This is a genomic window from Streptomyces sp. bgisy100 (assembly GCF_057709105.1).
This window is the reverse complement of sequence record NZ_JBYITE010000014.1, coordinates 1-57671: the sequence shown is the minus strand read 5'-3', so window position 1 is coordinate 57671 and position 57671 is coordinate 1. Positions and strand designations below refer to the sequence as shown.

37 protein-coding genes and 3 pseudogenes (1 of these 40 running past the window's edge) are annotated in these 57671 nt (G+C 74.1%); 23 read left to right on the top strand and 17 right to left on the bottom strand.

Annotation, left to right across the window (positions count from 1 at the left end; translation table 11 throughout):
- Positions 1 to 1200: the 3' portion of an amino acid permease gene (locus AC3EQ1_RS12575; RefSeq protein WP_432094402.1), read on the top strand. 237 nt of this gene lie to the left of the window's left edge; 1200 of the gene's 1437 nt are visible here — the last part of the coding sequence; the start codon falls outside the window, past its left edge; it ends in the stop codon at positions 1198 to 1200.
- A gap of 92 nt (positions 1201 to 1292) precedes the next feature.
- Here AC3EQ1_RS12575 and AC3EQ1_RS12570 read toward each other — a convergent pair whose 3' ends face one another.
- Positions 1293 to 1883: a biotin transporter BioY gene (locus AC3EQ1_RS12570; RefSeq protein ID WP_432094401.1), complete on the bottom strand. Its 591-nt coding sequence runs from the start codon at positions 1881 to 1883 to the stop codon at positions 1293 to 1295.
- 292 nt (positions 1884 to 2175) lie between these two features.
- Here AC3EQ1_RS12570 and AC3EQ1_RS12565 point away from each other — a divergent pair, with 292 nt between their 5' ends.
- From AC3EQ1_RS12565 to AC3EQ1_RS12555, 3 genes are all read left to right on the top strand, one after another.
- The gene (locus tag AC3EQ1_RS12565; RefSeq protein WP_432094400.1) at positions 2176 to 3582 is read left to right on the top strand and encodes an amino acid permease; all 1407 of its coding nucleotides are present in this window, start codon (positions 2176 to 2178) and stop codon (positions 3580 to 3582) included.
- 250 nt (positions 3583 to 3832) lie between these two features.
- Entirely contained in the window at positions 3833 to 5248 is a 1416-nt protein-coding gene (locus AC3EQ1_RS12560) for an amino acid permease (protein WP_432094399.1), read from the top strand.
- Positions 5249 to 5433: 185 nt separating this feature from the next.
- Positions 5434 to 6075 (top strand): superoxide dismutase, encoded by a 642-nt coding sequence (locus tag AC3EQ1_RS12555; RefSeq protein WP_351512102.1) that lies wholly within the window; start codon positions 5434 to 5436, stop codon positions 6073 to 6075.
- Positions 6076 to 6258: 183 nt separating this feature from the next.
- Here AC3EQ1_RS12555 and AC3EQ1_RS12550 read toward each other — a convergent pair.
- Positions 6259 to 6923, bottom strand: a pseudogene (locus AC3EQ1_RS12550) (mycothiol-dependent nitroreductase Rv2466c family protein).
- 144 nt (positions 6924 to 7067) lie between these two features.
- Here AC3EQ1_RS12550 and pepN (AC3EQ1_RS12545) point away from each other — a divergent pair.
- A complete protein-coding gene (pepN, locus tag AC3EQ1_RS12545; protein ID WP_432094398.1) occupies positions 7068 to 9683 on the top strand; it encodes an aminopeptidase N in 2616 nt (871 codons plus the stop codon).
- 167 nt (positions 9684 to 9850) lie between these two features.
- Positions 9851 to 10849: a hypothetical protein gene (locus tag AC3EQ1_RS12540; RefSeq protein WP_432094397.1), complete on the top strand. Its 999-nt coding sequence runs from the start codon at positions 9851 to 9853 to the stop codon at positions 10847 to 10849.
- A 96-nt stretch (positions 10850 to 10945) separates the two neighbouring features.
- Here the strand turns inward: AC3EQ1_RS12540 and AC3EQ1_RS12535 are convergent, their stop codons facing one another.
- Positions 10946 to 12694 (bottom strand): TIGR03767 family metallophosphoesterase, encoded by a 1749-nt coding sequence (locus AC3EQ1_RS12535; protein ID WP_432094396.1) that lies wholly within the window; start codon positions 12692 to 12694, stop codon positions 10946 to 10948.
- A gap of 590 nt (positions 12695 to 13284) precedes the next feature.
- Here AC3EQ1_RS12535 and AC3EQ1_RS12530 point away from each other — a divergent pair.
- The 3 genes from AC3EQ1_RS12530 (at position 13285) to pepN (AC3EQ1_RS12520) (ending at position 20731) form a co-directional block, all read left to right on the top strand.
- Positions 13285 to 16575 carry a S8 family serine peptidase gene (locus AC3EQ1_RS12530; RefSeq protein WP_432094395.1) on the top strand — a complete coding sequence of 1097 codons (3291 nt, stop codon included), beginning with the start codon at positions 13285 to 13287 and terminating at the stop codon, positions 16573 to 16575.
- A gap of 282 nt (positions 16576 to 16857) precedes the next feature.
- A complete protein-coding gene (locus AC3EQ1_RS12525) occupies positions 16858 to 17883 on the top strand; it encodes an aspartate-semialdehyde dehydrogenase (protein WP_432094394.1) in 1026 nt (341 codons plus the stop codon).
- A 271-nt stretch (positions 17884 to 18154) separates the two neighbouring features.
- Positions 18155 to 20731, top strand: a complete 2577-nt coding sequence (pepN, locus tag AC3EQ1_RS12520; protein ID WP_432094393.1) for an aminopeptidase N — start codon at positions 18155 to 18157, stop codon at positions 20729 to 20731.
- A gap of 90 nt (positions 20732 to 20821) precedes the next feature.
- Here pepN (AC3EQ1_RS12520) and AC3EQ1_RS12515 read toward each other — a convergent pair whose 3' ends face one another.
- The 3 genes and pseudogenes from AC3EQ1_RS12515 to AC3EQ1_RS12505 all read right to left on the bottom strand — a co-directional run.
- Entirely contained in the window at positions 20822 to 21724 is a 903-nt protein-coding gene (locus tag AC3EQ1_RS12515; RefSeq protein WP_432094458.1) for a serine hydrolase domain-containing protein, read from the bottom strand.
- A 61-nt stretch (positions 21725 to 21785) separates the two neighbouring features.
- On the bottom strand, positions 21786 to 22238 hold the full coding sequence (locus tag AC3EQ1_RS12510) for a thiol-disulfide oxidoreductase DCC family protein (RefSeq protein ID WP_432094392.1): 453 nt from the start codon (positions 22236 to 22238) through the stop codon (positions 21786 to 21788).
- Positions 22239 to 22762: 524 nt separating this feature from the next.
- Positions 22763 to 23278, bottom strand: a pseudogene (locus AC3EQ1_RS12505) (MerR family DNA-binding transcriptional regulator); the annotation flags it as partial.
- A 128-nt stretch (positions 23279 to 23406) separates the two neighbouring features.
- On the opposite strand from AC3EQ1_RS12505, the gene AC3EQ1_RS12500 reads away from it, so the two are divergent.
- Positions 23407 to 23670 (top strand): hypothetical protein, encoded by a 264-nt coding sequence (locus AC3EQ1_RS12500; protein WP_432094391.1) that lies wholly within the window; start codon positions 23407 to 23409, stop codon positions 23668 to 23670.
- Between the two features lie 315 nt (positions 23671 to 23985).
- Here AC3EQ1_RS12500 and AC3EQ1_RS12495 read toward each other — a convergent pair whose 3' ends face one another.
- The 4 genes and pseudogenes from AC3EQ1_RS12495 to AC3EQ1_RS12480 form a co-directional block, all read right to left on the bottom strand.
- Positions 23986 to 24219, bottom strand: coding sequence for a hypothetical protein (locus AC3EQ1_RS12495; protein WP_351515281.1), 234 nt, complete (start codon positions 24217 to 24219; stop codon positions 23986 to 23988).
- A 505-nt stretch (positions 24220 to 24724) separates the two neighbouring features.
- A pseudogene (malQ, locus tag AC3EQ1_RS12490) lies at positions 24725 to 26971 on the bottom strand (4-alpha-glucanotransferase); the annotation flags it as partial.
- The gene (locus AC3EQ1_RS12485; protein ID WP_432094390.1) at positions 26972 to 27268 is read right to left on the bottom strand and encodes a hypothetical protein; all 297 of its coding nucleotides are present in this window, start codon (positions 27266 to 27268) and stop codon (positions 26972 to 26974) included.
- Positions 27269 to 27671: 403 nt separating this feature from the next.
- Positions 27672 to 29093 (bottom strand): amidase, encoded by a 1422-nt coding sequence (locus AC3EQ1_RS12480; protein WP_432094389.1) that lies wholly within the window; start codon positions 29091 to 29093, stop codon positions 27672 to 27674.
- A gap of 485 nt (positions 29094 to 29578) precedes the next feature.
- Here AC3EQ1_RS12480 and AC3EQ1_RS12475 point away from each other — a divergent pair, with 485 nt between their 5' ends.
- On the top strand, positions 29579 to 32575 hold the full coding sequence (locus tag AC3EQ1_RS12475) for a beta-N-acetylglucosaminidase domain-containing protein (protein ID WP_432094388.1): 2997 nt from the start codon (positions 29579 to 29581) through the stop codon (positions 32573 to 32575).
- 344 nt (positions 32576 to 32919) lie between these two features.
- Here the strand turns inward: AC3EQ1_RS12475 and AC3EQ1_RS12470 are convergent, their stop codons facing one another.
- A complete protein-coding gene (locus tag AC3EQ1_RS12470) occupies positions 32920 to 33456 on the bottom strand; it encodes an HNH endonuclease (RefSeq protein ID WP_351515286.1) in 537 nt (178 codons plus the stop codon).
- 220 nt (positions 33457 to 33676) lie between these two features.
- On the opposite strand from AC3EQ1_RS12470, the gene AC3EQ1_RS12465 reads away from it, so the two are divergent.
- The 3 genes from AC3EQ1_RS12465 to AC3EQ1_RS12455 all read left to right on the top strand — a co-directional run bounded on the left by AC3EQ1_RS12465 (position 33677) and on the right by AC3EQ1_RS12455 (position 37766).
- Complete coding sequence (locus AC3EQ1_RS12465; protein ID WP_432094387.1) at positions 33677 to 34798, top strand: mechanosensitive ion channel family protein; 1122 nt, start codon at positions 33677 to 33679, stop codon at positions 34796 to 34798.
- Positions 34799 to 35133: 335 nt separating this feature from the next.
- A complete protein-coding gene (locus tag AC3EQ1_RS12460; protein WP_488187155.1) occupies positions 35134 to 36435 on the top strand; it encodes a family 4 glycosyl hydrolase in 1302 nt (433 codons plus the stop codon).
- A 116-nt stretch (positions 36436 to 36551) separates the two neighbouring features.
- On the top strand, positions 36552 to 37766 hold the full coding sequence (locus AC3EQ1_RS12455; protein ID WP_432094456.1) for an N-acetylglucosamine kinase: 1215 nt from the start codon (positions 36552 to 36554) through the stop codon (positions 37764 to 37766).
- A 35-nt stretch (positions 37767 to 37801) separates the two neighbouring features.
- Here AC3EQ1_RS12455 and AC3EQ1_RS12450 read toward each other — a convergent pair whose 3' ends face one another.
- Entirely contained in the window at positions 37802 to 38092 is a 291-nt protein-coding gene (locus AC3EQ1_RS12450; RefSeq protein WP_432094386.1) for a hypothetical protein, read from the bottom strand.
- Between the two features lie 502 nt (positions 38093 to 38594).
- Here AC3EQ1_RS12450 and AC3EQ1_RS12445 point away from each other — a divergent pair.
- The 7 genes from AC3EQ1_RS12445 to AC3EQ1_RS12415 all read left to right on the top strand — a co-directional run bounded on the left by AC3EQ1_RS12445 (position 38595) and on the right by AC3EQ1_RS12415 (position 49938).
- Positions 38595 to 39974 carry a hypothetical protein gene (locus AC3EQ1_RS12445; protein WP_432094385.1) on the top strand — a complete coding sequence of 460 codons (1380 nt, stop codon included), beginning with the start codon at positions 38595 to 38597 and terminating at the stop codon, positions 39972 to 39974.
- A gap of 92 nt (positions 39975 to 40066) precedes the next feature.
- A complete protein-coding gene (locus tag AC3EQ1_RS12440) occupies positions 40067 to 41002 on the top strand; it encodes a glutamate ABC transporter substrate-binding protein (protein WP_432094384.1) in 936 nt (311 codons plus the stop codon).
- A 47-nt stretch (positions 41003 to 41049) separates the two neighbouring features.
- Positions 41050 to 42387 carry a hypothetical protein gene (locus AC3EQ1_RS12435; protein ID WP_432094383.1) on the top strand — a complete coding sequence of 446 codons (1338 nt, stop codon included), beginning with the start codon at positions 41050 to 41052 and terminating at the stop codon, positions 42385 to 42387.
- Positions 42384 to 45164 (top strand): serine/threonine-protein kinase, encoded by a 2781-nt coding sequence (locus AC3EQ1_RS12430; RefSeq protein ID WP_432094382.1) that lies wholly within the window; start codon positions 42384 to 42386, stop codon positions 45162 to 45164. Before AC3EQ1_RS12435 ends, AC3EQ1_RS12430 begins: the two co-directional genes overlap by 4 nt.
- Before the next feature lie 11 nt (positions 45165 to 45175).
- Complete coding sequence (locus AC3EQ1_RS12425) at positions 45176 to 47008, top strand: PP2C family protein-serine/threonine phosphatase (RefSeq protein ID WP_432094381.1); 1833 nt, start codon at positions 45176 to 45178, stop codon at positions 47006 to 47008.
- 259 nt (positions 47009 to 47267) lie between these two features.
- On the top strand, positions 47268 to 48602 hold the full coding sequence (locus tag AC3EQ1_RS12420; protein ID WP_432094380.1) for a vWA domain-containing protein: 1335 nt from the start codon (positions 47268 to 47270) through the stop codon (positions 48600 to 48602).
- 46 nt (positions 48603 to 48648) lie between these two features.
- Positions 48649 to 49938, top strand: a complete 1290-nt coding sequence (locus AC3EQ1_RS12415) for an FHA domain-containing protein (RefSeq protein WP_432094379.1) — start codon at positions 48649 to 48651, stop codon at positions 49936 to 49938.
- Positions 49939 to 50316: 378 nt separating this feature from the next.
- On the opposite strand, the gene AC3EQ1_RS12410 is transcribed toward AC3EQ1_RS12415, so the two are convergent.
- Complete coding sequence (locus AC3EQ1_RS12410; protein ID WP_432094378.1) at positions 50317 to 51348, bottom strand: methyltransferase domain-containing protein; 1032 nt, start codon at positions 51346 to 51348, stop codon at positions 50317 to 50319.
- A gap of 125 nt (positions 51349 to 51473) precedes the next feature.
- On the opposite strand from AC3EQ1_RS12410, the gene AC3EQ1_RS12405 reads away from it, so the two are divergent.
- Complete coding sequence (locus AC3EQ1_RS12405) at positions 51474 to 51878, top strand: globin (RefSeq protein WP_432094377.1); 405 nt, start codon at positions 51474 to 51476, stop codon at positions 51876 to 51878.
- A gap of 158 nt (positions 51879 to 52036) precedes the next feature.
- Positions 52037 to 53533, top strand: a complete 1497-nt coding sequence (locus AC3EQ1_RS12400) for a cytochrome P450 (RefSeq protein ID WP_432094376.1) — start codon at positions 52037 to 52039, stop codon at positions 53531 to 53533.
- 202 nt (positions 53534 to 53735) lie between these two features.
- Here AC3EQ1_RS12400 and AC3EQ1_RS12395 read toward each other — a convergent pair whose 3' ends face one another.
- The 4 genes from AC3EQ1_RS12395 to AC3EQ1_RS12380 form a co-directional block, all read right to left on the bottom strand.
- Positions 53736 to 54695 carry a DUF8185 domain-containing protein gene (locus AC3EQ1_RS12395; protein WP_432094375.1) on the bottom strand — a complete coding sequence of 320 codons (960 nt, stop codon included), beginning with the start codon at positions 54693 to 54695 and terminating at the stop codon, positions 53736 to 53738.
- A complete protein-coding gene (locus AC3EQ1_RS12390) occupies positions 54692 to 55120 on the bottom strand; it encodes an acyl-CoA thioesterase (RefSeq protein ID WP_432094374.1) in 429 nt (142 codons plus the stop codon). The genes AC3EQ1_RS12395 and AC3EQ1_RS12390 overlap by 4 nt, the downstream gene beginning before the upstream one ends.
- Before the next feature lie 2 nt (positions 55121 to 55122).
- On the bottom strand, positions 55123 to 56787 hold the full coding sequence (gene ettA / locus AC3EQ1_RS12385; protein ID WP_351510262.1) for an energy-dependent translational throttle protein EttA: 1665 nt from the start codon (positions 56785 to 56787) through the stop codon (positions 55123 to 55125).
- A 277-nt stretch (positions 56788 to 57064) separates the two neighbouring features.
- On the bottom strand, positions 57065 to 57502 hold the full coding sequence (locus tag AC3EQ1_RS12380) for a hypothetical protein (RefSeq protein ID WP_432094373.1): 438 nt from the start codon (positions 57500 to 57502) through the stop codon (positions 57065 to 57067).
- Positions 57503 to 57671 lie beyond the last annotated feature (169 nt).

The following is a 57671-nucleotide window of genomic DNA, read 5'->3' as shown; positions in this document are numbered from 1 at the left end:
ATGCTCGGCGAGATGGCCGCCGCCAACCCGACGTCGGGCTCGTTCTCCGCCTACGCCGACCAGGCCCTCGGCCGCTGGGCCGGCTTCTCCATCGGCTGGCTGTACTGGTTCTTCTGGGTCGTGGTGCTGGCCGTCGAGGCGACGGCCGGCGCCAAGATCCTGGAAGGCTGGATGCCGGCCGTACCGCAGTGGGGCTGGGCACTGATCGTCATGGTCGTGCTCACCGTCACCAACCTGGCCTCGGTCTCCTCCTACGGTGAGTTCGAGTTCTGGTTCGCCGGTATCAAGGTCGTCGCGATCGCGGCATTCATCGTCATCGGCGGCCTCGCGGTCTTCGGTCTGCTCCCCGGTTCCGGGCACGAGGCGACCGGCTTCGCCAACCTCACCGGACACGGCGGATTCCTGCCGAACGGACCGGGCTCCATCCTCACCGGTGTGCTGATGGTCGTCTTCTCCTTCATGGGCAGCGAGATCGTCACGCTCGCCGCCGGTGAGTCCGAGGACCCGCAGCGGGCCGTCACCAAGGCCACCAACAGCGTGATCTGGCGGATCGGCGTCTTCTACCTGGGCTCGATCCTGGTCGTGGTGAGCCTGCTGCCGTGGGACTCCAAGGCGATCGCCAAGGACGGCTCGTACGTCGCGGCGCTCAACACGATCGGTATCCCGCACGCCGGCGAGATCATGAACTTCATCGTGCTGACCGCGGTGCTCTCCTGCCTCAACTCCGGCCTCTACACGGCCTCCCGCATGGCCTTCTCGCTGGGCCGGCGCGGTGACGCACCCAAGGCGTTCGCCCGTACCAACGCCCGCGGTGTCCCGCAGGCCGCGATCCTGGGCTCGGTCGTCTTCGGCTTCGTCGCGGTGTTCTTCAACTACAAGTGGCCGGACACCGTCTTCCAGTTCCTGCTGAACTCCTCGGGTGCGGTCGCGCTCTTCGTGTGGCTGGTCATCTGCTTCACCCAGCTGCGGATGCGGCGCATCATCCTGCGCGACAACCCGGACAAGCTCATCGTCCGGATGTGGCTCTTCCCGTACCTGACCTGGGCGACCGCCGCGATGATCGGCTTCGTGCTGGTCTACATGCTCACCGACGACGCCGGGCGCGAGCAGGTGATCCTGTCGGCGGCGGTGGCGGCGCTGGTGGTGGCCATCGGTGTGGTCAAGCACCGGGGCAGCAAGGCGGCCGTGACCGAGGGCTGATGCCCGCCGGAAGCCGCTGAACGCGCGAACGGGCCGGGGCCCGCACCCACGTCGATGGGTGCGGGCCCCGGCCCGTTGTGTGTCGGGAGCGGTCAGCCGCGCCGGCCCGCGAGCTTCCAGGCGGCGGGCAGCGCGCCCATCGCCAGGGCGGCCTTGACGGCGTCGCCGATGAGGAAGGGGACGAGTCCGGCCGCGACCGCCTCACCGAGGGAGAGGTGCGCGGCGAGCGCCAGGTAGGGCACGCCGACCGCGTAGATGATCGCCGAGCCGAGGGCCATGGTGCCGGCGGTGCGCAGCACGCCGCGGTCGCCGCCGCGCCGGGCGAGCGCACCGACGACGGTGCCGGCGAGCAGCATGCCGAGGACGTAGCCGAAGCTGGCGGAGCCCGCGCCCCCGGCGAACCACGGCATCCCGGCCAGGCCCGCCAGGGTGTAGAGGGCGAGGGAGAGGAAGCCCCGCCCGGCGCCGAGGGAGGCACCGACGAGGAGCGCCGCGAACGTCTGTCCCGTGACGGGCACCGGGGAGCCGGGGACGGGGACGGAGATCTGCGCGGCGAGGCCGGTCAGGGCGGCACCGCCGACGACCAGGGCCGCGTCGCGGACCCGGGCGCGGGAGGCGGTGGCGGCCGGCAGCAGGTCGGCGAGGACCGCACCGGGGCGGCTGGTGACGGCGGCAGTGCTCATTCAGGGCTCCGCGGGGTGAGGAGGGACAGGACTGACCAGGGTGACGTTAGCCCAGGCGTCAGCATCCGATCACCGTGAGCAGCCGACAAAGGCGTGATCAACGGCTTGGTGGGGTCCCGACAATCCGCAGCTGCCGCACACCCGTCGCCGATGCCGGTGTTTGGGCAGGTCACGTGATGCTGGTCACGCGGGGTGCGGAGCGCTCAATATCGTTTTGCGGTGGCTGCCACCGCACAGAGAGACTGTGGGGTCCCACCAAAGCTCCACAGACCCTTGCGAGAGTACGAGCGCCATGCACGACGCGAAGACCGTCACCGGGCCAGGCCGGGAGACCGGCACCGGAGATGACGGGAAGGAGCCGCTCTCCCCAGGGCTCAAGCAGCGCCATCTGACCATGCTCGGCCTCGGCGGGGTCATCGGAGCCGGGCTGTTCGTCGGCTCGGGCGCGGGGATCGCCGTCGCCGGTCCGGGCATCGTCCTCTCGTACCTGATCGCGGGCGGTCTCGCGATGCTGGTGATGCGGATGCTGGGCGAGATGTCGGCGGCGATGCCGGCCTCGGGCTCCTTCTCGGTGCACGCGGAGCGGGCGTTCGGGCGCTGGGCGGGGTTCACGGTCGGCTGGCTGTACTGGTTCATGCTGGTCGTCGTCCTCGCGGTGGAGGCGACGGGCGCGGCGCAGATCGCGAACGGCTGGGTGCCGGCGGTGCCGCAGTGGGCCTGGGTGCTCCTCTTCATGACGGTGTTCACCGCGGCCAACCTCACCGCCGTGAAGAGCTTCGGCGAGTCCGAGTTCTGGTTCGCGGCGCTGAAGGTCGGCGCGATCGTGCTGTTCCTGGTCCTCGGCGTACTGGCGGCCCTCGGACTGCTGCCGGAGACCGAGGCGGTGGGGCTGTCGAATCTGACCGGGCAGGGCGGCTTCCTGCCGAACGGCTGGTCCGGTGTGGTCTCCGGAGTTCTCGCCGTGGTCTTCGCCTTCGGCGGTCTGGAGGTCGTCACGATCGCGGCCGCCGAGTCGGACGACCCGGCGCGGGCGGTCGGCCGCGCGGTGCGCAGCGCGGTCTGGCGCATCCTTTTCTTCTATGTGGGCTCGATGCTCGTCATCGTGACCGTGCTGCCCTGGACGGCGATGAAGCCGGGCAGCAGCCCGTACGTGGCGGTGCTCGACCACATCGGGGTGCCGGCCGCCGGCCAGATCATGAACATCGTGGTCTTCGTGGCGCTGCTCTCCGCGCTCAACGCCAATCTGTACGGCTCGTCGCGGATGGTGTTCTCGCTCGCCGAGCGCGGTGAGGCGCCGCGGGCACTGCTGAGGGTGGGGCGCGGCGCGGTGCCGCGCCGGGCGGTGCTGGCGTCGGTGGCGTTCGGCTTCGTGTCCGTACTGCTCAATCTGAAGTGGCCGGACTCCGTCTTCCTCTACATGCTCAACGCGGTGGGCGCGGTGCTGCTGGTGGTGTGGGGTCTGATCGCCGCCTCGCAGCTGCGGCTGCGCCGGGAGATCGAGCGCACGGCGCCCGAGCGGCTGACCCTGCGGATGTGGGGCTTCCCCTGGCTGACCTGGACCGCGCTGGCCGGAATGGCCGCCGTGCTGCTGCTGATGCTCACCGATGACGCCGCCCGCCCGCAGGTGCTCTGGTCGGGCGCGGCGACGGGCGCGGTGCTCCTGGTGGCGTGGATCCGGGAGTTGCGGGTACGCGCCTGACGATCCGGTACCGGCCCCCGCGGCCGGCGCCGGATCCCGCTGCCTCCCGGGGGGGGTGGCCGGGGTCACCATGCGTGCTCGTCGCGCGGCTGTGCCCTGGCACTTTGCGTCTCCTGACGAAGCGGCAGGTGCGGAGAGTGAGGAAGACGTCCGGATAGCGGGCCATCGTGGACGCGGTGTTGTTCTGAGCGGTACGCCCCCTCACACTGATGCAGCCCTCTGACGTTCTCACGTAATGGACGCATTGCCCATGAATCGGACACCTCCGCCGTCTGCGCCCGCGCGCGACACCCACGCCGCGGCGCCGGAGAGCGGTACCCCGCTCTCCCACGGCCTCAAGCAGCGCCATCTCTCGATGATCGCCCTCGGCGGGGTGATCGGCGCCGGCCTCTTCATCGGTTCGGGCGCCGGGATCGCGGCTGCCGGACCGTCGATCGTGCTCGCCTACGCCGCCTCGGGCCTGCTGGTCCTGATGGTCATGCGGATGCTGGGCGAGATGTCGGCGGCCAACCCGGCCTCGGGCTCCTTCTCGGTGCACGCCGAGAAGGCGATCGGCCCGTGGGCCGGCTTCACCGCGGGCTGGATGTTCTGGACCCTGCTCTGCGTGGGCATCGCGGCCGAGGCACTGGGCGCGGCCGGGATCATGACGAGCTGGTTCCCGGGCACCGAGTCCTGGATGTGGGTCGCCCTCTTCATGGCGATGTTCTGCGGCACGAACCTGGCCGCGGTGAGCAACTTCGGCGAGTTCGAGTTCTGGTTCGCCGCGCTGAAGATCGCCGCGATCGTGGCCTTCCTGGTCCTGGGCACCCTCGCGATCCTGGGCGTGCTGCCCGGCTCGGACGCCCCCGGCACCAGCAATCTGACCGGTGACGGCGGCTTCCTGCCGAACGGGCTCGACGGACTGGTCGTCGGCCTGCTGGCCTCGGTGTTCGCCTACGGCGGCCTGGAGACGGTGACGATCGCCGCCGCCGAGTCGGAGGACCCGCGCAAGGGCGTGGCCCAGGCGGTGCGCACGGCGATGTGGCGCATCGCCCTGTTCTACGTCGGCTCCATGCTGGTGATCGTCACGCTGGTGCCGTGGGACGACAAGGCGGTCGTGGCCGACGGTCCATACGTCGCCGTCCTCGACTCGCTGGACATCCCGGCCGCCGGTCAGGTCATGAACGTCGTGGTGCTCGTCGCCCTGCTCTCCGCGATGAACGCCAACATCTACGGGGCCTCCCGGATGGCCTACTCGCTGGTCTCCCGCGGCGAGGGTCCCCGGATCCTGGGCAAGGTCAGCGGCGGGGTGCCCCGCGCGGCGGTGCTCGCCTCGTCCGCGTTCGGCTTCTTCGCGGTGCTGCTGAGCTACTGGTGGCCGGACACCCTGTTCGCGTGGCTGCTGAACATGGTCGGCGCGGCGGTCCTGGTCGTCTGGGGCTTCATCGCCGTCTCGCAGCTGGTGATGCGCCGCCGCCTGGAGCGCGAGGCGCCGGAGACGCTGTCCGTCCGCATGTGGGCGTACCCCTATCTGACCTGGGTCGCGCTGGCGGGTGTGGTGGCCGTGCTGCTGCTGATGCTCCGCGAGGGCGACACCCGGACGCAGTTCCTCTTCACCGGCGGCCTGACGGTGGTGCTCTCCGTCGTCGGCTACATACGGCAGCGGGCGGTGGCCGCCGGCAGCTGACGCGCCAGGCGCCCCGCGGGTCTTGAGACGACCCGTGCACGGAGGCGGCCGGGTCCTCGGTCCGAGGTCCCGGCCGCCTCCGACTTTTTGCCCGGACGCCCCGGCACCTCCGCCGACGCCGGACTCCTGCTGATAGCGTGCACTTGCAAGTTGATTGCAATAAGCGTTGTCGAAGGGCGTCGTCCATGGCCATCTACACACTTCCCGAGCTCCCGTACGACTACTCCGCCCTGGCTCCGGTCATCAGCGGGGAGATCATCGAGCTGCACCACGACAAGCACCACGCGGCGTACGTCAAGGGCGCGAACGACACGCTCGAGCAGCTGGAGGAGGCCCGCGCCAAGGACCAGTGGGGCTCGATCAACGGCCTCGAGAAGAACCTGGCGTTCCACCTGTCCGGGCACATCCTGCACAGCATCTACTGGCAGAACATGAGCGGTGACGGCGGCGGCGAGCCGCTGGAGAAGGACGGCACGGGCGAGCTCGCCGACGCGATCGCCGAGAACTTCGGCTCGTTCGACCGCTTCAAGGCCCAGCTCTCCAAGGCCTCGGCCACCACGCAGGGCTCCGGCTGGGGCGTGCTGGCCTTCGAGCCGGTCAGCGGGCGCCTCATCGTCGAGCAGGTCTACGACCACCAGGGCAACGTCGGCCAGGGCAGCATCCCGATCCTGGTGTTCGACGCCTGGGAGCACGCCTTCTACCTGCAGTACCGCAACCAGAAGGTGGACTTCGTCGAGGCCATGTGGCGGGTCGTCAACTGGCAGGACGTCGCGGAGCGTTACCGCGCCGCCAAGGAGCGCGCGACCGGGCTGCTGATCGCCCCCTGACGCCGCCTCCCCGGGAACCTCCTGCTCGTGATCGTCTTCTCACCCTTCACGGCAGGCGGAACGGAAGGCCCCCGCGCGTATGCGTCGCGCGGGGGCCTTTCGCCTGCCACCGTACGGGACCGGACGGGCCCGGGGCCCGACGCACCCCCGGTCGGTCGCACCCCCGGTCGGTCGCGCTCCCGGTCAGTCGAAGGCCGGCCCCCGGTCCCGGGTGCGCTTGATCTCGTAGAAGCCCGGGGTGGAGGCGACCAGCAGCGTGCCGTCCCAGAGCCGGGCGGCGGCCTCGCCCTTGGGGGCCGGGGTGACGACGGGCCCGAAGAAGGCGATCCGCTCGCCGTTCTCCCCCGGTACGGCGATCACCGGGGTGCCGACCTCCTGGCCGACCAGGTCGATGCCCTCCCGGTGGGAGGCCCGCAGCACGGTGTCGTACACATCCGAGCGGGCGAATTCCGCCAGCTCGGCGGGGAGGCCCGCGTCGGCCAGGGCACCGGCGACCGCCTCGGGCGTCGGCCCCTCGCCCCGGTTGTGGAAGCGGGTGCCGAGGGCGGTGTACAGCGGGCCGAGCACCTCGGAGCCGAACTTCTGCTCGGCCGCGATCGCGACCCGCGCCGGCCCCAGGCCGCGGCCAGCTTCGCCCGGTACTCCTCGGGCAGCTCGTCGAGCTTGTTCTCGTTGAGCACCGCGAGGCTCATCACCCGCCACCGCACGGCGACCGGACGGACCTTCTCCACCGCCAGCATCCAGCGGGAGGTGATCCACGCCCACGGGCAGAGCGGGTCGAACCAGAAGTCGACCGGGGTCGTTCCGGACGGAGTCGGGGCGAGCGGCTTCTCGGACGGGGCGGCCACAGGGATCTCCTCACACGGACGTCATGGCTGGTCGTTCCGGCAAACGTCCCGGGGCGCCGCGGCCATTCCCGACTCCCCTCCGTCAGCATGCCGTGACACCATGGCGGCGTTCGGAGTGGGACGAGGATCACCGAAGGAGCCGTCGTGCGGCGTGAGAACCTGACTCGTGACGAGGCCCGGGAGCGGGCCCGGCTGCTGTCCGTGGACGGGTACGACATCTCGCTGGACCTGCGTTCCGCGGTCGGCCCGGAGCCCGACGGGCAGCCGCGCACCTTCCGCTCGGTGACGACGCTCCGGTTCCGCTGCGCCGAGCCGGGCGCCGCGACCTTCGTCGACCTGATCGCCCCGGCCGTGACGTCGGTGGTGCTCAACGGCCGTGCGCTGGACCCGGCAGCGGTGTTCGACGGGGCCCGGATCGCGCTCGACGGGCTGGCCGCGGAGAACGTCCTCACGGTGGACGCGCAGTGCGCCTACAGCAGGACGGGTGAGGGGCTGCACCGGTTCGCCGACCCGGAGGACGGCGAGGTCTATCTCTACACGCAGTACGAGCCGGCCGACGCCCGCCGGGTCTTCACCACCTTCGAACAGCCGGACCTCAAGGCCCCGTTCACCTTCGAGGTGACCGCCCCGGCCGACTGGACCGTGATCAGCAACGCCGTCGCGGAGGGCGAGCCGGCCGCGGCCGGACCGGGGGCGGCGACCTGGCGCTTCGCGCCCACCCTGCCGATCTCGACGTACATCACGGCGGTCGTCGCGGGGCCGTACCACGTGGTGCGCGAGCGCTACAGCCGTAAGGCCGCGGACGGCTCGGTGCTGGAGATCCCGCTGGGCGCGCTCTGCCGCAAGTCGCTGGCCAAGCACTTCGACCCGGACGACATCTTCACCGTCACCAAGCAGGGCCTGGACTTCTTCCACGAACACTTCGACTACCCCTACCCGTTCGGCAAGTACGACCAGGCGTTCGTGCCGGAGTACAACATCGGCGCGATGGAGAACCCGGGCTGTGTGACCTTCCGCGAGGAGTTCGTCTTCCGCGGCCGCGTCACCCGGACCTCCTACGAGCAGCGGGCGAACGTCATCCTGCACGAGATGGCGCACATGTGGTTCGGCGACCTGGTCACCATGGAGTGGTGGGACGACCTGTGGCTCAAGGAGTCGTTCGCCGACTTCATGGGCGCGTTCGCGCTGGTGGAGGCGACCCGCTTCGACAACGGCTGGATCACCTTCGCCAACCGCCGCAAGGCCTGGGCCTACCGCGCCGACCAGCTGCCCTCCACCCACCCGATCACCGCCGACATCCGGGACCTGGAGGCCGCCAAGCTCAACTTCGACGGCATCACCTACGCCAAGGGCGCCTCGGTGCTCAAGCAACTGGTGGCCTACGTCGGGCAGGACGCGTTCCTGGAGGGCGCGCGCCGCTACTTCCGGCGGCACGCGTTCGGCAACACCCGGCTGGACGATCTGCTCCGGGTGCTGGAGGAGACCTCGGGCCGGGACATGGCCGCCTGGTCGCGGGCCTGGCTGGAGACCGCGGGGGTCAACGCGCTGACCCCGCAGGCGACGTACGACGCCCAGAACCGGATCACCGAGCTGGCCGTTCTCCAGGAGGCCGCCGAGGCGCACCCCACGCTCCGGCCGCACCGGGTCGCGGTCGGCCTCTACCGGCGGGACCCGGCCGGTGAGGAGCTGGTGCGCTACGCCCGCGCCGAGGTGGACGTGGACGGGCCGCGGACGGTCGTCTCCGAGCTGGCGGGGGCCGAGCGCCCCGATCTGATCCTGGTCAACGACGAGGATCTCACCTATTGCAAGATCCGCTTCGACGAGGCCTCCCTGGACACCCTGCGGCGGCACCTCGGTGACCTCTCCGACCCGCTGGCCCGCGCCCTGTGCTGGTCGGCGCTGTGGAACCTGACCCGGGACGGGCTGATGCCGGCCGGTGACTTCCTCGATCTGGTGCTGCGCTGCGCCGGGCGGGAGAGCGAGATCGGCGTGCTGCAGATGCTGCACTCCTGGGCGCACACGGCGCTGGTGCACCATGTGGCACCGGAGCGGCGGGAGGCCGCCGGGCTCGCCGTGGCCGACGGTGCGCTGCGCGAGCTGCGGCTGGCCGAGCCGGGCAGCGGCCACCAGCTGGCCTGGGCCCGGTTCTTCGCCCGGGTCGCCACCACCCCGGCCGATCTGCAGTTGCTCGGGGGCCTGCTGGCCGGCACGGCCCGGATCGACGGTCTGGAGGTGGACCAGGAGCTGCGCTGGGCCTTCCTGGAGCCCCGGGCGGCGCACGGGGCCGCCGGCGAGGCGGAGATCGCCGCCGAACTGGCCCGCGACGACACCGCGTCCGGCAAGCGGCACCAGGTGCGCTGCCTCGCGGCGCAGCCGTCCGCCGAGGTGAAGGCACGGGCGTGGGCGGAGGTCGTGGACTCCGACCGGCTGTCGAACGCCCTGGTGGAGGCGACCATCGCGGGCTTCGCCCAGCCGCACCAGCGGGAGTTGCTGGCGCCGTACACGCAGCGGTACTTCGAGGTGATCGAGCGGATCTGGCAGGAGCGGTCGATCGAGATCGGGATGGCGATCGTCCGCGGTCTCTATCCGGACCTCCAGGACCACCGCGAGACACCGGCGCTCACCGGGGCGTGGCTGACGGAGCACGGGGACGCGCCGCCCGCGCTGCGCCGGCTGGTGCTGGAGGCGCAGGACGACCTGGCGCGGTCCCTGCGCGCCCAGGATCGCGACGCCGGAGCGGCGGGCGCCTCGGCGAGCTGACGGGCGCCGGCCGCACGGGGGAGCTGACGGGCACCCGCCGCACGGGCCCGCTGGGGAACCCGCGGCCGGTCCTCGAACTCCCGTGCATTTGGACGGCGATGTCAGGGTTTGTCGACGGGCGTGTAACAACGGTTAGCGGGCCCCGGGCTACGGGGAATCGGCGGTTCATGAACTTCAACACGCCGCTCTCCGCCCGCCCGGTCCGCCCACGCTCCGAGCAACGCCCCCAGGTGATGACGCTACGTCAGCTACGGGAGCACGGCGCCACCGCTGCCGAGGTGGCCGACCGCATCCGGCCCGGCGGGAGCTGGCAGCAGCTCCTGCCGGGCGTCTATCTGCTGCACCCGGGAGCGCCGACCGGGGAGGAGCGGGTGCACGCGGCGCTGCTGTACGCGGGCCGGGCACCGGGATCCGAGGAGCCGGGACAGGAAGCGATGATCACCGGCCCGGCGGCCCTCGCCCTGCACGGCTTCTCCTCGGCCGCGCCCCTGCGGACGCTGGACCGCGTCGACGTCCTGGTGCCGCGCGGCCGCAGGCTGCGCTCCACCGGCCTGGTGCAGCTCGTCCGGACGCAGGCCCTGCCCGAGCCGGTGGAGATCGGCGGGGTGCCGGTGGCCCCGGTGCCCCGGGCGCTGGCCGATGTGGTGGCCCGGCTCACCGACGCCTCCGCGGTGCGCTGTCTGCTCACCGAGGCCGTGCGGGGCGGGCACTGCGAACCGGCGCCCGTCGTCCGTGAGCTGGGCCGCTGCCGGCTGCTGTCCCGGCCGCACGTCGTGGACGCCGTGGACACCCTGCTCGCGGAGGGCCGCGCGCTCACCGAGGGGCGGCTCTACGAGATGGTCCGCACCCATGCGCTGCCCGACCCGCTGTGGAACGTCGATCTGCGGCTGCCCGGCGGCCCGCACCTGGGCGGGGTCGACGCCTACTGGCCGGACCACAACGTCGCGCTGGAGATCGACGGGGGCGCCCCGCACCCCGACGACCAGGGGGTGTCCGACACCGCCCGCCGGCGGGAGTACCTGGAGCGCCTGGGCATCACCGTGGTGCACACCACCCCGGCGCGGCTCCGGGAGTCGATGGCACAGCAGGCGGCGGTGATCCGTACGGCGCTGACGGCGGCCGGGGACCGGGACCCGGCCGCGTATGTGGTGGTCCTGCCCCGGTGAGCCGTGAGCCCGCGTGCTCCCGGCCCCCATGGCACAGCCGCCGCGCCGCGTGGCCGTGCCGCGGGTTCAGCGGCGCTTCAGAACCGGCGCCCGTGTTCAGCGGCGCTTCAGCAGGAGTTCGGTGTTGCGGTCGCCGGGGTCGCCCGCGAGGGAGGTGCGCGCGCCCGGTGCGTTGAAGGACAGCTCCCGGTAGAGGGAGGCCAGTCCGGTCTGGGAGAGGTCGTCGAAGTCCGTGCGGTGCGGGGCGGCCGACTCGACGAGCGTGGTGAAGAGCGACAGGGTGCCGTCGTGGTTGTCCACCAGCTCGATGACCCGGGCCAGTTGGGGGAAGTCGACGTGCGAGGCCGTGGAGATCTCCCAGAAGGTGCCGTGCGGGATGATCTCGTTCTTGTGGCTGTGGCCGTTGATCCAGGCCAGGACGTTGCGGTGGCGCTTCAGCAGCGCGACCACCTCGTCGCCGCCGTGCCGCTTCTCGGCGGGGCGGGCCGGGTCGGGCCGCAGGTTCCGCATGGTCTTGCCGGTGTGGTGGCTGAAGACGAGGACGTGGTCGTCGCGGTGTGCGGCGAGGGTGCGGTCCAGCCAGCGGAACTGGGCGGCCCCGAGTGACCCCTCGTAGTGGCCGCCGGAGTTCGTGGTGTCCAGGCTGATGCCGAGGACGCCGTCGGAGATCCGGAACGAGTAGTAGAGGCGATCGGTCTCCAGGTTGGCGGCGGTGTAGCCGTGACCGACCGGCCCGGCGCCCGCGTACTGCGGGTCGAGGTGGGCCTTCAGGTACTCGCGCGGAGTGAACGGGGCACGCAGCGGGTCGGGCGTCACCCGGCGCATCTGCCGGGTGCGGGTCCGCAGCAGCTCCTCGTACTGCTTGCCCTTGGGGTCCTTGCCCTTCTCGACCGCGTCCCAGAGCGCGGCCGCCTCGGCCCTGGCCACGGTCTCCAGCTTGCGGCCGCCGACGGCGAAGTCGGCGAAGAAGTCCTTGCCCGGCGCGTAGCAGCCGCCCGGGAGGCCGTCGTGGTTGCCGACGGTGGAGTACCAGGGCATGCGCAGCCCCGGGCTGTTGACGCTGCGGATCGCCGCGTCAAGAAAGCCGTCCAGCCGGGGGAAGCCGAGCTCCTTGTCCGCGTCGCGCAGCGCGGAGTCCGGCTGCCAGTAGAGCTTCCGGCCGCTGTTCTGCACCCCTTCGTAGTGCCGGGGGTCGCCGGTGTTGGGGGTGATGCGGCCGCCGCTCATGGCGGTGAGGAACCAGTCCAGCTCGGACTTGGCGTTGTTGTCGGTGTTGTCGCCGGTGGTCATGACGAAGCCGAGCGGGGCGCCGGTGACCGGGCCGCCGCGCAGCCCGTTGACGCGCTCGACGAGCGAGACGGCGCCCGCCACCGACAAAGCCTCCTGCGGGCGGAAGGCGCTGATCAGCTCGGAGCGCAGGAACTCGGCGCGCAACGGGTGCTGCACATCGACCACATGAAGGTCGGTGAACTGCACGAACGAGGCGAGCGCGGTGCGGCGGTCGGTGCGGCCGGACTTCGCGGCGGCCAGCTCGGAGCGGACGACACGGGACCAGCCCGGGCCGTCGGCGAGCCGGCGGTAGCCGCCGGAGCCCCGCGGCGCGGCGACGGTGCGGAGAGTGGTGCCGGCGGTCGACGGAGCGGCGGCGGGGGCGGTCGGCGCGCCCGGCTCCGCCCGGAGGGCGCGCCGGACGGCGGGGCGGCCGGCCGTGGGCGGCGCCGCCACGGCCGAACCGCTGCCGGGGCCGAGGGCGAGGCCGAGTCCGGCGGAGGCTCCAACGGCGCCCACGGCGGCGAGCAGGGCACGGCGGTCGACGACGGACGGGACGGACCGGGTCCGGGACATGCGGGTTCCCCCCGAGTGCGTGGATGCGGGGAGACCCCCGCTCACTGGGGATGTTTGGCAGCCGGAGTTTCCGGTGTCTGAACGAGAACGAAACGACCGGCGCCGATCACCGCACATCGACGGCCGGGCGGGCGGAGCGCCATCGGCTCCTCGCGTCGGGGAGGGATGCCGCTCACCGGCTGTTCATCTGCCGGGGAAGGCGAGCTTCCGGGCGGGCGCGGGGGCGCCCAGGGATGCGGGCGTCCGGACCGTGCGCAGGGGGGCTCCGTACGCGGGGAACGTCCGGCCGTACGCGGGGACCAACCGGCTGTACGCGGAGACCGTCCAGCCGCGCGCGGGAACCGTCCCGCCCGGTGCGGGAACCGTCCGGCCCGGTGCGGGCGTCCGGAGCGATGACCACGCGCGCCGTCGGGGCGGCGACCGCGGGTGACCCGAGGTCGTCGGTCTGCCCCGGTTGATGGGGGTTCGGGGCCGTTGGCGGCTGGCGGAAATGTGCCACAGGAGGACTACGTCTCCTCAACTCTCCCCAAACGACCGTCACTTACATAAAAGTTCGGTCATCCGGTTCCGAATACCGAACAAGGATGACCATGCCTTCATCTTCGATACCCGAGCCCGCCTCGCCCGGGCACAGACGCGCGGCCCGCATCGCGATGGCCGCGGGCCTGGTGGCCGCGCTCGCCACGGCCGGTTTCACCCCCGCAGTCGCCGCGGACGGCAGCCCGTCCCCGGCTCCGGTCAAGTCGGCGGGGGGCAAGCTCGGTTCGGCCGACGCCGAGCTGCTCGCCGAGGCCAGAGCCGAGGGCGACAAGCACGTCACCATGATGATCGCCACCGCGCCCGGCGCGACCGAGCAGGTCACGAAGGAGCTCGACGCCGTCAAGGGCGCCACGGTGGGCCGCCGGTACGACAAGCTCGGCTACGTCCGGGTCACCGTGCCCACCGGCCGTGCCGACGCCGCCATCGAGAAGGCGCAGAAGCTCTCCTCCGTCCACGGCATCGACCTGCGGCAGGAGATCCCGCTTCCGGATCCGGATCCGAAGGCCGACCGCGCCAAGGGCGCGAAGGCCGCCGCGCAGGGCAGCTACCCCGGGCCCGGCAAGGACACCCCGGCCAAGAACCCGTACCAGCCCGCCTTCGAGACCGGCGCGGTCGACTTCGTGCAGGACCACCCGGAGGCCGACGGCCGGGGCGTCACCATCGGCGTCCTCGACTCCGGTGTGGACCTCGGTCACCCGGCGCTGCAGAAGACCAGCACCGGCGAGCGCAAGATCGTCGACTGGGTGACGGCGACCGACCCGCTGGTCGACCAGGACGCCACCTGGCGTCCGATGATCTCCGCGGTCGACGGCCCGACCTTCACCTACGGCGGCCGGACCTGGACGGCGCCGGAGGGCTCGTACCTGATCAGCCGGTTCGCGGAGTCCGCCACCACCGGCGGCGACATGGCCGGTGACCTGAACCGGGACGGCGACACCACGGACCGCTGGGGCGTCCTCTACGACCCGGCCGCCGGCACCGTCCGCGTCGACCTCGACGACAACGGCGACTTCGGCGACGACGAGGCCATGAAGCCGTACAAGGACGACCACCAGGTCGGGTACTTCGGCAAGGACGACCCGCAGACGGCCGTCGCCGAACGGATCCCGTTCGTGGTGCAGATCCGCAAGGACGTGCCGACCGGCACCGACGGCGGCAAGGCCGACTTCGTCAACATCGGCGTCATCGAGTCCGAGCACGGCACCCATGTCGCGGGCATCACGGCCGCCAACGGCCTGTTCGGCGGCGAGATGAACGGCGCCGCGCCCGGCGCGAAGATCGTCTCCTCCCGGGCCTGCACCTGGACCGGCGGCTGCACCAACGTCGCGCTCACCGAGGGCATGATCGACCTCGTGGTGAACCGCGGTGTCGACATCGTCAACATGTCGATCGGCGGACTGCCGGCGCTCAACGACGGCAACAACGCCCGCGCCGAGCTCTACACCCGGCTGATCGACACCTACGGCGTGCAGCTCGTCATCTCCGCGGGCAACAGCGGCCCGGGCGCCAACACCATCGGCGACCCCGGCCTGGCCGACAAGGTGATCAGCGTCGGCGCCACCGTCTCCAAGGAGACCTGGGCCGCCAACTACGGCTCCGAGGTGAAGACCGACTACGCGATGATGCCGTTCTCCTCGCGCGGCCCGCGCGAGGACGGCGGCTTCACCCCGACGCTCTCCGCCCCCGGCGCCTCGGTCAACACCACGCAGACCTGGCTGCCCGGCCAGCCGGTCGCCGAGGCCGGCTACCAGCTGCCGCCCGGCTACGGCATGCTGCAGGGCACCTCGATGGCCTCGCCGCAGGCCGCCGGCGCCTCGGCGCTGCTGCTCTCCGCCGCCAAGCAGGAGCGGATCGACCTGAAGCCGGCCGCCCTGCGCACCGCGCTCACCAGCACCGCCCGGCACATCCCCGGCACCCAGGCCTACGAGGAGGGCGCCGGCCTGATCGACATCCGGGGTGCCTGGAAGGCGATCGAGCGCGGCGCGAGCGCCCATGAGTACACCGTCAAGGCGCCGGTGAACACCGCACTCGCGGACAAGCTGAAGACCCCGGGCTTCGGCACCGGCGTCTACGACCGCGAGGGCGGCCTGAAGCCGGGCAAGTCCCGGACGTACAACGTCACCGTCACCCGGACCACCGGTCCCGACCGCGCGGTCCGCCACCAGGTGAAGCTCCGGAACAACGACGGCACCTTCCGGCTGCTGAGCTACGACGAGATCTCGCTGCCGCTGAACAAGCCGGTCACCGTGCAGGTCGCCGCGAAGCCGGAGACCGCCGGTTTCCACAGCGCGATCCTGACGCTGGACGACGACGACACCGCGGGCATCGACAAGCAGATCCTCACCAGCGTCGTGGCCGCCCGGCCGCTGGCCAAGCCGTCCTACACGGTGAAGGCCTCGGGCACCGCCCGGCGCAACGCCACCACCTCGTACTTCGTGACCGTGCCCAAGGGCGCCGCCTCGCTGGAGGTCGCGATGGGCGGTCTGAAGGACGGCAGCCAGACCCGGTTCATCGCCATCAGCCCGTACGGGCTGCCGGCCGACCCGACCTCCACGCCGAACTGCTACCCGAACTACCCGAACCCGGCGAACACCTGCCGCCCGGACCTGCGGTCCTACGCGTCCCCCATCCCGGGCGTCTGGGAGATCGAGGTGGAGTCGCGGCGCACCTCGCCGCTGCTGGAGAACCCGTACACGCTGACCGCGACCGCGCTCGGCACCACGTTCGACCCGGCGGTGCAGACCGTGCCGGAGGCGAAGGTGGGCACCCCGGCTCCGGTCGAGTGGAAGGCCGCCAACGGCTTCGCCGCCATCGAGGGGAAGCTCAAGGGCGGCGAGCTCGGCTCCGCCAAGAAGGCCCGGCCGTCGGTCAAGGACGGCGAGTCGCAGCAGACCACCGTGGTGCTCGGCGAGGACGTCTCGCGGCTCGACGTGGCGATCGGCTCGGTGTCGGACGCCAAGGCCGACCTGGACCTGAGCGTCTCGCTGGACGGCAAGGTCGTCGGGTCGTCGGCGGACGGCGACTCGGAGGAGGCCGTCAGCCTGGTCAAGCCGAAGGCGGGCACGTACACGATCACCGTGGACGGCTACGCCGTGCCCGCGGGCAGCACCGAGTACGACTACCGCGATGTCTACTCCGCCCCGTCGCTCGGCGAGGTGAAGGTCGACGGCGCCAAGGTGGTGAAGCTCGGCAACGGTGCGACCGCTACGGTCGGCGCCCAGGTCGTGGTGGCCGGCGAGGCCCCCGAGGGGCGTGAGTTCTCCGGCACGGTGAGCCTGCTGAACGCGGCCGGAACGATCACCGGGAGTGGCACCGTGCGGATCGGGAAGGTCATCCCGTAACACCGCCCCCTCCCGTCACAGCGGGAGGGGGACGGGGGCGAAGGGCGGGTGTCCATGGGGGGCGCCCGCCCTTCGGCGTTCCCCGCGGCCCCCGCATCCCGTGCGCTTCCTCACGCTCTGTCCAGGCGTTTCGCGGGCCGGACCGGGTAGGGGCACTGGCGGTCGGCCGTCCGGACAGGTGTCCGCTCTCCGGACGACCGATTGGACATTCGGGACCCTCACCGGCTCATGATGAGGGTCAGGCCGTACCAGCCCGGACGGCCACTGCGGAGAGGAAGCCGGATGAAGGTCGGAATCGTCGGAGCCACCGGTCAGGTCGGCGGTGTCATGCGCAAGGTGCTGGCCGAGCGGGACTTCCCGGCGGAGCAGCTGCGGCTGTTCGCCTCCGCCCGTTCCGCCGGACGGACGCTCCCGTGGCGGGACGGCGAGGTCACCGTGGAGGACGCGGCCACCGCCGACTACTCCGGCCTGGACATCGTGCTGTTCTCGGCCGGCGGCGCCACCTCGCGCGCCATCGCCGAGAAGGTCGCCGCGCAGGGCCCCGTCGTGATCGACAACTCGTCCGCGTGGCGGCTGGACCCGGACGTGCCGCTGGTGGTCGCCGAGGTCAACCCGCACGCCGCGGTGGACCGCCCCAAGGGCATCATCGCCAACCCGAACTGCACCACCATGGCCGCCATGCCGGTGCTGCGCCCGCTGCACCGGGAAGCCGGTCTGAGCGCCCTGGTCGCCACCACGTACCAGGCCGTGTCCGGCTCCGGTCTGGCCGGCGTCGCCGAGCTCGACGGCCAGGTGCGCAAGGTCGCCGACCGGGCCACGGAGCTCACCCACGACGGGTCGGCCGCCGACTTCCCGGAGCCGGACGTCTACCGGAAGCCGATCGCCTTCAACGTGCTCCCGCTGGCCGGGAAGATCGTCGACGACGGCCGCTTCGAGACCGACGAGGAGCAGAAGCTCCGCAACGAGAGCCGCAAGATCCTGGAGATCCCGGACCTCAAGGTCTCCGGCACCTGCGTCCGTGTCCCGGTCTTCACCGGCCACTCGATCCAGGTCAACGCCGCGTTCGACCGGCCGATCAGCGTGGAGCGGGCGTACGAGGTGCTGGCCGGCGCCCCCGGTGTCGCCCTCTCCGAGATCCCGACGCCGCTGGAGGCCGCGGGCCAGGACCCGAGCTACGTGGGCCGCATCCGGGTCGACGAGACCGTGGAGAACGGTCTCGCGCTCTTCCTGTCCAACGACAACCTCCGCAAGGGCGCGGCGCTGAACGCCGTGCAGATCGCCGAGCTGGTGGCGGCGGAGCTGAGCTGACGCGGGCGCCCGCGGGCGCGTCGCACTGTGCGGCCGGACGTCCCCTCGGGGCGTCCGGCCGTTCGGCTTCCCACCGGGCCGGGGCGGACGACGCGGCGCGTCGGGCGGGGTGACGGCACCGCCCGGGCCCCCGGACGCCCTACCACCGGGTACGCCGCGCGGCCGCGACGGCCACGGAGCCCGTCCGCAGCCGCGTGGATCATTCCTCCGTCCGCACCCGCCGCGCGTGGAAGGATGGCCGGAAAGACTCGGAAAACAAGGAGATGACCAGGTGCCTGGCACGAACCTCACCCGCGAGGAGGCGCAGCGGCGGGCCAGCCTGCTGCACGTCGACTCCTATGAGATCGACCTCGACCTGAGCGGGGCCCAGGAGGGCGGCACATACCGGTCGGCGACCACGGTGCGCTTCGACTCCGCGGAGGCCGGGGCGGAGACCTTCATCGACCTGGTGGCGCCGGCCGTGCATGACGTGGTGCTCAACGGCACCGCCCTCGACCCCGCCGAGGTCTTCCGCGACAGCCGGATCGCCCTGCCGTCGCTCGAAGCCGGCCCGAACGAGCTGACGGTCGTCGCCGACTGCGCGTACACCAACACGGGTGAGGGCCTGCACCGGTTCGTCGACCCGGTCGACCAGCAGGCGTACCTCTACACCCAGTTCGAGGTGCCGGACGCCCGCCGGGTCTTCGCGTCGTTCGAGCAGCCGGACCTCAAGGCGGCCTTCCGGTTCACCGTGAAGGCCCCCGAGGGCTGGACGGTCATCTCCAATTCCCCCACGCCCGAACCCGCCGACAACGTCTGGCGCTTCGAGCCGACGCCGCGGATCTCCAGCTACATCACGGCGCTGATCGTCGGCCCGTACCACAGCGTGCACAGCAGCTGGGAGGGGAACGGCCGCAGCGTGCCGCTCGGCATCTACTGCCGTCCGTCGCTGGCCGAGCACCTCGACGCGGACGCCATCTTCGACGTCACCCGGCAGGGCTTCGACTGGTTCGAGGAGAAGTTCGACTACGCGTACCCGTTCGCCAAGTACGACCAGCTCTTCGTGCCGGAGTTCAACGCGGGCGCGATGGAGAACGCGGGCGCGGTGACCATCCGCGACCAGTACGTCTTCCGCTCGAAGGTCACGGACGCCGCGTACGAGACGCGCGCCGAGACGATCCTCCACGAGCTGGCGCACATGTGGTTCGGCGACCTGGTCACCATGGAGTGGTGGAACGACCTGTGGCTGAACGAGTCGTTCGCCACCTACACCTCCATCGCCTGCCAGGCGCACGCGCCGGGCAGCAAGTGGCCGCACTCCTGGACCACGTTCGCGAACTCCATGAAGACCTGGGCGTACCGGCAGGACCAGCTGCCGTCCACCCACCCGATCATGGCCGAGATCCGCGACCTGGACGACGTCCTCGTCAACTTCGACGGCATCACCTACGCCAAGGGCGCCTCGGTGCTGAAGCAGCTGGTGGCGTACGTCGGCATGGACGAGTTCTTCGAGGGCGTGCAGGCCTACTTCAAGCGGCACGCCTTCGGGAACACCCGGCTCAGCGATCTGCTCGGCGCCCTGGAGGAGACCTCCGGCCGCGATCTGAAGGCCTGGTCGAAGAAGTGGCTGGAGACCGCCGGGATCAACATCCTCCGCCCGGAGATCGAGACGGACTCCGCGGGGGCCATCCGCTCCTTCGCCGTCCGGCAGGAGGCCCCGGCGCTGCCGGCGGGCGCCCAGGGCGAGCCGACGCTGCGGCCGCACCGCATCGCCATCGGCTGCTACGACCTGCAGGACGGCAGGCTGGTCCGCACCGAGCGGGTGGAGCTGGACGTCGACGGTGAGCTGACCGAGGTCCCGGCGCTGGCGGGCAAGCGGCGCCCGGACGTGATCCTGCTCAACGACGACGACCTCACCTACACCAAGGTCCGGCTGGACGCCGACTCGCTGGCCACGGTCACCCGGCACCTGGGCGACTTCGAGGCCTCGCTGCCGCGGGCGCTGTGCTGGGCCTCGGCCTGGGACATGACCCGTGACGGCGAACTGGCCGCCCGCGACTACCTCGCCCTGGTGCTGTCCGGCATCGGGAAGGAGTCGGACATCGGCGTGGTCCAGTCCCTGCACCGCCAGGTGAAGCTGGCCCTCGACCTGTACGCCGCCCCGGACTGGCGGGAGACCGGTCTGGCGCGGTGGACCGAGACCGCCCTGGAGCAGCTGCGCGCGGCCCGCCCCGGCAGCGACCACCAGCTGGCGTGGGCCCGGGCGTTCGCGGCCACGGCACGCACCGACGCCCAGCTCGACCTGGTCTCCGGCCTGCTGGAGGGCACCGAGACGATCGAGGGGCTGGCCGTCGACGCCGAGCTGCGCTGGGCGCTGCTCCAGCGGCTGGCGGCGACCGGCCGGGCGGACGAGAAGGCCATCGCGGCGGAGCTGGAGCGGGACCGGACGTCGGCGGGCGAGCGGCACGCGGCGACCGCCCGCGCGGCCCGTCCCACCCGGGAGGCGAAGGCCGACGCCTGGGCCTCGGTCGTGGAGTCCGACGAGCTGCCGAACGCGGTGCAGGAGGCGGTGATCGGCGGCTTCGTCCAGACCGACCAGCGCGAGCTGCTGGCGCAGTTCAGCCCGCGGTACTTCGCCGCGGTGAAGGGCATCTGGGAGACCCGCAGCCACGAGATGGCCCAGCAGATCGCGGTCGGGCTGTACCCGGTGCTCCAGGTCTCGCAGGCGACGCTGGACTCCACCGACGCCTGGCTGGCGTCGGCCGAGCCGTCGGCGGCACTGCGCCGGCTGGTCACCGAGTCGCGGGCGGGTGTCGAGCGCGCCCTGAAGGCCCAGGCGGCGGACGCGGCGGCAGCCGGCCGGGCCTGACCGGCACCGCACGCACGAGGGCGCCCCGGGACGAGGTCCTGGGGCGCCCTCGTGCGTGGGGCCGACGGACAGCACCTCCGCCCCGGAGAGTCAGCCGGACGGGGAGGCGTTCGCCGGACGGTCCTCCCCCGACCGGTCCTCCGCCGACCGCTCCTCCCCCGGCCAGTCGCGGCGGGTCTCCCTCAGGTGCTCCACCGCCATGGCGTCCGTCCGCTCCGGTGAGCCGCCGAGTCGGTGCACCACGACCCACTGGCCGTCCGGGAAGGCCCCGGCAAAGGCGGAGGCGTTCCGGGTGGCACCGTTGTGCCAGGTCAGCCCGGCAGCCGACTGCCAGGTCGGGGCCGGGGCACCGAGACTCCCCTCGACCAGAAGGCCGATGACGAGATCGGCCGTGGCCCGCGGTGTGGCCCACATGCCCCCGGCGGGGAGGATCGCTCCGTCCATCGTCCAGGGCCTGAGCTCCCTCCCGAACAGCCCCCGTGCGACCAGCCGTCGGCCCGGCGGACGGGCCGCCACGCCGTGCTCCAGGCCCAAGGGCTGGAGGACGTGCTCCCGCACCAGCTCCCCGTAGGGACGCGCGCCCGCCGCCACCAGGGCCGCACCGAGCACCGCGTATCCGAGGTTCGAGTACTCCGTCGACGCGCCGGGAGCCGCGGTGGTGAGCCCGTCCAGCCGCCGGATCAGGGCGCGGAGCGCATCGTCGGTGAACGCGGCGTAGGGGTCCCGGCCGGCCAGGCCCGGGGGCAGCCTCGGGAGCCCCGAGGTGTGTTCGGCGAGGTGCCGCAGCGTGATGCCGGTGCCCGCCGGGGCGTTGAGGAAACGCTCCACCGGATCGTCGGGGTCGAGTGTGCCCGCGGCGGCCAGCCGCATGAGCAGGGTTCCGGTGAGGATCTTGGTGAGCGAGCCGATCTCCACGAAGGCGTCCGGGTCGTGCCCGTGGCTCACTCGGGGTGCCGCATGGCTGCTCAACAGACAGGTGGGGACACGACGCACGGTCGGTGGGTTTCCCTTCGGGGATGGCGTGCGGACGGCGGGGGATGCGGGCGCGGGGCGGTCAGTCGCGCCGCGGCACCGCGCAGGCCGCGGTGGAGCCGGGCATGCGCAGCCGGTTGGCGGAGACCCAGGCGTAGACGCGCCGGGCGCAGAAGCGGACCCCCGGCAGGGTGAGGAGCGCCGCCGCGGCTCGGTAGCGGCGGGCCGGCGCCGACCGTACGTACGCGGCGATGGCGTCGGCTCCGCCGCACACGACGGCGGCACCCCGGAACACCAGCACCTCGTGGTCGAGCCGTTCGACATGGGGCCCGGTGACCGCGTCGGGCAGCGACTGCCACGGCACGGCCGACATCCTGGGCCGGGCCCTGGCGGTGAGCGTGTCGATCGTCCGCTGGCAGAAGCCGCAGTCCCCGTCGAAGGCCAGGACCGGCAGGTCGCGGCCGTCCGCCGGGCGGTGGTGGCGACGGCCGGGCCCGTCGGTCCGGCTCTCGTTCGGCGCTGGTTCGGACGCCATGGCGAATCCCCCTCTGCACACGCGGTCGCTTGCCATTCTGCGGCACCGGGCCCGGTGGTTCGGCCACCGGGCCGGAAGGGGCGCTCGGTCCCCCGGCCGTGGAGCCGCGCATGCACGGCCGCTCGCCCCGCAGCCCGCGCCGGCCACCGGCCCCGCCCTGCCGGACGGCCGTTGGCGTTTGCCGGCCGGCCGTTGGCGTCAAGCCGTACGGCAGCGGGCCCCATGCCGTACGGCTGCGGGCCCCATGCCGTAACGGCCGCAGGCCTCATGCCGTAACGGCCGCGGGCCTCACATCGTCCCGGCCCCTCGCTGGAGATACCCGTGCCCCGGAGGTATCCGTGCCGCTGGAGGTACCCGTGGAGCGCGGCGGAGGCGGCGAGGCAGCGCAGGCCCCGGTGGTGCAGCTCCCGTTCCCGGTCGGTCAGTTCGTCGAGCAGGCGGTCGGGGCTGCCGGTCCGGCGCAGTTCGTCCAGGACCGCCGCGATGGCGGGCAGCGGGTGGTGGGCTCGCCGCAGCAGTGCCACGACCTGCGCGAGATGCAGCTCCGAGCGGCTGTAGACGCGGTATCCCGTGGCCGGTTCACGGTCCGGCCGCAGCAGACCGCGGTCCTCCCAGAGCCGGAGGACGGCCGGCCGTACGCCCGCGGCACGGGCCACCGGGCCGATCCGCAGGCCGCCACGGGCGGTACCCGACGGTGGTGCCGGACCCGCCCACACGGTTCTCAAGGCGTCGTGCACCGCCGCCAGTTCGGCGCGCTCCCGGTCCAGCCGGGCGTGGCCGGCGTCCAGCGCGGCCAGGGCGGCGGCCAGGTCGTCGCGGTGGATCGCCCGCAGGACGGCGCGGGCGGTCGCCCAGCCGTGTCCGGCGGCCGTGGCGCGAGCGGCGGCCAGGGCATCGGCGTGCACCGCGGTGAAGACGCGATAGCCGCCGGCGGTGCGTTCGACCGGCGGGAGCAGCTCCATGTCGACGTAGTTGCGGAGCTGCTGCACCGAAATCCCCGCCGATCGCGCGAGGTCGGCCGCGCGCAGCCGGTCCGCCATGCCGCCTCCCCGTCCTCGCGCCCCGGGCCGGCACGATCGCCCCGGTGTCTCACCGCCGGTTGAGACTTTTCGGTCATCTCCTCTGGCCCACCTGCGGCAACCGTGCCCAAGTCCCTCATAGCAATGCAATGGAAAAATGGACACCGGGCCCGCTGACCGGAGTTGAGCAGTTCCTTGAGCTGGAGGCGACAGACGTGAAATTCGTTCTCGAAGTCGATCTGAACGAGGGGAAGGTGACGGAGGACGGCGCGGGCGAGCTGGGCCGCATCCTCCGGTACTGGGCCGGGAACCTCCGCCGTTACCCGCTCCGGCCGGGCGACGGTTCGGCCGTCCACGACTCGGACTACCGCGAAGTGGGGCAGTGGAGCGTGGTGGCGACCACCGGGGGCTGATCGGCGACCACCGGGATTGGTCCTTCCCGGGGCGCCTCGCACCGGCGTCCCGCGCGGGACGGTGCCACCGTCCCCGTTCCGCGGCGGACGCCGGGCGTCGGCACGGGCATCGGGCATCGGGCATCGGGCATCAGTACGGCGGGCGCCGGGCACCGGAACGCCAGCGGCGCACCGCATGCCCTGCCGCCAACCCCGGAGAACAGCCGCTCAGCGGCCGTACGCAGCGCGAGGGCGCCCCGGGCCTCGCTCGGCCGGGGCGCCCTCGCGCTCAGGTTTGCTCGCGTGGCGTCGCCGCGGAGGTGACGCGGACGTGCGTCAGCCCTGCGGCTTGCGGCTCTTGTCGCCGACCATCACCAGGCCAGTGATCACCAGGAACAGCACGATGGGGGCGAAGACATAGAGTCCGAGCGTCTCGCCGACGCTCAGGCCCGGGCCCGGGTCGTCGCCGGCGTCGCGGGTCAGCGCGAGGGCGGGGGACGACATCAGCAGCATCATCAGCGTCGTACCGGCCGTGACAGCTCCGGCGCGCAGGGTGTTCTTCTTGTCCACAGGGTCACCGTAGCGGGCGGCTCCGCGGCCTGCGCGGCCGGGGTGCCCCTCCGGAGCCCCTCGGCCGGGACGCTCCTCGGGGCGGAGCGGCGGGTGAGCCGCCTCAGGGAGCCGGACGGAGCGGGCGGTCGTCCCCGTCCGTCGGGCGCCGCGGCTCGGGCGCGTCGTCCGGACCGTACGGGCCGGGCCCAGACCGTCCCACGGGCTCCGACGGCACGGGCGCGTCGGGGCGGCCGGGCGGCTCGGGCACGGGCTCCGTGGGGCTGCCGGGGGCTGTGGGGCTGCCGGGTGCTGTGGTGCTGGTGCCGGGGGCTGTGGTGCTGCCCGGTGCCGAGATTCCGCCGGAGTCCGCGGAGTCCGCCGCAGGGACCTCCGCCCCCGCCTCACCAGCCCCGGCCGCACCTGCTCCCCCGGCCGTCGCCGGCACGGTCACCGCGGTTCCCGCCGACGGCATCCCGGCCGCGGCCTGAGACGGAACGGCCGAAGTCGGTGCAGCCGGAGAATGTGCCGCCGGAGACGGCCCGGCCTGCCCGGGCATCCGTTCCGCGAGCCCCGTCATCAGCGCGCGCAGCCGCGGGGAGGCCGCGAGCTGTTCCAGGGTGACCGGGCGGCCGTCGGCGTCCGCGACCGGGAGCCGCCAGTTCGGGTACTGGTCCCAGGTGCCGGGCAGGTTCTGGGGCCGGCGGTCGCCGACGCCGTCGGGCAGCCAGACGCCGACCATGCTCGCCGGAGTGCGCGCGAGGAAGCGGTGGACCGCCCGGATCGTCTCCTCCTCGTCCTCGACGCCCTCCGGCAGCAGCTCCAGCCGCCGCAGCAGCCGCAGCCACTCGGCGACCTCGGCCTCGTCCGCGGCCCGTTCCTCGGCGAGCGGCCGGGACAGCAGCCCGAGCCGGTGCCGCAGCTCGACGTGCTCACCGGTGAGCCGCGCCGCGGTGCTCGGCAGGTCGTGCGTGGTCGCGGTGGCGAGGCAGCCGGCGCGCCAGGCCTCCGGCTCCAGCGGACGGGCGGGGCCGTCCGCCGCGCCCGCGTAGTCGCGCTCGAACCAGAGCACCGAGGTGCCCAGGACCCCGCGTCCGGCGAGGGCGTCGCGGACGCCCGGCTCTACCGTGCCCAGGTCCTCGCCCAGGACCACCGCGCCCGCGCGGTGCGCCTCCAGGGCCAGCGTGCCGAGCATCGCCTCGGCGTCGTAGCGGACGTAGGTGCCCTGCGTCGGTTCGTGGCCCTCGGGCACCCACCACAGCCGGAACAGGCCCATCACATGGTCGATGCGCAGCGCGCCCGCGTGCCGGAGGAGGCCGCGCAGCAGCTCGCGGTACGGGGCGTATCCCGCGGCGGCCAGCGCGTCCGGCCGCCAGGGCGGGAGCCCCCAGTCCTGGCCCCGGGAGTTGAAGGCGTCCGGGGGCGCGCCGACGGACATGCCGGCGGCGAAGGCGTCCTGCCGGGCCCAGGCGTCCGCGCCGCCGGGATGCACCCCGACCGCGAGGTCGTGGACGAGGCCGATGCCCATCCCGGCGTCCCGCGCGGCCCGCTGGGCGTCGGCGAGCTGGCCGTCGGTCAGCCAGGCCAGCCAGCGGTGGAAGTCGACGCGGTCGCGCAGCTCGGCGCGGGCCCGTGCGGTGTGCGCGGAGCGGGGATCCCGCAGGCCGGCGGGCCAGGCGTGCCAGTCGGGGCCGTGGATCTCGGCCAGTGCGCACCAGGTGGCGTGGTCCTCCAGGGCCTGCCCCTGGGCGGCGAGGAAGGCGGCGTGGGCGGCGCGGCGGCCGGGGCCCGGCTCCACGGCGCGCACCAGTTCCAGGGCTTCGCGCTTGAGCCGCCACACCGCGTCGCGGTCGATCAGGGCGCCCTCGTGGAGCACCCCGTCCCGTAACGCGGCGGCCTGCCCCACGAGCCGCGCGGCGCGGTCCCGGGCCGGGCCGGTCAGGTCGGCGTACTCCGGGACCTGGGTGACCCGCAGGTGGACGGGGTCGGGGAAGCGGCGGGAGGAGGGGCGGTACGGCGAGGGGTCGGTCGGGTCCGTGTCCCGGCCCCGCACAGCGGCGTGCAGCGGGTTGAGCTGGAGGAATCCGGTGCCGAGGGACCGTCCGGACCAGGCGGCGAGGTCGGCCAGATCGCCGAGGTCGCCCATGCCCCAGGAGCGGGCGGAGAGGACGGAGTAGAGCTGGACCAGGAAGCCGTACGTCCGGGCGGCGGGCTGCGGGACGCAGTCCGGGGCGACGATCAGGGTGGCTCGGCCGGTGCGGCCGTCGGGGGCCGTGGCGTGCAGCAGATGGGTGCCGAGCGGGAGCCGGTGCGCGGGACCGGGGCCCGGCGTCCCCGCGGACGGGGTCATTCCGCGGAGGAGGGCGGCGGTGTCCCACGGCAGATGCTCGCCGCGCTCGGTCTCGATGTGCAGCACGGTGCCGTCCGGGAGGGACGGGACCGGGGCGCCCGCGGCCGGGAGGCCCCGCAACGGGGCTCCGGGGGCCGCGGTGCCGGTCGCGGGCGCGCCGCCGGCCGCGAGCGGGGCGGTCGGGGGCGGCGCGGCAGGCGCGACGGGTGTGCGCAGGACCAGGGTCTCGGGCAGCAGGCGGTCCGCTGCCCGGTGGGCCTGGAGGTCGAGGGCTGCTCGGACGGCTCGGGGCGTGGTGGCGTCGACTCCCAGCGCGGCGAGGACGGCGACGACCGTGTCCTCGGGCACTTCGACGGTACGGCCCGGCGAGGGCTCGTACGCGGTGGCGACTCCGTGCAGTGCGGCGAGCCGCGCAAGGCCCATCTAGACCTCCATGGACTCCGTACCCGCGCCCTGGCCGGTCGCGGTCGGCTCACTGGTCAGGGGAAGTTCGGTGGCGAGCGGCGGCTCGCTGGTGAGGGGGCAGCTGTCGGCCAGCGGCGGCTCACTGGTGAGCGGCGGCTCGGCCCACTCACTGGAGCTCGCGCCGTCCAGGCCGGAGTCCGGGTCGGACAGGCCGTCGAGGTCGAGCGGGTTGGCGGGCATGGGATCCAGGGGTTCGACGACGGGGGCTGCGGGTTTGGAACGGGTGGACAGAAGCAGAGGTGCGGACGTGGCCACGAGGGGCCTCCCTGGGTGTTCCTCGGCAGTGGGTCAGATCGAGCCCTACCCAGCGGATGCCGGAGCAGACGTAAACGCCCGGGGAAGGTGTCCCAGCTCACAATAGGCATACCGTGCCCGATTTCACGGCCGGACGGGCTCCCGGGCGCAGGGATTGCCGGAGAACGGGCGTCCCCGACGGCGGATTTTCTGCTGGGCGGCGGTGACGATCACAGGGACGAGGGGCGGGGACGGCAGGCCGGCCGCCGGGCCCGTCGACCGTGCCCGATCAGGGCCGCCACCAGCAGCGATGCCCACGACCCCGGCCCCGCCATCACTGCGGAAACCCGGCCCGGCCGGCTCTGCACCGAGAAACCCGGCCCGGCCCGCCCCAGCCTCCTCCGGCCCCCTCCGAGGCTCCGCTTCAGCGCACCCGGGGCCGCCGGTCCCGCCAGGGCGCGGCGGCCTCCAGCTGGGCCGCGAGCGACAGCAGCGGGCCCTCCGAGCCGTGCGGCCCGCCCAGCATCATGCCGACCGGCAGCCCCGCGCCGGTCCAGCCGAGCGGCAGCGAGACGGCGGGCAGTCCGGCGATGTTCCACGGCGCGGTGAACGGGGTGAAGGCGAGCTGCGCCCGGAAGTCGGCCGCCGGGTCCGCGTCGTTGCGGAGGGCCCCCACCGGCTGCGGGAGCTGGGCGAGCGTCGGGGTGAGCACCGCGTCGAAGGGCGCCACCCCCGCGGCGAAGCGGCGCCCCGCGGCCTGCATGGCGGCGAGCGCGAGGGCGTAGTCCACGCCGTCGGTCGCCCGGCCCCGGTCGCGCAGGTAGCGGGTGAGCGGCATCAGCTCGTCCTCGCGCTCCGGCGGCACCGGCGGCAGCGCGGACAGCACCGCCCAGACGGGCGTGAAGGCGTCCCGGTCGCCGGGGCGCAGCGGCTGCTCGGCCTCCACGACCTCGTGTCCCAGCTCGGCGAGGAGGGCGGACGTCTTCTCGTAGGCGTCCAGCACCTCCGGCGCCACCTCGACGCCCGGCACGTCGGGGCGGGCCCAGCGGCCGATCCGCAGCCGGCCGGGGGGCCGCTCGCACCAGTCGAGGAAGGGGCCGGCCGGCGGCGCGACGGGGGACGGGTCGCCCGGCACCGGGCCGGCCATGACGTCGAGGAGCGCCGCGGTGTCGCGGACCGTGCGGGCCAGCGGCCCCGCGGTGACGAGCCCGCTGACGTCACCCAGCGGTGCCGGACTGACCCGGCCGCGGCTCGGCTTGAGACCGACGAGGCCGCAGCAGCTCGCCGGGATGCGGATGGAGCCGCCGCCGTCGCTGCCGGGCGCGGCGGGAGCGAGCCCCGCGGCGACGGCGGCTGCCGCGCCGCCGCTGGAGCCGCCCGCGCCGAGCGCCGGGTCGTACGGGGTGCGGGCCGGCGGGCCGACCCGGCTCTCGGTGTACGCGGGGAGTCCGAACTCGGGGGTGCTGGTCTTGCCGAGCAGGACGGTCCCGGCGCGTTCGAGCAGGCCGACGAGGTGGGTGGCGGCCTCCGGCGGCGCGGTCCGGTCGGCGAATACGGCCGATCCGCCGGTCCAGCGGACGCCGGGCACCGGGTCGAGGTCCTTGACCGGCAGCGGCACCCCGAGCAGTGGCGGGAGGTCACCGCCGCCCCGGCGGGCGAGGAGGTCCGCCGCCCGGCGGGCATCGTCGAGCGCGCGGTCCGCGGTGACGGTGAAGTACGCGCCGACGGTGGCGTCGAGGCGTTCGATCCGGCGCAGATAGTGCTCGGCGAGTTCGACGGGTGACAGGGCGCCGTTCCGGATCGCTGCTGCCTGCTCCAGCATCGTGAGCTCGTGCGGGTCCACCATTCGGCCACTGTACGGCGCGCGTGGGGCACGGGGCCGGTGGCCGAAGAGCGGCCGCAGCGCGCGGTTCGTACCGCCCGCGGCCCGCCCCGGAGCGTGCGCCCCGCGCAGGAGGAACCGGCGGTGGCCGGCCGGACCCGGAACGGCACCGCCCGTCCGGGGAACAGCCACCGAGGACACGACCGCCCGCCCGGAGGAACAGCGCCCCGTACAGCGGGCCCGCCCGGAGGAACAGCCACTCAGTACAGCGGGCAGGCCCGGGGAGCAGTCACGGGGTACGGCACCGCCCGCCCGTGGCACAGTCGAGGCACCGTCAGGGCGAGTTCGCACGGCGCCCGGTGGGACCGTGCGCCGCTCCGCGCGCGGGGGGCGAGTGGTCTCCTCGGGGAGCAACCCGCCCACATCGGTCACCGTCGTTGACACCCCCGTGAAGCGGGTGGTGGGCTCGGTGCCCATCGGCACACCAGCGACCGGGCGAGGAGACAGCCGTGCAGCTGCGGGGGAGCGGACCGTACGGGCGCCGGGAGCGGGGCGGACGAGTGGCCGGGGCGACGGCGCTGGCGGCCGCGCTCATCGGCGGGCTGCTCGGCGGCGCTCCCGGCGCGGTGGCCGCCCCTCACCCGCAGCCGGGCGGCGGCTCCAGCGCCGCGGCCGAGGACCGGGAGAGCGACAGCGCGGTTCCGGCCGTCTGGCCCCGGCCGCAGCAGGCACGTGCCCAGGGGTCACCCGTCCGGGTGACCGACGAGGTCGTGCTGGTGGCGGAGGACGGCACCGATCCGTACGCCCTGGAAGTACTGCGCGCCGCGCTGCGGTCCGCCGGGGCCCGCACGGTGGTGGACCACCGTCCCGATGCCCCGCTGCCCTCCCGCGGACTCGTCGTACGAGCCGACCGGCGGGGCGCGCAGGACGCGTTGCGCGCTCTGCGGGCTCCCGCACGCGGGGACCTGCCGTCCGGCGGCTACCGGCTGGCGTCGGGCCGGGTCGGCGGCCGGGACACCGTGGCGCTCGACGGCGTCGGGCCGGACGGGCTGTTCCACGCCGCGCAGACGCTGCGGCAGCTCACGGTGGGCCGGGACGGGGCACGGTCCTTCGCCGGGGTGCAGGTGCGCGACTGGCCCACGACCGCGGTGCGCGGGATGACCGAGGGCTTCTACGGCTCGCCCTGGTCCCTCGAACAGCGCCTCGACCAGCTCGACTTCATGGGCCGCACCAAGCAGAACCGCTATCTGTACGCGCCCGGCGACGACCCGTACCGCCAGGCCCGCTGGCGCGATCCGTACCCGGCCGCCGACCGGGCCGCGTTCCGGCGGCTCGCCGAGGGGGCCCGGCGCAACCACGTCACCCTGGGCTGGGCCGTCTCCCCCGGCCAGGCGTTCTGCTTCTCCTCGGATGAGGACCTGCGTGCGCTGAGCCGCAAGGTCGAGTCGATGTGGGCGCTGGGGGTGCGCTCGTTCCAGCTGCAGTTCCAGAACGTGAGTTACAGCGAGTGGACTTGCGACGAGGACGGCGACCGGTTCGGCTCCGGGCCCGCGGCCGCGGCGAAGGCGCAGGCGCGGGTGGCGAACGCGGTGGCCCGGCGGCTGGCCGAGCGCCACCCGGAGGCGCCCGCGCTGTCCCTGATGCCGACCGAGTTCTACCAGGACGGCGCCACGGACTACCGGCACGCCCTCGCCGAGCGGCTGGACAAGCGCGTGGAGGTGGCGTGGACCGGGGTGGGCGTGGTGCCGCGGACCATCACCGGGGGCGAACTCCGGGACGCCCGCGCCGCGTTGGACCACCCGCTGTTCACCATGGACAACTACCCCGTCAACGACTTCGCGCAGGACCGCCTCTTCCTCGGCCCCTACACCGGCCGGGAGCCGGCCGTCGCGACCGGCTCGGCGGCCCTGCTGGCCAACGCGATGGAGCAGCCGGCCGCCTCGCGCATCCCGCTGTTCACGGCCGCCGACTACGCCTGGAACCCGCGCGGCTACCGCCCCCGGGAGTCCTGGACGGCGGCGGTGGCCGAGCTCGCGGGCCCGGACCGGGAGACCCGTGAGGCGGTGGCCGCGCTGGCGGGCAACGACGCCTCGTCGATGCTGGGCGGGGACGAGTCCGCCTATCTGCGGCCCCTCATGGCGGAGCTCCGGGAGGCCTACGCGGGCCGGGACCGCCGGAAGCTGGCCGCGGCGGCGGAGCGGCTGCACCACGCCTTCGCGGTGATGCGCGAGGCCCCGCGGCGGCTGTCCGGCCATCCGCTGGCCCGGGACGCGAAGCCCTGGCTGGCGCAGCTGGCCCGGTACGGCGAGGCGGGCGGACGCGCGGTGGACATGCTGCTGGCCCAGGCGGCGGACGACGGTCCGCGGGCCTGGCGGGCCCAGCTGGACGTCCGCCGGCTGCGCAAGGAGATCGGCGCCGAGTCCGCGACCGTCGGCCGGGGCGTGCTGTCACCGTTCCTGACGGAGGCCCTGCGCCTGGGCGACCACTGGACCGGCGCGGACCGGGTGCGGTCCCGTACGTCCTTCACCGAGGGCCCGTCCTCGCTGACCCTGGCCCTGGACCGGGCCCGGCCGCTGGCGGCGGTGAGTGCGCTGTCCGAGCCGGCCGGGCGCGCCGGGACCGCGGTGACGGTGCGGGCGCACGTCCCGGGTGAGGGCTGGCGCCGGGTCGGCGCGCTGTCCGACGACGGCTGGACCCAGCTGCAGGGCCGCGGGATGCGGGCCGACGCGCTGCGGCTGTCCTGGCCGGAGGACGGCGAGGCCCCGGCGGTGCACAGCCTGGTGCCGTGGTTCGCGGACACCCCGGCGGCGCGGTTCGAGCTGAGCAGCGGCGAGACGGACGCCGAGATCGGCGGGGAGCCGCAGACCGTCACCGCGGAGATCACCTCGCAGCGCCCCTCGCGCATCCGCGGCCGGCTGGTGGCCGACGCCCCGAAGGGCATCCGGGTCGAGGTTCCCGAGGAGACGGTGGCGCCGCGCGGGGCGAGGACGACCGTGCCGGTGCGGGTCTCGGTGCCCGAGGGCACCCGGGCCGGCCGGTACGAGGTGCCCGTGGACTTCGGCGGGGAGCGGCGCACCTTGGCGGTACGGGCGTTCCCGCGGGCCGGGGGCCGGGATCTGGCGCGCCGCGCGAAGGCCACCTCCTCGGGGGACGAGACGGCGGACTTCCCCGCGTCGGCCGCGGTCGACGGGAACCCCCGGTCCCGCTGGTCCTCCCCCGTCGAGGACGGCGCCTGGCTCCAGCTGGAGCTGGAGCGGCCCGCCCGGGTCGGCCGGCTGGTGCTGCACTGGCAGGACGCGTACGCCGCCGGGTACCGCGTGCAGGTCTCGCCCGACGGGCGCCGCTGGCGCACGGCCGCGACGGTCCGGGAGGGCCGGGGCGGCCGGGAGACGGTCGGGCTGGACGCACCGAAGGACACCCGGTTCGTCCGGATCCAGGGCGACCGGCGCGCCACCCGCTTCGGCTATTCGCTCTGGTCGGTGGAGGCGTACGCCGTCAGCGACTGAGGGGGCCTTGCACCACGGGCGCCCGATGAGGTCGCGTGGTGCCCCCTGACGCCCGCACGGCGGGGGTACCGCGAACCCGGCCCGGGGACGGGGCGGTCCGGAGCGCTGTGCCCCGCTCCGGCCCTGAAACGGCTTCGGGCGCCGTCCGCCGGATCAGCGGGAACGGACGCCGGATCTCCGGGGAGGCGTTTCTCACGCCGGCCGGCTCCGGTGCGCCCCGCCCGTCACCGCCGGTGCGCCCGGCCCCGCCGGTCCGCCCCCGGCCCGTACGCCACAGCAGAACGCCCGCCCCGCCCGGACGGCGGTGACGGGCGGGGCGCGGCAGGGACGACTGAGGCCCGGTCTCAGGCAGATATGCCGTCGATCCGGGCCATCGCGTCGTCCGCGCCGTACGGCTGCAGGTATGGCAGCCAGCGCGGGTCTCTATGCCCCGTGCCGATGATCCGCCACGCCAGTCCGGACGGCGGGGCGGGTTGGTGCCGCAGCCGCCAGCCCAGCTCCGCGACGTGCCGGTCGGCCTTGACGTGGTTGCAGCGGCGGCATGCGGCCACCACGTTCTCCCAGGCGTGCTGGCCGCCGCGGCTGCGCGGAATGACGTGATCGACGCTGGTTGCGACGCCACCGCAGTACGCGCACCGGCCGCCGTCACGGGCGAACAGGGCGCGGCGGGTGAGCGGAACGGGCCCCCGGAAGGGGACCCGCACGAAGCGCTTGAGACGGACGACGCTGGGTGCGGGAATGACAGTGGTAGCGCTGTGCATCAGGGCGCCGGAGTCCTCGAGGCTGATCGCCTTGTCGTTGAGGACGAGGATGAGCGCGCGGCGGAGCGGTACGACGCCGAGCGGCTCGTACGACGCGTTGAGGACCAGGACGTGCGGCACGGGTGCCTCCTTGTACGCCGGCGGCGCGTGGCTCGCGCCGGGACGATCTGTTCTCAGTCTCTCCTCATGCCTGGTCGCGGCGCCACCACGTCCGGGTAACGCATCCAGAGTGTTTTCGACCACACCCTTTTCTTCCCCCGCCGAAACCCGCGCTCTCTCGAACAGAGCAACGGATCATTCCGCTTGCCCCGTTAGTGTGGTTGGTCTGCCCGCGCCCCTCATGGCGGGTGGGCCGCCCCGCGGCCCGTGGTCTACACGGAAGGTTTCTGCTGTGTCCTGGTTGCTGGCCACTGGCACGACGACAACAGCGCCCTCGCTCCGAGAGGCGCAGGACAACGCCTCCCAGGCAGCCGGCTGGCTCGAGGCGAACTGGTCGACCTGGCTCAGCGCCGGGTTGCGGATCCTGCTGATCATCGTCATCGCGATGGTCCTCAGGTCGGTCGTCCGCAAGGCGATCACCAAGTTCATCACCCGGATGAACCGCACCGCGCAGGCCGTGGACGGCACCGCGCTGGGCGGTCTGCTGGTCAATGCCGAACGGCGCCGGCAGCGCTCCGAGGCCATCGGATCGGTGCTGCGCAGTGTCACATCCTTTGTGATTCTCGGCACGGCGGCGCTCACCGTCCTGTCGATCCTGAACATCAACCTGGCCCCGCTGCTCGCCAGTGCCGGTGTCGCGGGTGTGGCCCTCGGTTTCGGCGCCCGCAACCTGGTCACCGACTTCCTCTCCGGCGTCTTCATGATCCTCGAGGACCAGTACGGCGTCGGCGACACGATCGACGCGGGCGTCGCGGCCGGCGAAGTGATCGAGGTCGGACTGCGGGTGACCAAGCTGCGCGGCGACGAGGGCGAGATCTGGTACGTCCGCAACGGAGAGGTGAAGCGGATCGGCAACAAGAGCCAGGGCTGGGCCACGGCCTCCGTGGACGTGCCGGTGCGCTACGACGAGGACCTGGAGACCGCCCGCCGCACCATCCAGGAGGCCGGCGACGCGATGGCCAAGGAGGAGCCCTGGAACGAGCGGCTCTGGGGCCCGGTGGAGGTCCTGGGCCTGGACTCGGTGACGCTGGAGTCGATGGTGATCCGGATCGCGGCGAAGACCATGCCCGGCAAGGCGCTCGGGGTGGAGCGGGAGCTGCGCTGGCGCGTCAAGCAGGCGTTCGACACCGCGGGCATCCGGATCGTCGGCGGGCTGCCGCTGGAGGCGGCGGAGGGCGCTGCCGACCCGACGGCGGGCATGGCCGCGCCGTCCGCGCTGAGCAACCCGTCGTCGCCGCAGTCGATGAGCGCGACGCCGATCGCGCCCCCGGCAGGCGGCGGCGGCACGAATCTGACGAAGTAGCGGGCTCCGCCGCCCGCTTCCCCACGGCCCCCTCCGTTCGCGGAGGGGGCCGTGGTGTGTCCGGGGCACCCTCGGGGAGGGTGCCCCCTTCGTCCTCCGCCGTGCGACCGGCCCGTGATCCCGCGCGGACCGGGCTGCGCCACTCGCTCCCCCTCTCGCACACCGGTCTTCCCCAGCACTGGCCTTTTCCCGCACAACGCTGCGGCGGGACCGGCCGCTGCGGGAGCATCGGCCGTAGGTCGCCACCGGTCCCCGGAGGTACGCCGAGGGACGACCCGGATGCCGACGGCGCCGTCACCGACAGCAGTCGCGACACCGACAGCCCTGGAGGGCCGATGCCGGATGCTTCCCGGGAGCGGGGCCCGCGCCCCCGCAGGATCACGGTGGTGGGCGGCGGATCCACCTACACCCCCGAGCTCGTCGACGGCTTCGCCCGGTTACGGGACGTCCTGCCGCTCGACGAGCTGGTGCTGGTCGACCCCGCGGCTGACCGGCTGGAGCTCGTCGGCGGCCTCGCGCGGCGGATCCTCGCCCGGCAGGGCCACGGCGGCCGGGTCGTCACCACCGCCGACCTCGACGCCGGGGTGGACGGCGCGGACGCCGTCCTGCTGCAACTGCGCGTCGGCGGGCAGGCGGCCCGCGCCGGGGACGAGACCTGGCCGCTGAGCTGCGGCTGCGTGGGGCAGGAGACCACCGGCGCGGGCGGGCTGGCCAAGGCGCTGCGCACCGTGCCGGTGGTCCTGGAGATCGCCGAGCGGGTGCGGCGGCGGAATCCCGGGGCCTGGATCATCGACTTCACCAACCCGGTCGGGATCGTGACGCGCGCGCTGCTCGGGGCCGGTCACCGGGCCGTCGGGCTGTGCAACGTCGCCATCGGGCTGCAGCGGAAGTTCGCCGGTCTGCTGGGGCTGCGTCCCGAGGAGCTGTATCTCGACCACGTCGGGCTCAACCACCTCACCTGGGAGCGGGCCGTCCGGCTCGGCGGGCCCGGCGGGAAGGACCTGCTGCCCTCGCTGCTCGCCGCGCACGGCGCCGCCCTCGCCGCGGACCTGCGGCTGCCGCGCGCCCTGCTCGACCGGCTCGGCGTCGTCCCCTCGTACTACCTGCGCTACTTCTACACGCACGACGAGGTGGTGGCGGAGCAGCGGGACCGGCCGGCCCGGGCCGCCGAGGTGGCGGCGATGGAGCAGGAGCTGCTCGCGATGTACGCCGATCCGGCGCTGGCGGAGAAGCCCGCGCTGCTGGCCCGGCGCGGCGGGGCCTACTACTCGGAGGCCGCGGTGGCGCTGGCCGCCGCCCTGCTGGGGGACGGCGCCGGGGAGATCCAGGTGGTCAACGCGGCGAACGGCGGTGTGCTGCCGTTCCTGCCGGACGACGCGGTGGTCGAGGTCCCGGCCCGGGTCGGCCCCGGGGGCGCGGTGCCGCTGCCGGTGGCGCCGCTGGACCCGCTGTACGCGGGGCTGGTCGCCGGGGTCGCCGCGTACGAGGACCTGGCCCTGGACGCCGCCCTGCGCGGCGGCCGCGACCGGGTGGTGAAGGCCCTGCTGGCCCACCCGCTGATCGGCCGGTACGGGACCGCGGAAGCGCTGGCGGACCGGCTGATCGCCCACAACCGGGAGCATCTGGCATGGGCCTGAACTCCCCGGCGGACGGCGGGCGGGCCGGGGTGCCGGCCCCGGACGCGGAAGCCGGGGCGGCCGTCGCGCCGGGCGGCCCGGCCCCGGCCGCCGCGCCCGGCACCCGGGTCCCGGCGATGAGCCCCGGCGCCCCGGTCCCGGCGATCACCCCGGGCGTCCCGGGCCCAGCGACCGCCCCCAACCCCCCGGTCCCGGCGGGCACCCCGGGCGTCCCGGGCCCAGCGACCGCCCCCAACGCCTTGGTCCTGGCCATCGACGCGGGCAACAGCAAGACCGATGTGGCGCTGGTCGGCGCGGACGGCAGCGTGCTGGGCACCGCGCGCGGCGGTGGGTTCCGCCCTCCCGCGGTGGGCACCGGCGCCGCCGTGGACGCCCTGGAGCGAACGGTCCGGCGGGCCGCCCGGGCGGCCGGGCTCGGCACCGAGGACCTGCCGTACGCCGTCCAGGTCGCCGCCTGTCTGGCCAACGCCGATCTCCCGGTCGAGGAGCGGCAGTTGCGGGAGGCCCTGCACGAGCGGGGCTGGGGCGGCACGACGGAGGTCGTCAACGACACCTTCGCCGTGCTCCGTTCGGGCGTGGACGAGCCGCGGGGCGTCGCCGTGGTGTGCGGCACCGGCATCAATTGCGTCGGCCTCCTGCCGGACGGGCGCACGGCCCGGTTCGCCGCGCTGGGGCGGCTCTCCGGCGACTGGGGCGGCGGCGCGGAGCTCGCCGAGGAGGCCCTGTGGTGCGCGGCGCGGGCGGCGGACGGCCGGGGCGGGCCGACCGCTCTCGCCACGGCCCTGCCCGCCCACTTCGGGCTGCCGGACATGGGCGCGCTGATCGAGGCGCTGCACCTGGGGCGGGTGCCGCGGGCGCGCCGCCGGGAGATCCCGCCCCTGCTGTTCGCGACGGCGGCGGCCGGCGACCCTGCCGCCCGCGCCCTGGTGCGGCGGCAGGCGGAGGAGATCGTCGCGCTGGCGGTGGTCGCCCTGACCCGGCTCGGGCTGCTCGGCGAGGAGGTGCCGGTCGTGCTCGGCGGCAGTGTGCTCGCCGCCCGCCACCCGCTGCTGCTGGACGGGATCACGGCCGCGCTGGCCGCGCGCGCCCCGAAGGCGGTGCCCCGGGTGGTGACCGAACCCCCGGTGCTGGGCGCGGCGTTGCTCGGTCTCGACCGGCTCGGTGCGGGACCGGAGGTGGCCGCACGGCTGCGGGCGCACTTCGCCCCGGCCGACTTCCCGGCAGACGCTCCGGCGGACTGCACAGCGGAGGACTCCGGGGACGGCGCAGCGGACGGCCCGGGGGACGGCCCGGCAGACGGGGACGCCGCGGGCCGCCCCCTCCTCCGGTAGAGGGGACGGCCCGCGGCGGTGCGGCAGACCCGCACTCAGGGGACGTACACGCTGTTCCCCAGCTCGGACAGGCCGCGGTCGCCCGGGTACACCACGGAGTCGAGCTCGCCGGAGCAGTCGGTGCCGGTGTAGACGTACGCCAGGGCGTCGGTGCCGTTCTCCACGGTGGCCGGGAAGCCGCTGACGCGGTAGCAGCCGCCGGGATTCCAGTGGCTGATGTGGTTGACGGTGAGCACTCCCCAGGCGGCCACGGCGGACTGCGGGACGGCGAAGGTGAGCAGGACGGCCGCGGCGAGCGTTCCGAGCGTGGTGGCGATCCGTCGCATGGGACGTTCCTCCAGTGGCAGAGGGAGAGCGGTGGGACGGCTGGGAGTCCGCCCACGACCGAACGTATCGACAGAGACACGCATCGTCACCGGCGTGCGGGAGCGCGGGAGTTCATCCGGGCGCCACCGGCGCATCCGGGCCCGACCGGGCGCCCGGCCAACGGCCACCCGCCTCGGCGCACCACCAGGGAGCCCCCATGCCGGCAGCGGCCTCCACGGCACCCGAACCCGCCCGGCGCGAACAGGAAACCGCGCGCCGCCCGTTCCCTCCCGGCCGCAACCGGGGCCGACCACACATGGGAACCGAACGGATACGGTACGCGTCATGAACACCGGGGGCCGGTCTCCCGTGCACCGCCGGCCCGCGTGTTCGGTAGCGATCCGAACAAGATCCAGTCAATCCCGGTGTGGATACCGGTCACCACGGCCATACTTCAGGCCGGGTACCTGTCCTGCGCCACGGGGGCGACGGGCCACGGTCAGCGACCAAGGGGGAGGTCCAGTGACGCACCCGCCGACAGGGACGGCGGCACCACCGGCCCCCGCACGCCCGACCGCCTGGGCCGAGGGGCTGGACCGGCTGCGGGCCGGATCGGCCACCGAGCCCGGACGGCTGCGGATCATCGGAGCCCTGCTGGCCGTCCTCGTCGCCGCGTTCGGCGGGGTGACGGCCTGGCAGACCTCCGAGCGGGAGGCCGCGGCCGACGACGTGGTGCGGCGGAGCCAGCCGCTGAGCGCCGACGCCGCCAGCATCCACCGCTCCCTCGCGGACGCCGACACCAGCGCCGCGGCGGGCTTCCTGGCGGGCGGGCAGTGGCCGCCCGAGGTGCGGGAGCGCTACGAACGGGACATCGACACCGCGTCGGCGCTCCTGGTGAAGGCCGCCGCCAACAGCGAGGGTTCGGGCTCGGCCCGCCGCCGGATCGCGACACTCAACGAGGAACTCCCCGTCTACACCGGCCTGGTCGAGCAGGCGCGGGCCAACAACCGGCAGGGGCTGCCGCTCGGCGGAGCCTATCTGCGGTACGCGAACGAGCGGATGCGGACGCGGCTGCTCCCCGCCGCCCGCGCGCTGTACGAGGCCGAGACCGCCCGGCTGGAGGCGGACTACACGGCGGCCACGGCATGGCCGTGGGCCGCCCTGGGCACCGGCGCCGCCGCCCTGGGCGCGCTCGGCTGGGCCCAGCGGCGCGAATTCCTCCGGACGAACCGGGTGTTCAGCCAGGGTCTGCTCGCGGCGACCGGCGCCACGGCGGTCGTCCTGCTGTGGCTGGCGGCGGGGCACGCCCTGGCGGCCGCCGGTCTGCACGAGTCCCGGGACAGCGGCGCGCGGTCGCTCCAGGTCCTCAACGAGGCGCGGACCGGCTCGCTGCAGGCCCGCGGGGACGAGAGCCTGACGCTGGTGGCCCGCGGGGCGGTGCTCACGCCCGACGGCCGGGACTTCTACGAGACGGGCTACCGGGCGCGGATGGCCGAACTGGCCGGCCGCGGCACGGGCGCGGCGGCCCGCGGCTCGCTGCTGGACCGGGCCCAGCGGCTGGCCGACGACGCCGCGGGCCGGGACCCGGTGCGCAAGGCGGCGGCGGAGGTCCGGGTCTGGCAGCGGCGGCACGCCGAGGCCCGGAAGACGGACGAGGGCGGCGCCTACGAGGACGCGGTGCAGCGGGTCATCGGCGGCGGTGACACCACCGGGGCCTCCTTCGACCGGGTGGACGCCGCGCTGGCGTCCGCCGTGGCCCACGAACAGCGGGAGTTCCGGCGGGCGGCGGACAGCGGACGGGGCGCGTTCACCGGACTGCCGGCCGGCGCCGCGGTCCTGGCGCTGCTGGGGGCCGCCGCCGCGCTGCTGGGGATCGGCCGCAGGCTGTCGGAGTACCGGTGATGGGAGGGGAGCCCCCGGTGAGGGAGCGCCGAGTGCGACACGAGCCCAGGAGAACGCCGCGGCGGCTGCGCGGCTGGGGAGGCGTTGCCGGCATGGCTCTGGCGTGCGCCGTCGCCGCCGGTCTGCTGCCGCTCGCCCAGGACCGGGCGGACCCCCGGGACGGCCGGGCCGGTTCGGTCGCCTCGGCCGATGTGCCCGCGGCGCCGAAGTCGGTGGCCGGCGACTGCAAGAACCCGGAGGCGAGCCTGAAGCCGTCCGGCAGGAGCGGGCCCGCCGTGGACCGCATCAAGGACCGGGGCTATCTGATCGCGGGCGTCGACCAGAACAGCTTCCGCTGGGGCTACCGGAACCCGGCCACCAAGGACCTCGAGGGCTTCGACATCGACCTGGCCCGGGCCATAGCGAAGGATCTGCTGGGCCCCGACGGCCGGGTCGTGTTCCGGGCCATCCCCACCGACCAGCGCATCCCCGCCCTGGAGCAGCGCAAGGTGGACGTCATCGTGCGGACGATGACGATCAACTGCGAACGCATCGAGCAGGTCGCCTTCTCCACCGCCTACTTCGAGGCCGGGCAGCAGGTGCTGGTGCCGAAGGGCTCGCCGGTCACCGCGTTCAACGACACCCTGCGCGGCCGCCGGGTGTGCACGGCGGCCGGTTCCACGGGCGAGGCCGAGCTGCGGAGGACCTCGCACGGCGCGAAGGTCACCACCGTGCCCAGCCAACTCGACTGCCTGGTGCGGCTGCAGCTCGGCCGGGCCGACGCGGTGATCACCGACAACGCCCTCGCGGCCGGTCAGGCGGCCCAGGACCCGTCCGTCGAACTGGTCGGTGAGCCGTTCACCCGGGAGCCGTACGGCGTGGCGATGAACCTCGGCGACGAAGACCTGGTACGCCGGGTCAACAAGGTCCTGGAGAAGTACCGCAAGGGCGGGGACGACAGCGGCTGGATGAAGGCGTACAAGCGCTGGCTCGAGGACGACCTGGACGGCATCGACGGCCCGCCCGAGCCCACGTACAAGAAGGACTGACCGTGCGCACCCGCCCACAGCGGCCGCGAGCAGAGGAGAGGTGATCGATGGGGGGCCCGGGAGCCGCCGGAGACCCGGTCATGGACCGGGACGACGCGGACCGTGCACTGGCCCGGCTGGGCGCGGAGCACGAGGCGATCGAGACATCGCTGCTGGCGTTGCAGGACCACGCGGGCCGCAGACTCCTCGAGGGCGCCGGGCTGACCGGCACCACCAGGAGCCGCTGGGCCGCCGCCGAGGCGCTCATCACCCTGCTCTGGACGTCCTTCGACGCCTACACCGCGGCGCTGCGGGAGGCCCGTGAGGTGCGTTCCCGGCGGCGCTGGCCGTCCCGGGAGGACCTGGCCGAGCTGACCCGGCTGCTGAGCGGTCCGGCCGTCACGCTCCCGGACTCCGCAGCGGGCGCGGGGACGGCGGACGCCGGGCTGTCGCCCGAGATCACCGGGCCGCCCGCCCGTCCCTGCGAGCGGCTGAGCCTGGAGGAGCTGGTCGGGCGGATGAACGACGGGTACGCCCGGGCCCTGGACGTGGTGGTGGCGGCCGACGCCGTCTGGTCCGCGCTGCCCGCCCGGATCGATCTGCTCGCCGCCGAGCTCCGGCGCACCCGTTCCCTGGCGCACTCCGTCGGGGTGCGCCCCGGCGAGCACCCGTCGGGCGACGACCTGGAGGAGATCACCCGGGAGTTGACCGCGCTGCGCGGCGAAGTGGTCTCGGATCCGCTGGCGTTCTGGGTCCCGGCCCGCTCCGGCAGTTCGGCGCCGGGCGGCGGCCGGCCGGACACCGGGCGCTACGACCGGGCGGCGCGGGCCCTGGAGGAGGTGCGGCGCGAGATCGAGGCGGTGCTGGCCGTCCGGCAGGACGCCGAACAGCGGCTGTTCCAGCTCCGCGACGTGCTGTCCCGGGCCGACCGGACGCTCACCGAGGCGCGGGAGGCGCGCGGCGAGGTGCTGGCGAAGATCGCCGCGTCCGAGGTGCCGGCGGTGAGCGGCCCGGCGACGGCGCTGCACGAACAGCTGGCGGCCGCGGCGGACTACCGGCGCCGCTCCCAGTGGCACCGGCTCTCCCCGCTGCTGGACACCCTGGAGGTACGGGCCGAGGACGAGCTGATGCGCGCCCGGGAGTCGCTGACGGCGGTGACCGCGCCGCTGGCCGTGCGGGCCGAACTCCGCGGCCGGCTCGACGCGTACCGGGCGAAGGTGGCCCGGCACGGCATGGCGGAGGACCCGATGCTCACCGAGCGGTACGACGCGGCGCGGCGGATGCTGTGGAGTGCGCCGTGCGATCTGCGCGCCGCCGAACAGGCGGTCCTGCGTTACCAACGGGCCGCCGCGGAGGTTCTCGTGCCGAGACAGGCCGGTCCCGAGGACCGTGAGGGGGACGGATGAAGAGCTGCCAGCGGCCGGGCTGCCCGGGCGCGTACGAGGACTTCGGGGGCGGGGAGCTGTACTGCGACACCTGCGGGCTGGCTCCCGTGGTGTCCGGGGACGGCACGGTGGCCTCCCAGGCGACCAGCGCCGTGGGCGGGCAGCGCGGCAGTTCGTCGTCCTCCTCGCGTGCCTCCCGCGCCTCGTCGCGCTCCTCGTCCTCCCGGCGTTCGGTGTCGGGGCGGCTGTCGCGCGCGCTGTCCGGCGGGCGGACGGTCCGCTCCGTGTCGGTGCGCAGCTCCGCCCGCTCCGCCGCCGGCCCGTCGGGGCGCAACAAGCTGGGCGCGGGGCTGGTCACGGTGCCGGAGGTGCCCCGTCCGGATCCGCGGACCGCGGTGCTGGAGCACGCCGAGGTTCCCGAGAGGAAGCGATTCTGCAGCCGGGGCGACTGCGGTGCCGCGGTGGGCCGGGCGCGCGGGGAGCGGCCGGGCCGGACGGAGGGGTTCTGCACCAAGTGCGGCCACCCGTACTCGTTCGTGCCCAAGCTGCGGGCCGGGGACGTGGTGCACGGCCAGTACGAGGTGGCGGGCTGCCTCGCGCACGGCGGGCTGGGCTGGATCTATCTGGCCGTCGACCGGGCGGTGTCCGACCGCTGGGTGGTCCTCAAGGGTCTGCTGGACACCGGTGACGAGGACGCGCTCGCCGCGGCCGTCTCCGAGCGGCGCTTCCTCGCCGAGATCGAGCACTCCACCATCGTCCGGATCTACAACTTCGTCGAGCACCTCGACCAGCGGACCGGCAGCCTCGACGGCTACATCGTCATGGAGTACGTCGGCGGCAAGTCGCTGAAGGAGATCGCCAACGAGCGGCGGGGGGCGGACGGCCGCCGCGATCCGCTGCCGGTCGAGCAGGCCTGCGCCTACGGGCTGGAGGCGCTGGACGCCCTCGGCCACCTGCACAGCCGCAACCTGCTGTACTGCGACTTCAAGGTGGACAACGCCATTCAGCAGCAGGACCGGCTCAAGCTCATCGACATGGGCGCGGTGCGCAGGATGGACGACCACGAGAGCGCCATCTACGGCACGATCGGCTACCAGGCTCCGGAGGTGGCGGAGTCCGGCCCGTCCGTCGCCTCGGACCTCTACACGGTGGCGCGCACCCTCGCGGTACTGACCTTCGACTTCCAGGGCTACACGAACGTCTTCGTGGACAGCCTGCCCGACCCCGGTCACATCGAGGTCTTCCGCCGCTACGAGTCCTTCTACCGGTTCCTGGTCCGGGCCACGGACCCCGATCCGGCGCGTCGGTTCGGCTCCGCCGAGGAGATGGCCGAGCAGCTGACCGGCGTCCTGCGGGAGGTCGTGGCGCTCGGCACGGGCCGGCCCCGGCCGGCGCTCTCCACCCTGTTCGGTCCGGAACTGCGGGTCACGGACACCCGGTTGTTCGCGGAGCAGTCCGGCGCGGTGTCGGTGCTGGGCGTCCGCTCGCCCCGGGTGCGCTCCATCGCCCGGCCGCGGCGCGGGCCGGCGGGCCCGGACGGACCGGCCGCCGGGGCCGTGGCTCTCCCCCGGCAGGCGACCGGTGGCGAACGGCCGGTGCCCGCCGCGGCGGGTCACGGGTCGGGGCACGGGCCGGGACACGGGTCGGTACACGAAGCCGGGCACGCGGCGGCCGGGGCGAACGGCGGGGCCGGGCACGGCTCCTCCGGTGGTGCGGCCGGGCACGGAACCGCGGGGTCCGCGGCACCGGGAACGGCTCTCCCGGGAGCGGCGGCTGCGCACAGCCCCGGAACGCTCTCCTCCGGAGCCGGGGCGGCCCCCTTCGCGGCCCTGGCCGACGACAGTGAGCACCCGGGGCTCGAACCGCTGGACACCCGGTCGGCCGTGCTCGCCCTGCCGGTGCCGCTGGTCGACCCCTCCGACCCCAACGCCGGGTTCCTCGCGGGGCTGCTGGCCTCCGCGCCCGCCGAACTGCTCGCCGCGCTCCGGGGCACGCCCACCGGCTCGGTGGAGCTGCGGCTCAGGGAGCTGCGGGCCCGGCTGGAGATGGGTGACCTCGGCGCCACGGCCGAGGTGCTGGCGGAGCTGGAGAGGGGGCACCCCGACGACTGGCGGGTGATCTGGTACCGCGGGGTGGCGTCCCTGGTGACCGGCGACGAGGAGTCGGCGGCCCTGTCGTTCGACGCCGTCTACGACGCGTTCCCCGGCGAGCCCGCCCCCAAGCTGGCGCTGGGCGTCTGTGCCGAGGTGCTGGGCCAGTTGGACAACGCCGCCGAGTACTACCACCTCGTCTGGGTGACCGACCCCAGCTATGTGAGCGCCGCCTTCGGGCTCGCCCGGGTGCGGCTCGCCGCCGGGGACCGGCCGGGAGCGGTGGCGGCCCTGGAGTCCGTTCCGGAGGCCTCCATCCACTACACGGCGGCCCGGGTCGCGGCGATACGCGCCCGGCTGCGGCAGCGCTCGGCCAGGGAACCGCTGCTCGACGATCTCACCGCCGCCGCAGGTCAGGTGGAGCGGCTCCGGGACTTCGGTCTGGACGCGGTCCGCCGCGAGCGGCTGGCCACCGAAGTTCTGGGCGCCGCGCTGGACTGGGTACTCTCCGGGAGACACGGCGCTCCCCCGGAGGGCGCCGTCCCCGGAGAGTACGGCTCGCTGCTCGGCAGCAGCCTGGACGAACGGGGCCTGCGCTTCGGACTGGAGCGCTCGTACCGGGTCCTCGCGCGGCTGGCCCAGCGCGGTGAGGAAAGGATCGAACTGGTGGAGCGGGCCAACCGTCTCCGCCCCAGGACGTGGGTGTAACGATGTCTCAAATGCCCCAGCCACCCCAGCTGTCCGCCTGCCCGAGCTGCGAAGAGCCGCTGGAGCCGGGGGACAACTTCTGCGGCGCGTGCGGGGCCGACCTGTCGGCCGCGACGGCGCCGCACACGGGCCGGCCCACGGCTGCCCGCAACGGGCAGGCCCGGACCGAGGCCGCGGAGGGTACCGTCCCCCGGCCGTCGGCCCGGCCCGCCGCCGATGGCGGGTCCGGCTCCGATCACGGGGCCGCGGCCGGTGACGGGCCCGCGGCCGGTGACGGGGCCGCCCCGTCGCGGCCGGGAGCCGGACCGGAGGCCGGTACGGCCGTTCCGCCACCGCCGCCGTATCCGCCGGCCGCGGCTCCGGAGCCCGTACCGGCACCGCCCGCGGCTCCCCCGGCTCCGGCGCGGCGTCACCAGGGCCACGGCCCGGACACGGCTCACGACGTACCGGAGGGCCGGGGCCCGGCCACGGCTCCGGACACGGCTCCGGACACGGCCGCCGGCGGGGTTCCGCTTCCCGAGGCGGAAGGCGGGGACTACTCCCTCCAGGCGCCCGCCCCGGCCGGGGCCCCGGGGGCGGAACTCGCCGCCGAGCCGGACGACTACGCGCTGGCCGCCCCCGCCGCGGAGCCCCCGCGGGAGCCGGGAGTCCGAACGGCGGGCGAGCCGGCCGACGCCGACGGCCCGAACGCCGGTGCGGGCCCTCAGCCCGGTTCCGTTCCGGCGGCGGGTTCCGTTCCTGCTGCGGGTTCCGTTCCGGCGGCGGGTTCCGTTCCTGCTGCGGGTTCCGTTCCTGCTGCGGGTCCGGAGAGCGGTACCGCCCCGGAGGCCGGCTCCGCTCCCGAGGACCCGCGGACCGCGGCGGCCTACGGAACGGCCGAGTCCGCGCGGGCGGTGGCCGACACCCCCGGCGGCCCGGAGGGCAAGGGCCGGACGTGCGTCGCCTGCCGCATGGGGGTGATCGACCGGGACGGCTACTGCGAGAACTGCGGCCACGCCCAGCCCCGCGAGCGGGACCACCTGGAGGAGGCGCTGGACGGCGTGGCGGCGGTCAGCGACCGCGGGCTGCGGCACCACCGCAACGAGGACGCGTTCGCGCTCTCCTCCGCCGCGCTGCCGGACGGCGCTCCGGCCGTCGTGGCGGTCGTCTGCGACGGCGTCTCCTCGGCCACCCGGCCGGACGAGGCCTCCCAGGCGGCCTCGGAGGCGGCGAGCGCCTCGCTGCTCGCCGCGCTGCCCCGCGGCACCCACCCGCAGCAGGCCATGCACGAGGCGATCCTCGCCGCCGCGCAGGCCGTCAACTCCCTGGCGCAGACCGCGGCGGAGGACGAGCGGGAGTCGCACCGGAACCGGAACGCCCCCGCCTGCACCATCGTGAGCGCGGTGGTCTCCGCGGGCATCCTCACGGTCGGCTGGATCGGCGACAGCCGGGCCTACTGGGTCCCCGAGGACCGGACGGCCCCGCCCGCGCGGCTCACCGAGGACGATTCGTGGGCCGCGCAGATGGTGGCCACGGGCCTGATGTCGGAGGCGGAGGCGTACGCCGACGCCCGGGCACACGCGATCACCGGCTGGCTCGGCGCGGACGCGTACGAACTCGACCCGCACACCGCCTCGTTCAAGCCCGACCGGCCCGGTGTCGTGGTGGTCTGCACCGACGGGCTGTGGAACTACGCCGAGGGCGCCGCGGACATGGCCCTGGCCGTGCCGACGGACGCCCGGTCCCGGCCGCTGCACGGCGCCCGGACGCTGGTCGGTTACGCGCTCGACGGCGGGGGGCACGACAACGTCACGGTGGCGGTGGTGCCGTTCCCGCTCCCCGGCACGGAAGCTGATCCGGCCTGAGCGGCCCTTGCACCATGCCCGCCCGGGTCGCGCGCACTTGGCGCAATGCCCCCTGAGCGGCGACCGCCGGCCTGAGCGGCACCGGCGGCACCGGCCCGAAAAGCCGCCGCTGAACAACCGAACGGCCCCGGAGAGCATCAGTACCGTCAAGGGCCCGCCGGCCGGACCGGCCGGCGGGCCCGCACGGGGGCAGCGCCCGTCCGGACCCGCGCCCGCCCCTTCCGACCAGGTCCGGACGGAGTGTCGAGGAGCGGATCAGATGGGCGACTTCCCCCAGCACAGCGGGCCGCGGTTCTCCGTCGAGGTGTACCAGAACGAACACCTCCCCGAGGGCGGGCGCGAGGTGCACGCCGTCGTCACCGTGACCTCGGCCGGTGACGGCGCGGGCCCCGCCGCGGGAGCGCCGCCGCAGGGCGCGGGGCCGGACGCGGCCGTGGTCGTCATGGTGGACTGCTCCGGCTCCATGGGGCACTCGCCGGGCAAGCTGCGCGGCGCCCGGGAGGCGACGGCGGCCGCGATCGACGCCCTGCGCGACGGCGTCCGCTTCGCGGTGATCGCCGGTACCCACACGGCCCGTCCGGTGTTTCCCGCGGCGGGCGGTCTGGCCACGGCCGGGCCGGACACCCGGAAGCAGGCCAAGCGGGCACTGAACGGCCTGCGGGCGGACGGCGGCACCGCCATCGGCAGCTGGCTGCGGCTCGCCGACCGGCTGCTCGGCGCGGCGGACGTATCCCTTCGCCACGGCATCCTGCTGACCGACGGGCGCAACGAGCACGAGTCACCGGAGGAGCTCCGCGCCGCCCTCGCCGCCTGCGCGGGCCGGTTCACCTGTGACGCGCGGGGCGTGGGCACGGACTGGGAGGTCAAGGAGGTCACCGGGATCGCCTCGGCCCTGCTCGGCAGCGCCGACATCGTGGCCGATCCGGCCGGGCTGGCCGCGGACTTCACGCGGATGATGGAGGACGCGATGGGCAAGGCGGTCGCCGATGTCGCGCTGCGGGTGTGGACCCCGGTGGGCGCGGAGATCGTCTTCGTGAAGCAGGTGGCGCCGACGGTGGAGGACCTGACCGGCCGGCGGACGGCGGCCGGGCCCCGGGCCGGCGACTATCCGACGGGGTCCTGGGGCGCGGAGTCCCGGGACTACCACCTGTGCGTCCGGGTTCCGGCGGCGGAGGTGGGCCGGGAGATGCTGGCGGCGCGGGCCTCGCTGGTCCGTCCGCGGCCGGACGGCGGGGTGCCCGAAGCCCTGGGGCAGGGACTCGTCCGGGCGGTGTGGACCGACGATCTCGCCGCCTCGACCTCCATCGATCCACAGGTCGCGCACTACACAGGACAGGCGGAACTGTCACAGGTCATCCAACAGGGACTGGATGCCCGCAAGTCGGGCCATGTCGCCGAAGCGACGGCGAAGCTGGGCCGCGCCGTGCAACTGGCGAGTGTGTCGGGAAATGACGGTACGGCGAAACTCCTGGCGAAGGTGGTGGACGTCGTCGACGCGGCGACAGGTACTGTGCGACTGAAAGCGAAGGTCGCGGAAGCCGACGAGATGACTCTCGAGACGCGCTCCACCAAGACGGTTCGCGTCAAGAAGTGACCAGAAGCGGTCCGGAGGGGCCGAGGTGAAAGGGGGAGGCACCGACATGCCGACTTGCCCGAACGGACACCAGTCGGGTTCCGACGACTGGTGCGAGGTCTGCGGACACCGCATGGCCGGTGCCGGGGCTCCGGCAGGAGCCGTCCCGCCGCCTCCCCCGCCCCCGCCGATGCCCGGCGCCCATGCTCCGGGTGCCCCGATGGGCGGCGGTCCGGGCGGCTACGGATACCCCAACCCGGCCACCGGGGCCACCGGTCCGGGGGTGCCGATGGGCGGCGGCGGGTACGGCTACCCGAACCCGGGCGGCCACCCCAACCGGCCCCCGGGGATGTACGACCCGCACGCCACCGCGCAGGCGGAGCTCTGCCCGCAGTGCCGTACGCCGCGGGAGGCGCAGGCGCCGTTCTGCGAGGAGTGCCGCTACAACTTCCTGACGCACTCCCCCACCGCGTTCGCGCCGCCGTCGCATCAGCCGCAGCCGGGCGGGCCGCAGCAGTCGCACGGGTTCGGGCAGCCGCCGCAGCCGTCCCAGGGCCACCAGGGGCCGCCGCAGGGGTTCGACTACCAGGCGTCGCGCCCCTCCCAGATGAACCGGCCGGCCGAGCCGCTCTCTCCCGAGCCGCAGCAGCAGGCGCCGCACGGCGCACCGCAGCAGGCCCCGTACCAGGCGCCGCAGCCCGGCTTCGGGTCGAACGACGACTGGACGCTGCCCCCGCCGGCGCAGCCCCAGGGCGCGCCGCAGGCCCCGGACTTCGGGCAGCCGGTCGGACAGCCGCACGCTCCGGAGTTCGGACAGCCGGTCGGACAGCCTCAGGCACCGGACTTCGGGCAGCCGCAGGCCCCCGACTACGGCCCCGCAGGGCAGCAGCCGTACCCCCCGCAGGGTGCTCCGGCCGGTCCGCCGGCCCCGCCCGCGCACCCGGAACCGTCCGGGACCTGGGTCGCGGTCATCGCCCCGGACCGTGAGTACTTCATGGCCATGATGCGGCGCAGCGGCCCCGAGGCAACGGGCCTCAACCTCCCGGCGTACTCCCCGGAGCAGCAGCTCGAACTCTCCGGCGGCCAGGTCACCATCGGCCGCCGCCGCAACAGCACCGGCGAGTCGCCGGACATCGACCTGTCCCGCCCGCCGGAGGACCCCGGCGTCTCGCACCAGCACGCGCTGCTGGTGCAGCAGCCGGACGGGAACTGGGCGGTCGTCGACCAGGACTCCACCAACGGCACGACCATCAATGGCGGCGAGGACTCGATCCAGCCGTTCATCCCGGTTCCGCTGCAGGACGGGGACCGGGTGCACGTGGGCGCTTGGACCACGATCACCGTCCGCCGCGGCTGACGGGACCGACAGCGCCTGAGCGAGCGGATACCGTCCGGCGTTCCCGGTGTTCTCAGCGGGACGTTGTTCTTCGGCCCCGGTTCGCGGCTCCTGAGCAGGTGAGGAGCCGCGAACCGGGGCTGTGCCGTGCTGTGTCGGGCCGTGGTGTGCCGTGCTGTGTCGGGCCGTGGTGTGCCGTGCTGTGTCGTTCGGCTTCGTTACGTGTCCGTGGCCCCCGGCGTTCCGCGGCCCCGGCGTTCCCTGGTGCCGAGCGCCCGGCTTCCGGCTTCCGGCTTCCGGCTTCCGGCTTCCGGCTTCCGGGGCTGAGCCTGAGTCCCGGGTCCCGGTACCTGGCCTCTGCCCCAGGTCTCACTCCCGCTCTCGGTCCCGGGTCCCGGGTCAGCGTCCCCGCGGGCCGGCCGCCCCGACCGCCGCGCCGTCGCCCAGCGGCCAGGTGTGCGGGCCGTCCGGGCTGTCCAGCCAGGCCCACTGGCGGTCGCCGCGGACCGTGACCCCGAACCGTTCACGCCCCGGCCGGTGCGCGTCCTCCCAGAGCTCGTACACCGACTCCGGCGCCTGCCGGCCGGCGGTCAGCGCGAGCAGGAAGGGGAACGGCTCCTCGTCGAGAACCTCCGGCGGCAGGGAGCGAGTGTCCACCGGCTGCGGCTCCGGCCCGCCCCGGAGCGGTACGAAGTAGGCGGAGGTGTGCAGAAAGCGGCCCTCCGCGTGCCGGGCGTCCCTGACCCGCAGCGCGATCAGGCCGGTCGCCAGCGGGGCCAGGACGAGCCCGCCCGGACGGCACTGGGCGACCCAGGCGGGCGGCACGGCGGCCAGGGAGCAGGTGGCGAGGATCCGGTCGTAGGGGGCGCCCGTGGCCCAGCCGCGCGCTCCGTCGCCGGTGACGACCTCGGGACGGTGGCCGGCCGCGGCGAGGTGGTCGCGGGCGGAGGAGGCGATCTCCGGGTCGAGGTCCACGGTCGTCACCCGGTCCTCGCCGAGCCGGTGCGAGAGCAGCCCGGCGTTGTACCCGGTGCCCGCGCCGATCTCCAGGACCCGGTCGCCGTCGTGCACCCCGAGAACCTCCAGCATCCGCGCCATCAGCGACGGCTGGCTGCTGGAGGAGATGAGCCGGCCGTCCCGGACGCGGGTGGCGAGCGGGGTGTCGGCGTAGGCGCCGGACAGCCAGCGGGCCCGGACGCGGGGATCCGGATGGTCGCGGCCGACCTGCTCGAAGCCGTCCTCGACGGCCACGTAGTAGTACGGCACGAAGAGGTGGCGCGGCACCCGGACGAACGCCGCCCGCCAGGCCGGGTCGGTGAGCCCGCCGTCCGCGACGATCACGCGGACGAGCGCCGCCCGGGCGGCGGCCGCGGCGGCGTCCGTGCGGGCGCCGTCACCGGCCGCGTCACCCCTGCCGCCCTGCCTGCCCATGCCTCCACTGTGCTGCGCACGGCTCGGCGACGCGACACCGTACGCACTTAGCGGCTTTTGCGCCAATTGTCCTGCCGGTCCTACGCCGCCGGTCCTCGGCTGGGCCGTCTGAGACCATGGGGAGCGTGAATGAGATTCCGCGCGGCACGCTGCAGGAGCAGACCTTCTACGAGCAGGTCGGCGGTGAGCCGACCTTCCGACGGCTGGTGCACCGCTTCTATCAGGGCGTCGCCGAAGACCCGCTGCTGCGGCCGATGTACCCGGAGGAGGACCTGGGGCCGGCCGAGGAACGGCTCACCCTCTTCCTCATCCAGTACTGGGGCGGTCCGCGCACCTACAGCGACAACCGCGGACACCCGCGGCTGCGGATGCGGCACGCTCCGTTCACGGTGAACCAGGCCGCGCACGACGCCTGGCTGCGTCATATGCGCGTCGCGGTCGACGAGCTGGAGCTGGCGCCGGAGCACGAGGCCGAGCTGTGGAAGTACCTCACCTACGCGGCCGCTTCCATGGTCAACAGCGCCGAATGAGACCGACCGACCAGGAGCTCCGGTCCCCGGCCGGGCACGGCGCCGCAGGCACGGAGACGACGGACATCCGGCCATTGCCGCTGCCCGGCCCGAGGGACGCCGTGCGGGAACCTGCCTCCGGTGCGGCAGCGCTGGAGCCAGCGGTTCCGGATCCGGCCGTGCCCGACCCGGCGGTGCTGGACCCGGCGGACGGTGCCTTCGCCCGCGACCCCTTTCCGTACTACGCGGCGCTGCGCACCCGGGGTCCCGCGGCGCGCGTCGAGCTGGCCAACGGCTCCAGCGCCTGGCTGGTCACCGGCTACGAGCAGACGCGGGCGGTGCTCTCCGACCCCCGGTTCTCCAATGTGCCGCCGCAGGGCGCGGGCCGGCCCAAGCCCGACTCCCCCGCCCAGCGCGCCCGCGCCTGCCTCGCGCGCCACATGCTCAACTCCGACGCCCCCGACCACACCCGGCTGCGCCGGCTGACCGCCGCCGCCTTCACCCCGCGCCGGGTCGACGCGCTGCGGCCGCGGATCGAGGAGCTGACGGCCGGGCTCGTCGGCGAGCTGGTCGACCGGCTGGAGCGGGACGGTTCCGCGGACCTGGTCGACGTCTTCGCGTTCCCGCTCCCGGTCCTGGTGATCGGCGAGGTCCTGGGCGTGCCGGAGGCCGACCGGGCCGATCTGCGGGAGTGGACCTACCGGGTGGGTTCCCCGGCCGACGCCCTGGCCCAGGGCGAGGTCGACGAGGCCTGGACCCGGCTGCACGGCTACTTCACCTCGCTCATCGCGGAGAAGCGGCGCTCGCCGGGCGAGGACCTGTTCAGCGCGCTGGTGCACGACTCGTCGGAAGGCGGGCTCGACGACGGCGAGCTGCTCGCCATGGCCTTCCTGCTGCTCTTCGCGGGCTACGAGACGACCATGAACCTGCTGGCCTCCGCATCGTTGCTGCTGCTCACCCACCCGGAGGAGCTGGCGGCGGCGCAGGAGGAACCGGGCCGCTGGCCCGCGGTCGTGGAGGAGGCGCTGCGGCACGCCAGCCCGCTGGAGGGCACGACGTGGCGACGCACGACGGAGCAGGTGGATCTCGGCGAAGGGGTCGTCATACCGGCGGGCGCCTCGGTCCTGGCGGTGCTCGCCGCCGCCAACCGCGATCCGGCGGTCTTCCCCGCCCCGGACGCCTTCCTGCCGGACCGCTACGCGGACGGTTCGACGGGGCCGGTCGGCGCGGTGGACGCACGGAGCTCGGTCAACGGGGCGGGCACAGTGGGCTCGGCCGGCGGCCCGGGCACGGTGAGCTCGGTCGGTGGTGCGGACGCGGTGGGCTCGGTCGATGGTCCGGACGCCGTGGGTCCGGAAGAGCCGGTGGGTCCGGAGAGCGCGGTCGGCCCGGCGTGTCCGGCCGGCGCGGCCGGCGACGGGTCGCACCCCGGCCCCTCCGGTCGCCGGACCGGGACACGGGCCGCGGCGCACGCCGCCTTCGGGCACGGTCCGCACTTCTGTGTCGGGTCGCGGCTGGCCCGGCTGGAGGCGGCGGTGGCACTCCCGCTCCTCTTCGACGCCCTGCCGGGACTGCGCCTCGCGGCCGATCCCGGCGAACTCCCCTACCGTCCGGGGCTGTTGGTCCGCGGCCCGCGCCGACTGCCGGTCATCCTCGCGGACGACGCGCGGGAGTGAGAGCGGAGCGGTAGCGCGGGCGACACCGGTACCCGGCCTGACGTTCCGGCACCCGGTCCGTCGCTCCAGCCGCTCGCTCCGCCGCGCCCAAGACGCCCGTTCCGGCGTCTCCGGCCTCTGCGGCAGTTGCTCCGGCTTCTCCTCCGGGTCTCCGGCGTGCGGGCGGCCCGGGGAGGCCGGTCGGGACACCCCGGGCGGCCGGTCAGCGCGGGGTGACGCTCAGGCCGGACAGGCCCGGAAGGTCCGTCCGGCGCACGGCCACCGAGCCGTACGGGGTGCTCAGCCGCAGCCAGCTGCCCGCGGCGAACAGGGCGAGCCGCTCCGGCACCGCCGGTTCCGGAGCGAGAACCGTGGCCGTGCCGTGGCCGTGGCGCGCGGTCCCCGGTCCGTCGGCCACGGAGACCCCGTTCACGGAAACACCGTTCGCGGAAACACCGGTTGCCGAACCGCCGGTTGGCGAACCGCCGGTCACGGAGGCATCCCTCGCAGCAGCGCCGTCCGGCCGGGCCCCGGCGGCGGGTACCCGCGCCCGGGCGGGGCGGAGGAAGCCGAGCGACTGGGCGGCGTGCACCGCGCGCAGCGGGAGGCGGGTGTCCCCCAGGGTGCGCGACCAGATCTCGCCGCCGATCCGGTCGAACTCCGTACGGGTCCGGCCGTCCTCCGGAAGCGCCTCGATCCGGGTGCGGAACTCCCTGACGGCCGCGGCGACGGCTGCCCGGACCTCGTCCGCCCCGGGGAAGCCCTCGACGCGCCGCCAGCCGCCCCGCGGCGGCAGCACACCGGCCCACGGGGGGCCGGTGACGGACTCGGGCACCGGGACCGTCAGTTCGCCCGTGGTGCGCTCCCCACCGCCGGTCGCGGTGTCGAGGGCGTCGGCGAGCATGCCCGCCGAGACGGTCGCGTCCAAAGCCGCAACGGTCTCCGTCGCCCCGGTCCCGTCGTGCGGGACCGGGCCCGCGGCCAGCCGGGCCGTGCGGATGGCCAGTACCTCGAAGGAGGCGGGCCGGCCGAAGACCGCCAGCACCCCTCCGGCCTCCGGGGCGGCAGCTCCCGGCTCCGCCTGGAGACGGACCGCGGCCCGGCGGTCGTAGTGGATCAGCCGGGCCAGGAAGGCGGCGAGATCCGCCGCCTCCCCGGCGTCGGCGAGACGCAGCGCCGTCATGCGGCGAAGGCCTCCTCCGCGGCATCGACCAGGTACCGCTCGAGGACGGTGCGTTCCTCGGTGGTGATCCGCCGCGGACGGCCCGAGGCGAAGTCGAACGGCACGACGGTCGTCGAGGCCCGCACATACACCTGCTCGGCGTCCTTCACCTCGTAGGAGACGGTCATCGACGCGGCACCGATCTTCGTCACCCAGGTCTCCACGGTGACCGGCTCGTGCCGGTGCACCAGCGGGCGCAGGTAGTCGATCTCGTGCCGGGCGACGACCGAGCCCCCGGTGAAGGAGCCGTTGCCGTCCGCGGTCGCCAGCCGGTGCATGAAGTCGATCCGGGCCTCCTCCAGGTAGCGGAGGAAGACCACGTTGTTCACGTGACCGAACGCATCCATGTCCGACCAGCGCAGCGGGCAGGAATAGGTGTGCCGCACGCTCAGCCCCGGGTCAGCTTCTTGTACGTGGCACGGTGCGGACGGGCCGCGTCCGCGCCGAGCCGCTCGACCTTGTTCTTCTCGTACGACTCGAAGTTGCCCTCGAACCAGAACCACTTGGACTCGCCCTCGTAGGCGAGGATGTGGGTCGCGACGCGGTCCAGGAACCAGCGGTCGTGGGAGACCACCACGGCGCAGCCGGGGAAGTCCAGCAGCGCGTTCTCCAGCGAGGACAGGGTCTCGACGTCGAGGTCGTTGGTCGGCTCGTCGAGGAGCAGCAGGTTGCCGCCCTGCTTGAGGGTGAGCGCGAGGTTGAGGCGGTTGCGCTCACCGCCGGAGAGCACACCGGCCGGCTTCTGCTGGTCCGGTCCCTTGAAGCCGAACGCGGAGACGTACGCCCGGGACGGCATCTCGACCTGGCCGACGTTGATGTAGTCCAGCTCGTCGGAGACGACCGCCCACAGCGTCTTCTTGGCGTCGATGTTGGCGCGGGACTGGTCGACGTAGGAGATCTTGACGGTCTCGCCGACCTTGATCTTGCCCGAGTCGGGGGTCTCCAGGCCCTGGATCATCTTGAACAGCGTCGTCTTGCCGGCGCCGTTGGGGCCGATCACGCCGACGATGCCGTTGCGCGGCAGGGTGAAGGAGAGGTCGTCGATGAGGACCTTCTCACCGAACGCCTTGGAGAGGTTCTCCACCTCGACGACGATGTTGCCCAGGCGCGGGCCCGGCGGGATCTGGATCTCCTCGAAGTCCAGCTTCCGGGTCTTCTCCGCCTCGGCCGCCATCTCCTCGTAGCGGGTCAGACGGGCCTTGGACTTGGCCTGCCGGCCCTTGGCGTTGGAGCGGACCCAGTCCAGCTCGTCCTTGAGGCGCTTGGCGCGCTTGGCGTCCTTCTGCCCCTCGACCTTGAGACGGGTCTGCTTGGTCTCCAGGTACTTGGAGTAGTTGCCCTCGTACGGGTAGAGGCGACCGCGGTCGACCTCGCAGATCCACTGGGCGACGTTGTCGAGGAAGTACCGGTCGTGGGTGACGGCGACGACGGTGCCGGCGTACTTCTCCAGGTGCTGCTCCAGCCACTGGACGGACTCGGCGTCCAGGTGGTTGGTGGGCTCGTCGAGGAGGAGCAGGTCGGGGGCCTCGAGCAGCAGCTTGCAGAGCGCGACGCGGCGCTTCTCACCGCCGGAGAGGTTGGTGACGGGCCAGTCGCCGGGCGGGCAGCCGAGGGCGTCCATGGCCTGCTCGAGCTGGGCGTCGAGGTCCCAGGCGTTGCTGTGGTCGAGCGCCTCCTGGAGCTTGCCCATCTCCTCGAGCAGGGCGTCCGAGTAGTCGGTGGCCATCTGCTCGGCGATCTCGTTGAACCGCTTGAGCTTGACCATCGTGTCGGCCGCGCCGTCCTGGACGTTCTCCAGCACGGTCTTGGACTCGTCGAGCGGCGGCTCCTGGAGAAGGATGCCGACGGTGTAACCGGGCGTGAGGAAGGCGTCACCGTTCGACGGCTGCTCCAGCCCCGCCATGATCTTCAGGATGGTCGACTTGCCGGCGCCGTTCGGACCGACGACACCGATCTTGGCTCCGGGGTAGAAGCTCGTCGTCACATCGTCGAGGATCACCTTGTCGCCGTGCGCCTTACGCGCCTTGCGCATGGTGTAGATGAACTCAGCCAAGAGAAACCGTCCGGCGATCGATGGGTGGGCAGATGTAATCCATCTTGCCGTACGCCCGGCGCGGGACGGAAACGAGTAGCTCAGGGCACGCCCGTCCCTCCGCCGCTTCCGCCTCCCCTGCCCCCTCCGCATCCGACCGCAGGTGGTGACCGCCTCCGTCCCGGCCGCTCCGGTGCCGGTCCGGTGCCGGGGCGATGTCGGGGCGATGTCGGTCCGGTGCCGGGGCGGTGTCGGTCCGCGGTCCGGTGCCGCGGCGGGCTCGCCCCGGCTCGTGCGGCTACGCGCGCCGGAGCTCCGCCTGGTCCCGCACCTCGGTCACCTGCTCGCCGTCGTGGACATACGCCACCACGCCGGACCACCGGCCGTCGGGAGCCCGGCGCCATTCGATCAGGAGTCCGGGCAGCCAGGCGCCGTCGACCAGCACCTCGCACGGTTTCGTCCGCGCCGAGGGGCGATGGTCCGGGAAGCAGGGTATGCAGGCGCCCCGCCCCTCCGCCTGAGCGACGGAAAGCGCGACGTTCCGCGGGGTGTGCGTCTCACGACCGAAGCGCTGGGCCTTCCGCCGGCCGTCGTACAGCGCCTCACAGCCCGTGGTGCGGTGGAAGACGGATCCCCCCTGGGTGGTGAACACCCGTCGCGTCAGCCCCCGGGGCACCGGAGCGCACTCCGTGCACTGGCCGACCACGAGTTCGTGCACACATCGTTCGTCCCCCATGCACCGATGATTTCGGCGGAGCACCGGGGTCACAAGAGTGGATCACGCCGTCCGGATCCGGTCACGCGACGCCCCCTTCGGAGCCGCGCCTTCCGCGAGGGGCCGCAGCTCGTCGGCGACCCGTTCCACGGCCTCGTCCGGCGGGCCGGACGTGGGGGGGGGGGGGGGG

Excerpts from the sequence above, each read along its gene's own strand:
- AC3EQ1_RS12570 (WP_432094401.1), bottom strand. The coding sequence starts at position 1,883 with ATGAGCACTGCCGCCGTCACCAGCCGCCCCGGTGCGGTCCTCGCCGAC.
- AC3EQ1_RS12565 (WP_432094400.1), top strand. The coding sequence starts at position 2,176 with ATGCACGACGCGAAGACCGTCACCGGGCCAGGCCGGGAGACCGGCACC.
- AC3EQ1_RS12560 (WP_432094399.1), top strand. The coding sequence starts at position 3,833 with ATGAATCGGACACCTCCGCCGTCTGCGCCCGCGCGCGACACCCACGCC.
- AC3EQ1_RS12555 (WP_351512102.1), top strand. The coding sequence starts at position 5,434 with ATGGCCATCTACACACTTCCCGAGCTCCCGTACGACTACTCCGCCCTG.
- AC3EQ1_RS12540 (WP_432094397.1), top strand. The coding sequence starts at position 9,851 with ATGAACTTCAACACGCCGCTCTCCGCCCGCCCGGTCCGCCCACGCTCC.
- AC3EQ1_RS12535 (WP_432094396.1), bottom strand. The coding sequence starts at position 12,694 with ATGTCCCGGACCCGGTCCGTCCCGTCCGTCGTCGACCGCCGTGCCCTG.
- AC3EQ1_RS12530 (WP_432094395.1), top strand. The coding sequence starts at position 13,285 with ATGCCTTCATCTTCGATACCCGAGCCCGCCTCGCCCGGGCACAGACGC.
- AC3EQ1_RS12525 (WP_432094394.1), top strand. The coding sequence starts at position 16,858 with ATGAAGGTCGGAATCGTCGGAGCCACCGGTCAGGTCGGCGGTGTCATG.
- AC3EQ1_RS12510 (WP_432094392.1), bottom strand. The coding sequence starts at position 22,238 with ATGGCGTCCGAACCAGCGCCGAACGAGAGCCGGACCGACGGGCCCGGC.
- AC3EQ1_RS12500 (WP_432094391.1), top strand. The coding sequence starts at position 23,407 with ATGGAAAAATGGACACCGGGCCCGCTGACCGGAGTTGAGCAGTTCCTT.
- AC3EQ1_RS12480 (WP_432094389.1), bottom strand. The coding sequence starts at position 29,093 with ATGGTGGACCCGCACGAGCTCACGATGCTGGAGCAGGCAGCAGCGATC.
- AC3EQ1_RS12465 (WP_432094387.1), top strand. The coding sequence starts at position 33,677 with ATGGCGGGTGGGCCGCCCCGCGGCCCGTGGTCTACACGGAAGGTTTCT.
- AC3EQ1_RS12460 (WP_488187155.1), top strand. The coding sequence starts at position 35,134 with ATGCCGGATGCTTCCCGGGAGCGGGGCCCGCGCCCCCGCAGGATCACG.
- AC3EQ1_RS12455 (WP_432094456.1), top strand. The coding sequence starts at position 36,552 with ATGAGCCCCGGCGCCCCGGTCCCGGCGATCACCCCGGGCGTCCCGGGC.
- AC3EQ1_RS12450 (WP_432094386.1), bottom strand. The coding sequence starts at position 38,092 with ATGCGACGGATCGCCACCACGCTCGGAACGCTCGCCGCGGCCGTCCTG.
- AC3EQ1_RS12440 (WP_432094384.1), top strand. The coding sequence starts at position 40,067 with ATGGCTCTGGCGTGCGCCGTCGCCGCCGGTCTGCTGCCGCTCGCCCAG.
- AC3EQ1_RS12435 (WP_432094383.1), top strand. The coding sequence starts at position 41,050 with ATGGGGGGCCCGGGAGCCGCCGGAGACCCGGTCATGGACCGGGACGAC.
- AC3EQ1_RS12430 (WP_432094382.1), top strand. The coding sequence starts at position 42,384 with ATGAAGAGCTGCCAGCGGCCGGGCTGCCCGGGCGCGTACGAGGACTTC.
- AC3EQ1_RS12425 (WP_432094381.1), top strand. The coding sequence starts at position 45,176 with ATGCCCCAGCCACCCCAGCTGTCCGCCTGCCCGAGCTGCGAAGAGCCG.
- AC3EQ1_RS12420 (WP_432094380.1), top strand. The coding sequence starts at position 47,268 with ATGGGCGACTTCCCCCAGCACAGCGGGCCGCGGTTCTCCGTCGAGGTG.
- AC3EQ1_RS12415 (WP_432094379.1), top strand. The coding sequence starts at position 48,649 with ATGCCGACTTGCCCGAACGGACACCAGTCGGGTTCCGACGACTGGTGC.
- AC3EQ1_RS12410 (WP_432094378.1), bottom strand. The coding sequence starts at position 51,348 with ATGGGCAGGCAGGGCGGCAGGGGTGACGCGGCCGGTGACGGCGCCCGC.
- AC3EQ1_RS12395 (WP_432094375.1), bottom strand. The coding sequence starts at position 54,695 with ATGACGGCGCTGCGTCTCGCCGACGCCGGGGAGGCGGCGGATCTCGCC.
- AC3EQ1_RS12380 (WP_432094373.1), bottom strand. The coding sequence starts at position 57,502 with ATGGGGGACGAACGATGTGTGCACGAACTCGTGGTCGGCCAGTGCACG.